The sequence below is a fragment of the Novosphingobium sp. EMRT-2 genome (genome assembly GCF_005145025.1).
Lineage (GTDB): Bacteria > Pseudomonadota > Alphaproteobacteria > Sphingomonadales > Sphingomonadaceae > Novosphingobium.
In genome coordinates this window covers 230,686-288,356 of sequence record NZ_CP039697.1, presented here as the reverse complement: position 1 = coordinate 288,356, position 57,671 = coordinate 230,686, and the positions used below count along the sequence as shown (strand labels likewise).

Annotated in this window: 47 protein-coding genes and 2 pseudogenes (2 of these 49 only partly in view); 17 read left to right on the top strand and 32 right to left on the bottom strand. The window is 64.6% G+C overall.

Going from position 1 to position 57,671, the window contains the following annotated elements; genetic code table 11:
• Window positions 1-27 carry the 5' end (the start) of a nuclear transport factor 2 family protein gene (locus FA702_RS19420; protein ID WP_168196152.1) on the bottom strand. The gene continues 303 nt to the left of window position 1, outside the view, so the window shows 27 of its 330 coding nt (coding positions 1-27); the start codon lies at window positions 25-27; its stop codon lies off the left edge, out of view.
• A 96-nt stretch (window positions 28-123) separates the two neighbouring features.
• Here FA702_RS19420 and FA702_RS19415 point away from each other — a divergent pair, with 96 nt between their 5' ends.
• Both FA702_RS19415 and FA702_RS23345 read left to right on the top strand, forming a co-directional pair.
• Entirely contained in the window at window positions 124-1,035 is a 912-nt protein-coding gene (locus tag FA702_RS19415) for a LysR family transcriptional regulator (RefSeq protein ID WP_136957755.1), read from the top strand.
• A 134-nt stretch (window positions 1,036-1,169) separates the two neighbouring features.
• Window positions 1,170-1,349, top strand: a pseudogene (locus tag FA702_RS23345) (aldo/keto reductase); the annotation flags it as partial.
• A 128-nt stretch (window positions 1,350-1,477) separates the two neighbouring features.
• Here the strand turns inward: FA702_RS23345 and FA702_RS19405 are convergent.
• Window positions 1,478-2,590 carry a class II histone deacetylase gene (locus FA702_RS19405; RefSeq protein ID WP_136957754.1) on the bottom strand — a complete coding sequence of 371 codons (1,113 nt, stop codon included), beginning with the start codon at window positions 2,588-2,590 and terminating at the stop codon, window positions 1,478-1,480.
• Window positions 2,587-4,311, bottom strand: coding sequence for an amidohydrolase (locus tag FA702_RS19400; RefSeq protein ID WP_255504900.1), 1,725 nt, complete (start codon window positions 4,309-4,311; stop codon window positions 2,587-2,589). The genes FA702_RS19405 and FA702_RS19400 overlap by 4 nt, the downstream gene beginning before the upstream one ends.
• Window positions 4,312-4,479: 168 nt before the next feature.
• Here FA702_RS19400 and FA702_RS19395 point away from each other — a divergent pair, with 168 nt between their 5' ends.
• The gene (locus FA702_RS19395; protein ID WP_168196151.1) at window positions 4,480-5,490 is read left to right on the top strand and encodes an AraC family transcriptional regulator; all 1,011 of its coding nucleotides are present in this window, start codon (window positions 4,480-4,482) and stop codon (window positions 5,488-5,490) included.
• Between the two features lie 207 nt (window positions 5,491-5,697).
• Window positions 5,698-6,147 (top strand): hypothetical protein, encoded by a 450-nt coding sequence (locus FA702_RS19390; RefSeq protein WP_136957752.1) that lies wholly within the window; start codon window positions 5,698-5,700, stop codon window positions 6,145-6,147.
• Between the two features lie 172 nt (window positions 6,148-6,319).
• On the opposite strand, the gene FA702_RS19385 is transcribed toward FA702_RS19390, so the two are convergent.
• The 6 genes from FA702_RS19385 to FA702_RS19360 form a co-directional block, all read right to left on the bottom strand.
• Window positions 6,320-6,985, bottom strand: coding sequence for an HD domain-containing protein (locus tag FA702_RS19385; RefSeq protein WP_168196150.1), 666 nt, complete (start codon window positions 6,983-6,985; stop codon window positions 6,320-6,322).
• A gap of 4 nt (window positions 6,986-6,989) precedes the next feature.
• The gene (locus tag FA702_RS19380; protein ID WP_136957750.1) at window positions 6,990-8,945 is read right to left on the bottom strand and encodes a pyrroloquinoline quinone-dependent dehydrogenase; all 1,956 of its coding nucleotides are present in this window, start codon (window positions 8,943-8,945) and stop codon (window positions 6,990-6,992) included.
• 3 nt (window positions 8,946-8,948) lie between these two features.
• Window positions 8,949-10,658 (bottom strand): amidohydrolase, encoded by a 1,710-nt coding sequence (locus FA702_RS19375; protein WP_136957749.1) that lies wholly within the window; start codon window positions 10,656-10,658, stop codon window positions 8,949-8,951.
• A 46-nt stretch (window positions 10,659-10,704) separates the two neighbouring features.
• Window positions 10,705-13,068 carry a TonB-dependent receptor gene (locus FA702_RS19370; RefSeq protein ID WP_255504899.1) on the bottom strand — a complete coding sequence of 788 codons (2,364 nt, stop codon included), beginning with the start codon at window positions 13,066-13,068 and terminating at the stop codon, window positions 10,705-10,707.
• Window positions 13,069-13,334: 266 nt separating this feature from the next.
• Window positions 13,335-15,719, bottom strand: coding sequence for a TonB-dependent receptor (locus FA702_RS19365; protein ID WP_255504898.1), 2,385 nt, complete (start codon window positions 15,717-15,719; stop codon window positions 13,335-13,337).
• 149 nt (window positions 15,720-15,868) lie between these two features.
• A complete protein-coding gene (locus FA702_RS19360) occupies window positions 15,869-17,026 on the bottom strand; it encodes an MFS transporter (protein WP_136957748.1) in 1,158 nt (385 codons plus the stop codon).
• A gap of 217 nt (window positions 17,027-17,243) precedes the next feature.
• Between FA702_RS19360 and FA702_RS19355 the strand changes: the two genes are divergently transcribed.
• Both FA702_RS19355 and FA702_RS19350 read left to right on the top strand, forming a co-directional pair.
• Window positions 17,244-18,245, top strand: coding sequence for an AraC family transcriptional regulator (locus FA702_RS19355; protein WP_168196149.1), 1,002 nt, complete (start codon window positions 17,244-17,246; stop codon window positions 18,243-18,245).
• A gap of 9 nt (window positions 18,246-18,254) precedes the next feature.
• Window positions 18,255-19,094 (top strand): type 1 glutamine amidotransferase, encoded by an 840-nt coding sequence (locus tag FA702_RS19350; RefSeq protein ID WP_136957746.1) that lies wholly within the window; start codon window positions 18,255-18,257, stop codon window positions 19,092-19,094.
• A gap of 117 nt (window positions 19,095-19,211) precedes the next feature.
• Here FA702_RS19350 and FA702_RS19345 read toward each other — a convergent pair whose 3' ends face one another.
• A complete protein-coding gene (locus tag FA702_RS19345) occupies window positions 19,212-19,991 on the bottom strand; it encodes a helix-turn-helix domain-containing protein (RefSeq protein ID WP_136958080.1) in 780 nt (259 codons plus the stop codon).
• A 95-nt stretch (window positions 19,992-20,086) separates the two neighbouring features.
• Here FA702_RS19345 and FA702_RS19340 point away from each other — a divergent pair, with 95 nt between their 5' ends.
• Window positions 20,087-21,307, top strand: coding sequence for an MFS transporter (locus FA702_RS19340; protein WP_136958079.1), 1,221 nt, complete (start codon window positions 20,087-20,089; stop codon window positions 21,305-21,307).
• A gap of 17 nt (window positions 21,308-21,324) precedes the next feature.
• Here FA702_RS19340 and FA702_RS19335 read toward each other — a convergent pair whose 3' ends face one another.
• Genes FA702_RS19335 through mdlC form a run of 3 tightly spaced genes read right to left on the bottom strand, consistent with a single transcriptional unit; the run spans window position 21,325 to window position 24,762 of the window.
• Window positions 21,325-21,819, bottom strand: coding sequence for an aromatic-ring-hydroxylating dioxygenase subunit beta (locus FA702_RS19335; RefSeq protein WP_255504897.1), 495 nt, complete (start codon window positions 21,817-21,819; stop codon window positions 21,325-21,327).
• A complete protein-coding gene (locus FA702_RS19330; protein WP_136957744.1) occupies window positions 21,816-23,162 on the bottom strand; it encodes an SRPBCC family protein in 1,347 nt (448 codons plus the stop codon). The genes FA702_RS19335 and FA702_RS19330 overlap by 4 nt, the downstream gene beginning before the upstream one ends.
• Window positions 23,163-23,205: 43 nt before the next feature.
• Window positions 23,206-24,762, bottom strand: coding sequence for a benzoylformate decarboxylase (gene mdlC, locus FA702_RS19325; protein WP_136957743.1), 1,557 nt, complete (start codon window positions 24,760-24,762; stop codon window positions 23,206-23,208).
• 92 nt (window positions 24,763-24,854) lie between these two features.
• Between mdlC and FA702_RS19320 the strand changes: the two genes are divergently transcribed.
• From FA702_RS19320 to FA702_RS19295, 6 genes are all read left to right on the top strand, one after another.
• On the top strand, window positions 24,855-25,802 hold the full coding sequence (locus tag FA702_RS19320) for a LysR family transcriptional regulator (RefSeq protein WP_136957742.1): 948 nt from the start codon (window positions 24,855-24,857) through the stop codon (window positions 25,800-25,802).
• Between the two features lie 55 nt (window positions 25,803-25,857).
• The gene (locus FA702_RS19315) at window positions 25,858-26,775 is read left to right on the top strand and encodes a ketopantoate reductase family protein (RefSeq protein ID WP_136957741.1); all 918 of its coding nucleotides are present in this window, start codon (window positions 25,858-25,860) and stop codon (window positions 26,773-26,775) included.
• Between the two features lie 122 nt (window positions 26,776-26,897).
• The gene (locus FA702_RS19310) at window positions 26,898-28,286 is read left to right on the top strand and encodes an MFS transporter (protein WP_136957740.1); all 1,389 of its coding nucleotides are present in this window, start codon (window positions 26,898-26,900) and stop codon (window positions 28,284-28,286) included.
• Window positions 28,283-28,699, top strand: coding sequence for a nuclear transport factor 2 family protein (locus tag FA702_RS19305; protein ID WP_136957739.1), 417 nt, complete (start codon window positions 28,283-28,285; stop codon window positions 28,697-28,699). The genes FA702_RS19310 and FA702_RS19305 overlap by 4 nt, the downstream gene beginning before the upstream one ends.
• The gene (locus FA702_RS19300; RefSeq protein WP_136957738.1) at window positions 28,696-29,094 is read left to right on the top strand and encodes a nuclear transport factor 2 family protein; all 399 of its coding nucleotides are present in this window, start codon (window positions 28,696-28,698) and stop codon (window positions 29,092-29,094) included. The genes FA702_RS19305 and FA702_RS19300 overlap by 4 nt, the downstream gene beginning before the upstream one ends.
• Window positions 29,095-29,372: 278 nt before the next feature.
• Window positions 29,373-30,086 (top strand): SDR family NAD(P)-dependent oxidoreductase, encoded by a 714-nt coding sequence (locus FA702_RS19295; protein ID WP_136957737.1) that lies wholly within the window; start codon window positions 29,373-29,375, stop codon window positions 30,084-30,086.
• Between the two features lie 36 nt (window positions 30,087-30,122).
• Here FA702_RS19295 and FA702_RS19290 read toward each other — a convergent pair whose 3' ends face one another.
• From FA702_RS19290 to FA702_RS19270, 5 genes are all read right to left on the bottom strand, one after another.
• A complete protein-coding gene (locus tag FA702_RS19290; RefSeq protein ID WP_136957736.1) occupies window positions 30,123-31,640 on the bottom strand; it encodes a cryptochrome/photolyase family protein in 1,518 nt (505 codons plus the stop codon).
• A gap of 116 nt (window positions 31,641-31,756) precedes the next feature.
• A complete protein-coding gene (locus FA702_RS19285; protein WP_136957735.1) occupies window positions 31,757-32,839 on the bottom strand; it encodes a DUF5694 domain-containing protein in 1,083 nt (360 codons plus the stop codon).
• 149 nt (window positions 32,840-32,988) lie between these two features.
• Window positions 32,989-37,209 (bottom strand): CHAT domain-containing protein, encoded by a 4,221-nt coding sequence (locus FA702_RS19280; RefSeq protein ID WP_168196148.1) that lies wholly within the window; start codon window positions 37,207-37,209, stop codon window positions 32,989-32,991.
• Window positions 37,210-37,390: 181 nt separating this feature from the next.
• Entirely contained in the window at window positions 37,391-38,557 is a 1,167-nt protein-coding gene (locus tag FA702_RS19275; protein WP_136957733.1) for a winged helix-turn-helix domain-containing protein, read from the bottom strand.
• Window positions 38,554-39,261, bottom strand: a complete 708-nt coding sequence (locus FA702_RS19270) for a YafY family protein (RefSeq protein WP_136957732.1) — start codon at window positions 39,259-39,261, stop codon at window positions 38,554-38,556. Before FA702_RS19270 ends, FA702_RS19275 begins: the two co-directional genes overlap by 4 nt.
• Before the next feature lie 104 nt (window positions 39,262-39,365).
• Between FA702_RS19270 and FA702_RS19265 the strand changes: the two genes are divergently transcribed.
• Entirely contained in the window at window positions 39,366-39,977 is a 612-nt protein-coding gene (locus FA702_RS19265) for a glutathione S-transferase family protein (RefSeq protein WP_136957731.1), read from the top strand.
• A 154-nt stretch (window positions 39,978-40,131) separates the two neighbouring features.
• On the opposite strand, the gene FA702_RS19260 is transcribed toward FA702_RS19265, so the two are convergent.
• The 9 genes from FA702_RS19260 to FA702_RS23340 all read right to left on the bottom strand — a co-directional run bounded on the left by FA702_RS19260 (window position 40,132) and on the right by FA702_RS23340 (window position 51,826).
• On the bottom strand, window positions 40,132-41,178 hold the full coding sequence (locus FA702_RS19260; RefSeq protein WP_255504896.1) for an alpha/beta hydrolase: 1,047 nt from the start codon (window positions 41,176-41,178) through the stop codon (window positions 40,132-40,134).
• A gap of 13 nt (window positions 41,179-41,191) precedes the next feature.
• Complete coding sequence (locus FA702_RS19255; RefSeq protein ID WP_255504895.1) at window positions 41,192-42,583, bottom strand: sodium:solute symporter family protein; 1,392 nt, start codon at window positions 42,581-42,583, stop codon at window positions 41,192-41,194.
• Window positions 42,584-42,633: 50 nt separating this feature from the next.
• Entirely contained in the window at window positions 42,634-43,800 is a 1,167-nt protein-coding gene (locus tag FA702_RS19250) for a mandelate racemase/muconate lactonizing enzyme family protein (RefSeq protein ID WP_370385543.1), read from the bottom strand.
• A 36-nt stretch (window positions 43,801-43,836) separates the two neighbouring features.
• Entirely contained in the window at window positions 43,837-44,526 is a 690-nt protein-coding gene (locus FA702_RS19245; protein WP_136957729.1) for an SDR family NAD(P)-dependent oxidoreductase, read from the bottom strand.
• A gap of 4 nt (window positions 44,527-44,530) precedes the next feature.
• A complete protein-coding gene (locus tag FA702_RS19240; protein WP_136957728.1) occupies window positions 44,531-45,475 on the bottom strand; it encodes a dihydrodipicolinate synthase family protein in 945 nt (314 codons plus the stop codon).
• 28 nt (window positions 45,476-45,503) lie between these two features.
• Window positions 45,504-46,316 (bottom strand): IclR family transcriptional regulator, encoded by an 813-nt coding sequence (locus tag FA702_RS19235; protein WP_168196147.1) that lies wholly within the window; start codon window positions 46,314-46,316, stop codon window positions 45,504-45,506.
• An 80-nt stretch (window positions 46,317-46,396) separates the two neighbouring features.
• The gene (locus tag FA702_RS19230) at window positions 46,397-47,953 is read right to left on the bottom strand and encodes a PHB depolymerase family esterase (RefSeq protein WP_136957726.1); all 1,557 of its coding nucleotides are present in this window, start codon (window positions 47,951-47,953) and stop codon (window positions 46,397-46,399) included.
• Between the two features lie 29 nt (window positions 47,954-47,982).
• On the bottom strand, window positions 47,983-50,895 hold the full coding sequence (locus tag FA702_RS19225) for a TonB-dependent receptor domain-containing protein (protein ID WP_168196146.1): 2,913 nt from the start codon (window positions 50,893-50,895) through the stop codon (window positions 47,983-47,985).
• Window positions 50,896-51,505: 610 nt separating this feature from the next.
• Complete coding sequence (locus FA702_RS23340) at window positions 51,506-51,826, bottom strand: tannase/feruloyl esterase family alpha/beta hydrolase (RefSeq protein WP_255504894.1); 321 nt, start codon at window positions 51,824-51,826, stop codon at window positions 51,506-51,508.
• On the opposite strand from FA702_RS23340, the gene FA702_RS23335 reads away from it, so the two are divergent.
• Together FA702_RS23335 and FA702_RS23330 are read left to right on the top strand one after the other, a co-directional pair.
• Window positions 51,767-52,051 carry a LysR substrate-binding domain-containing protein gene (locus tag FA702_RS23335; RefSeq protein ID WP_255504893.1) on the top strand — a complete coding sequence of 95 codons (285 nt, stop codon included), beginning with the start codon at window positions 51,767-51,769 and terminating at the stop codon, window positions 52,049-52,051. The two genes, FA702_RS23340 and FA702_RS23335, sit on opposite strands and share 60 nt — an antisense overlap.
• Window positions 52,052-52,205: 154 nt before the next feature.
• The gene (locus FA702_RS23330; protein ID WP_255504892.1) at window positions 52,206-52,406 is read left to right on the top strand and encodes a hypothetical protein; all 201 of its coding nucleotides are present in this window, start codon (window positions 52,206-52,208) and stop codon (window positions 52,404-52,406) included.
• A gap of 144 nt (window positions 52,407-52,550) precedes the next feature.
• Here FA702_RS23330 and FA702_RS19215 read toward each other — a convergent pair whose 3' ends face one another.
• Complete coding sequence (locus FA702_RS19215; RefSeq protein ID WP_370385541.1) at window positions 52,551-53,045, bottom strand: hypothetical protein; 495 nt, start codon at window positions 53,043-53,045, stop codon at window positions 52,551-52,553.
• Window positions 53,046-53,218: 173 nt separating this feature from the next.
• Between FA702_RS19215 and FA702_RS19210 the strand changes: the two genes are divergently transcribed.
• Entirely contained in the window at window positions 53,219-54,433 is a 1,215-nt protein-coding gene (locus FA702_RS19210) for an IS256 family transposase (protein WP_136958076.1), read from the top strand.
• Window positions 54,434-54,478: 45 nt separating this feature from the next.
• On the opposite strand, the pseudogene FA702_RS19205 reads toward FA702_RS19210, so the two are convergent.
• From FA702_RS19205 to FA702_RS19190, 4 genes and pseudogenes are all read right to left on the bottom strand, one after another.
• Window positions 54,479-55,021 (bottom strand): annotated as a pseudogene (locus tag FA702_RS19205) (Rieske 2Fe-2S domain-containing protein); the annotation flags it as partial.
• Between the two features lie 12 nt (window positions 55,022-55,033).
• A complete protein-coding gene (locus FA702_RS19200; protein WP_136957724.1) occupies window positions 55,034-55,987 on the bottom strand; it encodes a PDR/VanB family oxidoreductase in 954 nt (317 codons plus the stop codon).
• Window positions 55,984-57,039 carry an aromatic ring-hydroxylating dioxygenase subunit alpha gene (locus tag FA702_RS19195; protein WP_136957723.1) on the bottom strand — a complete coding sequence of 352 codons (1,056 nt, stop codon included), beginning with the start codon at window positions 57,037-57,039 and terminating at the stop codon, window positions 55,984-55,986. Before FA702_RS19195 ends, FA702_RS19200 begins: the two co-directional genes overlap by 4 nt.
• A 14-nt stretch (window positions 57,040-57,053) precedes the next feature.
• Window positions 57,054-57,671 carry the final stretch of a TonB-dependent receptor gene (locus FA702_RS19190; RefSeq protein WP_136957722.1) on the bottom strand. Its footprint extends 1,962 nt past the window's final position, so only the last 618 of its 2,580 coding nucleotides appear in the window; its start codon lies beyond the right edge, outside the window; its stop codon occupies window positions 57,054-57,056.

Genomic DNA, 57,671 nt, shown 5'->3' with positions numbered 1-57,671 from the left:
GATCGGCTTGGGTAGGTCCATTGACATGTTGATCTCCTCGATAGTGACGAGGCCCATTTAGCGATGGGCTTTTCGCCTGATAATCGAGACAAATTGGCATGAAGTATCACGAAAATCGGATCAATGACTCGCCATTCGCTGATTGAGCTCGAGGCTGTCCTGGCCATCGTTCGGTGCGGCTCGTTTCGAGCGGCAGCGCTCGATCTTGGCATGTCGACCACGGCCATCAGCAACGCGGTGGGCAAGCTCGAGCGGGAGCTTGCCGTGCGATTGTTCAATCGCACCACGCGCAGCGTCTCGCTCACCTATGCGGGCCGGATATTCGTCGCTCAGATCAAGCCTGCGCTGGAGGAGATCCAGAAAGCGATGAATACGGTGCGCGCCCAGCAGGAGACGCCGTCCGGCACCTTGCGCATCAATGCCTTCGCGACGGCCGCGCGTGAAATCATGGCGCCGCTGGTCCTCAGCTATCTGCAGCGCTATCCGCAGGTTCATATCGACCTTGTCACCGAGGGCCGGCTTGTCGATGTCGTTGCGGCAGGCTTCGATATGGGCGTGCGCAGCGCGGATCTGGTGCCCAGCGACGCGATCGCAATACCGCTGGGTCAAATGAGACGCATGGCGGTGGCCGCATCTCCCGCCTTTTTCGAAAGCAGGGTTATTCCCCGGGCGCCGCAGGAGTTGCTCGCTTATCCCTGTCTTCGCGTGCGGCTTCCCAATGGCGCCTTGTTCCGATGGCGGTTTGAAAAGGACGGCGAAGAATTGCAGCTCGATGTCGAGGGCCCGATCACCCTCGACGAGGCCTCCCTGGCCCGGATCGCGGCAACCAACGGCACCGGGATCGGCTATTTCATGGAAGCCGATATACGCGACGACATTGTAGCGGGGCGGCTCGTGCGCATTCTCGAAGACTGGACACCGCCGCTTGTGCCGCTGTGCCTCTATTATTCCAATCGACGCAATTCCTCTGCGGCCTTCCAGGCCTTTATCGCGCTCGCGCGCGACTTCGCGGCGGGAAGGCTCGAACAATCTTGAGCCTGCGGATAAGCGGCCGCGCCGGCAGCGAGAATGTCGACGAAGCAGTCTTCCACCGTCACCTCGATACGGACCCGGGGATGCGTCTTCAGGAAAGGCGGCACAATCGCCGGAGAGAGCCTTGCGAAAGACGCGTGCCAGCTTCGGTCAGTGCGATGCTGCAGGTGGCCCTGACGTGGCTGCTGGCGCGATCACCGAACCTGCTGCTGATCCCAGGGACGTCCAGCACCGCGCATTTAGCGGAGAACTGCGGGGCGGCGGAACTCACCCTGACCAGCTGCGCTGGACGCTTCGGCCGGTTGATCCGAACCGCGTGCGCGGACGGAAGCGTGCAAGGATCGGGGAACGATCCATTCCGCAACCGTCCTTGTACAGTGCGCCCTCGGCGGGCGAGGGCGGGCGGTCCTTCCGCTCCGCTACGAGGGAGCGGCGGCGGGAAAGGTCAGAAACCCAGTTGCCCGCGCATTTCGTCGATCAGCACCTTGTGGAACGCGATCATGCGTTCGTCGGGCTGCTGGGCCTGGAAGAAATCCAGCTCCGGGTCGGTCACGGCGCTGCGTTCGCCAGCCAGTGCCTCGAGAATGGCGAGGCCGCAGAACGGCACGTAGGCTTCGGCATAGCCGCCTTCGTGAATGACCGCGAGGCGCCCGCCGCACAGTTCGTCGGCCAGCGCGACGATACGCGCCGTCATGTCACGGAAGCTGTCGCTGTGCAGCAACTGGCGCGCCAGCGGATCGACCGCGTTGGCGTCCAGCCCGCTGGCGACGACGATCATATCGGGCGCGTAATCGCGCAGTGCCGGGATCACCACCTGCTCCAGCGCGTAGAGATAGGTCTCGTGCCCGCTGCCCGCCGGCAGGGGTACGTTGAGGTTGAAGCCGGTGCCCTTCCCTTCGCCACGCTCCTCGAAACCCGAATAGCCCGGGGGGAAGCAGCGGTCCTGGTGGATCGAGATCGTCAGCACATCGTCGCGATCGTAGAAGATCGATTGCGTGCCGTTGCCGTGATGGACGTCCCAGTCGAGCACGGCGACCTTGCCAAGGCCGTGCCGCGCTTTCGCCGTTTCGATGGCGATCGGTATGTTGGCGAGCAGGCAGAAGCCCATCGGCTGATCGGCCAGGCAGTGATGCCCGGCGGGCCGGCACAGCGCATAGGCATTGCGCGCGCGGCCGGTCAGCACCGCGTCGAGCGCGTCGATGGCGAGGCCCGCCGACAGCGTGGCGATTTCATAGCCGCCTTTCGAGAACGGGGCGAACAGGCCCAGTTCCCCGCCGCCCGCATCGCTCAGCTGCTTGAAAGCATCGACATAGCTTGCGGGATGGACGCGCAGCAGGTCGTCGCGCGTGGCGGACGGTGCGCTGGCCACGGTCAGCTTCGTGTCGAAGCCGGCTGCGCGGACAAGGTTGACCAGCCGCCGCTTCGATCCCGGCGTATCCGCGCCATAGCTGCCCGAGGGCGGCTCCACCCAGTCGCCGATGGGGAGGAACAGCGCCTGCACGCCGGTGCTGTGCCAGAACGTGCGTTCGTCTGTCAGGAACAGGGGGGGAGTGGTCACGGCTTGGGATTCCCTTCGCTGGACCAGACGAGTTCGCCCGCGATGTAGGTGCGGATTACCCGGGTCTGGTGGATCGTGCCGACCGGCGCGGTCAGCGGATTACGGTCGACGATGATCACGTCGGCCAGTTTGCCGACCTCGATCGTGCCGCCACGATCGAGCCGGCCCATTTCGGCGGCGGCGTTGCGCGTCATCAGCGCCAGCGCCTGCTCGCGGGTGATGCGCTGCCCTTCGTTGATCGGTGCGCCGGTGGCGCCCGGCACCTGCCGGGTGACCAGCGTTTCCAGCGCCAGCCATGGATTGACCGAGGGCACCACCGGCCAGTCCGACCCGGTCACGACGTTGGCGCCGCTTTCGATCACGTCGCGCGCCGGCCACAACCGCTTCATCCGTTCAGGCCCGACCGCGGCGGCGATATCGACCGAAGTGATCGGCGTCGGCCACCAGATGTAGGGCGAAAGCTCCCAGGTGAAGTGCAGTTCGCGCCCGCGCGGCACGTCGGCGGGATCGATGAAGGTGTTGTGCCCGACCTCGTGGTGTTGTCCGCCCCAGCCGTTGGCCTTGCGCGCGGCGGCGATGGCGTCGGCGGCTTCGCGCACCGCGCCATCGCCGGCGGCATGGAACTTCACGAGCAGGCCCTGCCGGTCGAAGTCGGTGACAGCGGCGTTGAGCTTGTCGGGCGGCACCATCATCAGGCCGTTTTCGCCACCCGTACCATCCGAACCATGTTCCCCGTGGCGGGGTTCGTAGGGTTGCAGCATCACCGCCGTGCGGCCTTCCAGCGGCACGCCATCGAGGAACATCTTCACGCAATCGAGCTGGAAGCGGCCCTTCGAATAGTCCTGCCGCGCGGCGACAAGGCCTTCGCTGCCGCCCGAGTTCGGCCCCCACACCGCACAGCCGCGCGCATATTGCCGCAGGCCGCCGGTGGCGGCGAAGCGGGCATAGGCCTCGGCCCCGTCGCGCCGGATCGCGGCATCGGTGAAGCCGATGATGCCATAGGACAGCATCTCATCGGTGGCGGCCTTGATCGCTGCGACCTGCTGGTCGATCGGAACGGGCGGCAGCACGGCCAGAAGGTTGCGCGCGGCCGCTTCGCGCAGGACGCCGGTCGGTTCGCCCTTCGCGTCGCGATCGATCACGCCGCCGGTGGGATTGGCCGTTGCGCGCGTGATGCTGCCCAGTTGCAGCGCGCGGGAATTGACCCAGACGCTGTGCAGGCTTTCGTCATCCAGCATGACCGGGTTGTCGGGCGCGGCCCTGTCCAGCAGTTGCCGCGTCTGTTCGCCGGGTTTCAGCGCCGCCGCGACCCAGCTTCCGCCCGTGATCCATGCGCCCGGCGTTGCCTTGGCGGCGCAGGCCTTGACCGTGGCGAAGATGACCGGCGCACCCGCGCCTTGCGGAATCTTGCACGCGAGCTTGGCCTGCCCCGCCGGATAGACGTGGACGTGCATGTCGTAGAGGCCGGGCATCAGCGTGCGGCCCTGCAAGTCGACGGTGGTGGCGCCGGCATGGGGCAGCTTGAGCACATCGGCGCTGGAGCCGACCGCGACGATCGCACCATCGCGCACGGCGATCGCCTCGGCGGTGCCTTGCGGCGTCAGGACCGTGCCATTCACGAACAGGAGACTGGCGTTGCCTTCGGCGGCCTTGGCGGTTGTTGGCGCCACGCTGGCCAGCGCCATGGCCAGAAGGGGTAGGGAGCGGGATCGGCTTGTCATCCGGGATTCCTTTCGACGCGCAGGAGACTGCGCCGCCCGACCGCTGTCTTTGCATCATCGGCCAAGTTTGCAGGCGCGCCGATTTGGCAATATCGGCCAAACAGCGCATGCCCCTGTCCTCCGGGGCGATGCTATGGAATGATCCCGCCGAAGGGAGGCAACCATGGCATGAGCAAGCCGACGATTTCGATTCAGGTGCTGCGCCACGTCGCCAACTGCCTTGTCCTTACCGGATGCAGCCCCGAACCGCTGCTCGCGATGTACAACCTGCGCCGCGATGACCTTGACGATCCCAAGGGCGTCATCGCGCTGGAGGACTTCCTCTCCTTCTTCGAGATCGCGGCGATCCGGGCCAACAACCCGCATTTCGGGCTCTATGCCGGGCGGCTGGCGGGATCGGACAGTCTTGGCCCGCTGGGCTTCCTGTTCCTCAGCGCGCCCACGCTGCGCGCGGCATTCCGGGGTTTCACCTCTTTGCTGGAAACGATGCAGCAGGCCGCGCGCAACGGCTTTGTCGAGGAAGACGGCATTGCCACGTTCGAATACGTCATCACCGACCAGACCTTGCAGAAGCGGCGGCAGGACGCGGAATTTTCCGTCGCCGCGATGCACACCTTCGCGCGCAACTATGTGGGGTCCGATTTCGAACTGGTGGAAGTGCGCTTCGAACACGCGCGCGATGGCGATTATCGCGCCTATCGCGATTTCTTCCGGTGCGATGTCTATTTCGACCAGGACACCAATTCGTTCTCGTTCGAGGACCGCTTTCTCGACAAGCGCGGAGGGGTGCTGGATGCGGCGCTGTTCCCGATCATCGAGGAACATCTGCGCCGCCGCGCCGCCGATACGGAGAACGCGCTATGCCCTTCGGGCTATCTGATGCGCCTGCTGGAAACCAGCCCGCTGGATACCACGCCCACGCTGGAGGAGGCGGCCGAGACGCTGGGCATCTCGGTCGCCACGCTGAACCGCCGGCTGCGTTCGGAAGGGGTGAGCTGGCGGCAGATCGTGCAGGACCGGCGTATGAACGCCGCCGCGCGCCTGCTGCGCCAGAGCCAGCGCGGCGTGGCCGAAATCGCGCTGGCCGTCGGCTATTCCGAAAGCGCCAGCTTCGTGCGCAGTTTCAACCGCTATTTCGGCACCACGCCAAAGCGCTATCGCGAAAGCGATGTTGCATAGGGCACGTGGACAAATCCTGCTCAGGAGGGCCGACAGCTATCGGGAATCGCCGGCAAGGGACGGAACGGCAACGGGGTTAGGGGGAGCGAACAGTCCAGTTTTAGTTGTCGCGTCGCGGAATGCGGACGTTCATGCAACTGCATTTGCGCGATTTTGCCCGCATCGTTCTATATTGTGAATACTCACAGGCTTGCTAATGTGAGCCTTATGTACCAATTCAAGTTCAAGTTTCTGTCTACGCTCAAAGCTGCGTTATTCATTGCGATGCTGGTTTTGGTTCTATTCCTGATCTGGCTCAGCGATGGAAGGGTGCTCGACATCCGGATTGCGGCTTCAAATCGCAGCCTAACCTTGCTCGCCATCTCCGTCGTCAGTTGGGCGATTCTGTTGGTCTTTGCGGTGAGGCTCACAATCGGTCGCTGGAAAAGCTGGATCAATCTGAAACGGGCCATTCTGATGGGAGCAATCGCCGGTCCCGCTATGCAAGTTGTTTTCGACTTGCTGCCGTTCGCAACGCCCAAATGGGTAGGCGCTCTTTTTGTAGGGGCAGTCGCCCTCGCGGCAGCCTACATCGCCAATCGAATTATTCCTCTCGCGGGTACAACGCAGCCAACATTTACCAGCGACGGTTTTCAGACGGGGGGCGCAAGCGACTAATTTTCCGCAAAGTCAGCGGGCCTTGAACGCCATTTTGAATGGCGGAAAATGGCAGGTGTCGTCCCAGCGCGGCACCGGAACGACATGTATTTGTCGTTTTCGGAAAGGCCTACCCCACGGAAAATTCTCGGATAGCTGCCGTTCCGGCCAGGCCGGAATTTGTCCATACCGCCTAAAGCTGCTTCATCCCATCGCTTTCCGCGCCGAGCGTTTCCAGAAATGATTTGAGCCAGGCTTCGCGCCCCGGTAGCGCCCGCTTGGCGGCGGGGCCGACCACGCCTGCCGGAACCGCCGCGAGAAAGGTGCGCAGTTGCCCGACGGTGGCCGCTCCATCGGGCTGTCCGCCGTTCGCATCGACCAGCGAAACAAGCCGATAGATGCCAATCGCGCCGAGCCAGTCGAGTGCATCGGCATCGTGCAGATAGACGGCTTCGGGCGCGACCGGCTTGCGGTCGAACATGTGCGTGCGGGTGGCTTCCAGCACCGCCGGTATCTTCGCCTCCGGAAAGCCCGCATCGCGTAGCACGGCGGGCAGGAGCTCGACCGCGCGATCGGCATGGTCCTTCTTGGCGTCTTCCCATGGTGCGAAGGCTGCAATATCGTGCAGCATGGCTGCAGCATAAAGCACATCGTCATCGACCGTGGCATGGTCCTCGGCCGCCAGCGCCGATGCCAGCGCATAGTCGCGCCGCGAATGGGCGAAGCCCCACGCGGTGTGCTTGAAATGGGTGGCGGCGAAGGTTTCGACTTTGGCGCGCCACGCGGGCGGGCCGGCGTTGGCCGCCAGTGGCATGCACGCCACCGCAAGCGCGATCAGGGCAGGAACGATACGGGGCATCGGATCAATCCTTTCGAGGCAGGGCATAGGCGATTAGCGCATCGCCCAGCGGTGTGCCAAATCCGCCATGGCCGCCGGCGGCGACGACCACGTACTGCCGGCCGTCGGTGTGGCGGAACGTCATCGGCGTGGCGGTGGCCGGGGCCGGAACCCGCGCGCTCCACACCTCGCGCCCGGTCTGGATGTCATAGGCGCGGAAACGGCTGTCGAGGCTGGCGCCGATGAAGATCAGGCCGCCGCGCGTCACGATCGGGCCACCCTGGTTGGGCGCGCCCCACGAGGCGGGGGAGGAAAGGCCGGACGAGAAGCGGATGCGGCCGAACGGGATCTGCCAGCGCGCCTGCCCGGTCTTCATGTCGATCGCGGTCAACTGGCCCCACGGCGGCGGATTGCACGGCGCGCCAAGCGGGGAGAGCAGCACCTCGCGCAGCATCACATAGGGCGAACCGCGCATTTCATAGACCGACACGCCCGGGCGCTTGTCACGCTTTTCATCATATTCGGCGCGCGGCTTGAGGATGACCGACGACACGAGGTTCGAGGAATTGACCACCGCCAGCCCGGTGTTGGGATCATAGGCGATCCCGCCCCAGTTGGTGCCGCCAAGGAAGCTCGGGTGCAGCAGCGAGCCCTTGATGCTTGGCGGGGTGAAGATGCCTTCGTTGCGGAACGCCGCCAGCTTGGCCTTGCAGCGCCATGTGTCGAACCCGATCGCCCCCCAGGCCTGATCGGCGGTTAGCGTCTGCGAGGTGACGGGGCGCGGAAGCACGGGCATGGGTTGCGTCGGCGAAGCCAGTTCGCCGGGCATGTCGCTTTTGGGCACGGGCATTTCGCGCACCGGGAACAGCGGCTTGCCGGTCTGGCGATCGAGCACGAACACGTTGCCGGTCTTGGTGCCCTGGATCACGGCATCGACCGGGCGGCCATCGTGCTCGATGGTGGCCAGCGTGGGCATGGCGGGCAGATCGTAGTCCCACAGATCGTGATGGATCGTCTGATAGGACCACACCCGCCGGCCGGTCTGCGTATCCAGCACGACGACGGCGTTCGCGTCCGGTATCGCGTTGATGCGGTTGATGCCCAGCGTGTCCCAGCTGGCGCTGCCGGTGGGCAGGAACACCCAGCCGCGCTGCGCGTCGATGGAAATCGGCGCCCAGGTGTTGGCCGCGCCGGTCCTGTCCGACAGTTCGGGCGGGATCGGGTTCCAGCTCCACAGCTCGCGCCCCGTGACGACGTCGAACGCGCGGACGATACCGTCGAGCGAGTTGCGGAACTTGTTGTCGGTGACCGAAGCGCCGACGATCACCACGTTGCGATAGATTGCGGGGGGCGAGGTGTTGGCGAGCGGCCCTTCGCCCTTGTAGTCCAGCGCGGCGAGGTTGATGCGCCCGCCCTGGCCGAAGCCGGGGCACAGGCGGCCCCGGTCGGCGTCGATCGCCAGGAGCATGCCCGTCTGCCCGGCCAGCAGCACGCGCTTGCCGCATTCGGCGGCGCGGGCCTGCGGGGCCGGCGCTTCCCAGTAGGCGACGCCCCGGCAGTAGTTCTCGGCATACATGTTGCCGCTGCGCGGCTTCTTCGGATCGAACGACCAGACCTGCCGCCCGCTTGCCGGATCGAGCGAGGCGACCCGCCCAAACGGCGTGCAGATATAGAGATGCCCGTTGGCATAGACCGGCGTCAGTTCGCTGACGGTGGCGTCGGTATCGTTCGTGCCGGACGAGATTTCGCCGGTGTGATACGTCCAGGCCACTTGCAGCGAGCCGACATTGGCGCGGTTGATCTGGTCGAGCGCGGAATACTTGGTGCCCGAGGATTGACCGCCATAGCTCGGCCAGCCGGTCGCGTCGCGCTCCACCGCCGCGATTGCGGCACCGGATTGTGCTGGTGGCTGGTCGGGCGCGCGCCCGCAACCGGCGATCGCCAGCACGCCAAGGGTGAGTGCGATCGCCAGCCGGCGCATCGCTCAGGGTTTCGCGCGCTGGTAGATGCGCGTGCCGCCCACCCAGGTTTCGAGCACGCGGGTGTCATGGATCGCGGTGGGCGGGCCGGCGAAGGGATCACGGTCGAGCACGATGAAATCCGCCACCTTGCCCGTTTCCAGCGATCCGGCGGTGGCCGCGGTGCCGAGCCGGGTGGCGGCATCGATCGAGAACATCGTGATCGCCTGCGGCAGGGTGATCGCTTCCTTCAGGCCGAAGCTGCGCGTGCCGCCGCCGGGATTGCGGCGCGTGACGGCGGTTTCGATGCCGATCCACGGATCGGGCTTGGGCACGACCGCCCAGTCGGACCCGGCGATGACCAGTGCGCCCGCCTCGAACCCTTCGCGGATCGGCCAGACGCGATCGATGCGCGGTTCGCCCACGGCGCTGGTGATGTCGTCGTTGATCGGCTGCGGGTCCCACAGGTAGGGGGAATATTCGACCGCTGCCTTGAGCGCCTTGAAGCGGGGAAGGTCGGCCGGATCGACGAAGGTGGAATGGCCAACCTGGTGGATCGGGCCGCCCATGCCGTTGGCCTTGCGCGCGGCGGCGATGGCATCGAGCGCGGAGCGCACCGCCCGGTCGCCGGCGGCGTGGAACAGCACGGTCACGCCCAGTTTGTCCCACTTGACCAGGTTGGCCGCCATCTGCGCCGGATCGAACAGCAGCAGCCCGCGCGCCGGGGCGTTGGGCTGGCCGGCCTGATAGTCGCCCAGCATGGCGCCGGTGTGGCTTTCGGTCGGCACGCCGTCGGCGAAGACCTTGATGCAATTGGCGTTGAACAGTGGCCGGGCGTATTCGGCGCGGTCGGCCACGGTCCGGTCGAAATCGGGATTGGCCTGCCCGGCTTCCGAATAGGCGATGCAGGCCTGCACGCGCTGCTTCAGCAGTCCCTTGTCGGCCAGGTCTGCATAGACTTCCAGATCGTCGCGGAAGGCCATCGCCTCGACATAGCCGACGACGCCATAGGACGCGAGCATATCGAGATGCTGGCGCAGGACTTTTCCGGTTTCCTCGCGCGATTGCGGCGGCACCTTGCCCGTCACCAGCCGGCCCGCCGTCTCGCGCAGCACGCCGGTCGGCTTGCCCGCCGCATCGCGCTCTATGATCCCGCCTTCGGGGTTGGGCGTGGCGTCGGTGATGCCGGCGGCGGCAAGCGCTTTGGAATTGGCCCACACGCTATGGCCGCTGACATCGAACAGCATCAGCGGGTTGTCAGGCGAAATGGCGTCGAGCGTCGCGGCGGTGATCGGCGTGCCTTCGAGCAGCGAGGCCTGCCACTGGCCGCCGGTCACCCATTCGCCCGGCTTTGCCTGCTTGACGCAGGCGGTAACGAGTTCCAGCAGCTTGGCCGCGTTGGCATCCTGCGGCACGCGGCAGCGACCCTCTCCGCCCTTGGCTTGGAGGATCGGGTGGACGTGCATGTCGTACAGGCCGGGCAGGACGGTCTGGCCCTTGAGATCGATCACCTGCCGCGCGGGCGTGCGCGTATCGAGCGAGACGATCCTGCCATCGCGCACGGCCATGGCAGTCTTCCAGCCGGTGGGCGTGTAGATATGGCCGTTGACGAAACGAACGTCCGCCGTTCGCGCTGCGGCGGCTTTCGCGGCCGGCCGGGCGGCAGCCGCGCCGCCCGTTGCAAGGAGGCCGACGAGGCCGGTCGCCGCAAGCAGGTGTTTCCAGTGAGCAGCCATCGTCGGTATTTCCCCCTTGTCGTCTTTTGCTTTGTTTGCCGTCGCCTTAGAAGCTGTAGGCGGCGGTCAGGCCGAACGTGCGCGGACGCACGATGTTCGAACGGTAGATCGTGGACAAGCCGTTGTCGCGCGAACGCCGCCCGGCCCAGATGTGCTGGTTGAGCAGGTTGTTCACGAACACGGAAACGTCAACGCCGCTGAAGCGGTAGCCCGCGCGCATCGACCACGATTTCACGGCCGGCGGGTTGGACAGCGTCGGGTCGGACCCGCCGTTGCGCGGATCGATGCCCGGCGTCAGCGCGCTCTGGTAGGCGCGGTAGTCGAAGTCGGTGCGGACGTAGGCCTTGTTGTCGCCAAGCGGGATGTCGTACTGGCCATGCACCGAGACGGTCCACGGCGGCGAGGCGATGTGGTTGCCCTTGGTTACCGAAGGCACGGTCGCGCTGGGGCCGCCCAGGAAGGTGTTGAGGAACTTGGCGTCGGTATAGCCGACTTCGGCCTGGAGCGAGAACTGTTCGCTCACCTTCAGGTCCAGCTGCAGGTCAAAGCCGCGGCTGCGCGCGTTGCCGAGGTTGCCGGTGAACTGGAAGCCGCAGGAATTGAGCGCCACCGACTGCTGGATGTTCTTCCAGTCGATCTGGTAGGCGCTGCCCTGGATGCCCAGCCGCCCGTCCGCGACGCGCGTCTTGAGGCCCAGTTCGTAGCTCCACACGGAGTCCGAATTGTAGAGCTTGGGACGGCCGCCCGGATAGCCAAGCGAGGCGAGTTCCGGACCGCAGGGGGAACCCACTTGCGGGTTGTAGCCGCCGGGGCGGAAGCCCTTGGACACGGAGCCGTAGATCAGCGTGCGGTCGGTCACCTGGAAATCGATGCCGAACTTGGGCGTGAACGGATGCTCCTTCTGCGTGCCGACGTCGGTGACCGACGGGCCGACCACGGGGCCTTGCGCGAAGGAGTTGATCGCGAACTTGGTCTCGCCATAGCGCAGGCCCACCGTCAGCGTCAGCCGGTCGACCGGCTTGTAGTTGACCTGGCCATAGACCGCGTATTGCGTGTCCTTCGACGTGGTGGCCTGATCGTAGATCAGCTTTCCGTTGACCAAAGGCGGGAGGATGCCGGCCAGGAACGGCGCGTACTGATAGAAGAACGTGTCGTTGACCTGCTGGATCGAGGTCTGTTTGGCCTGCTGGTAGAACGTGCCGATCACCCACGACAGTTTTGAATCCTTCGTGGTCGACTGGAGGCGCAGTTCGCCGGTCCAGTTCTTCTGGGTGTTCACGAAGTCGCTGAAGGCGGACTGGTTGGGGAAGATCGGCAGGGTGATGCCGGTAAACAGGCTCTGGTCGAACGTGGTGTAGTCCGACACGAACGTCTGCTTGCGGTCGAAGTAGGAACCGATCGCGATCAGGTCCGCGCCGCCCAGGTCATAGCGAATGTTGAGCGAGGGCAGCACGAAGCGGTCCTTGCTCCATTCGCGCACGCGGTTGCCGTTGAGAAGCTTGTTGTTCGCATAGTCGGAGAAGGGCACGCTCGGCTGCGTCTGGTCGGCGGCGATATTGTCCCAGGATTCGCCGCTGTCGTTGGTGTTGATCTTCTGGAACACGACCGAGGGCGTGATCGTCAGCTGCGGCGTGGGCGTCCATGCCAGCGCCACGCGGCCCACGTAGGATTCGTTCCAGTTGGCGTTCTTCTGGACGACCGACTTGTCCTCGAAGCGCACCCGGTCGATGTAGCCGCCATCGCGGCGGTAATACCCGCTGGCGCGGATCGCCAGCTTGTCTTGCACGATCGGCGTGCCGAACGCTCCGCCGATTTCATAGCTCGGCGCGCCGCCTTCGGTGAAGGACAGTTCCGAGCGGATGCGGCCCGAGGTGGTGGAGGCGCTCGGCTGGGGCGAGATGAAGCGGATCGTGCCGCCTTCCGAACCCGCGCCGAACAGCGTGCCCTGCGGGCCGCGCAGCACTTCGATGCGTTCCAGATCGAAGATCACCGGATAGGCGTTGCCGCCGCTGTAGCCTAGCGCGCGCACCTGGATCGGCGTATCGTCGATATAGACGCCGGTGGTTGCCGCGCCGACAGTCGAATTGATGCCGCGGATCGCGATATTGGTGGTGGTGTTGGTCGCTTCGAAGACCACGCCCGGCGTCTGGCGGATCACGTCGCTGAAATCGCGCACGCCGCGCTTGTCGAGCGTTTCGGTCGAAAAGGCGCTGACGCTCAGTGGAACCTTGCTCAGCGCTTCGGACTTGCGCGTGGCGGTGACGATGATTTCGCCGCTGGCGTCGTTCGCGCCTTCCGTGGCGGATTGCGGCGCTTCCTGCGCGAAAGCCGGCGCGGCGACGATCATCGCCCCCAGCATCGACGTACCGAGCAGGCCGAACGTGCGTCCCAATGTGCGGTGGACCCCCATGATGAACTCCCCTGTTCATGCCGCCGCTGAATCGGCGCGGCCGGCTTCTGTTCACGAAACGAAAGCTATGGCCCGTCCCGAAAATGCAATTGATCGAAGGCCGCAGTTGCAGCGCAGCATGATGCTTAGGATCAATTCCTTTTGCGGCGAGGCCCGAATGGCCAGAATTGCAAAGCGTCCGGTAGTCCGGGGCGGCCGGCAGGGGGCAGCGCCGGACCAGAAAAATCCGGCCCGGCGTCGCCCTCATCTCTTTCCGGGCGCGGGTCTTACCAGCGCACCGTCACGCTCGCCCCATAGGTGGCGGGCTTGGCATAGACCGAGGTGGTGCCGAGAATACCGAGGTTAAGCGTGTAGGCGCGGTAGGCCTTGTCGAACACGTTGCGTCCGAACACCTGGACCGAAAGGCGGTCGTTGGCGGTGGTCCACGTCAGCGATGCGTTCGAGACGTTGTAGGCCTTCTGCAGCGAGGAAGCGCCGTTGGTGACTTCCAGATACTGGTCGTCGTACCACACGCCGTCGAACTGCGCCGCCAGATTGCCGCCGAACGCGTCGATGTTGTAGCGCAGCAGGTAGTTGATGCTGAACTTCGGCGCGTTCGGCAGCTTGGCGTTGTTGATCGTGGTTTGCGGATAAGTACACAGGAAGGACCCGTCACCCTGGTTGGCGCAATATTGCGCATCGGGCGCGCCGGGGAAGAATTCGGGGCCGATCTGGCTGCCCGGCCCCAGGATCTGCTTGACCTTGGTGGTCTCCCACGTCGCGCCAAGGTTCACGTTGAGCCGCTTGACCGGCTGCCAGAACACTTCCAGCTCCGTGCCCGTGGCGCGCGCGTCGCTGTTGCTCACCTGAGGCAGGCCGCCCAGTACCGAGAACGCCTGATAGTTGTCGTAGATGTAGTGATAGGCGGTCAGGTTGGCGCGCAGCGTGCGATCGGCGTTGGACCACTTCACGCCGCCCTCGAACGAATTGAGGCGTTCGGGATCGTGGCGGAAGTTGGCGGGCGTCACATCGGCGCTCAGCGTCCAGTTGCCACCCTTGATGCCGCGGTTCCAGGATACGAACAGCAGGGTATCGGGATTCGGCTTGTAGTTCAGGCCGACGCGGGCTGCCCAGTCACCATACTTGATGCGGTTGATGCCGGGAACGACAGCCGCGAACGCCGCGTCCGTGGCGCGGACGACGGTCGGGAAGCCGGTGTCGATCAGGCGCGAGGTATAGTCGATCGATTTGTTGTCCTTGGAATAGCGCGCGCCGGCGATCACGGTCAGCTTGTCGGACAGATCGTATTCGCCCTGGCCGAACAGCGACCAGTTCTTCGAGCGCAGCGTATAGTCCTCGACCACGCGTGGATCGTTGGCCGCGCCGTTGATGGCGAAGGCGGTGCCCAGCACCGGCGCGCCGATGGTGGTGAGCGAGCCGGCGATCTTCATGTTGAGGTAATAGGCGCCCGCCTGCCAGCGGAACGGGCCGCTGTCGCCAGAAAGGCGCAATTCCTGGCTGAATTGCTTGTAGCGCGCGGTGGTGAGGAACTGGATGACGGTGACGGGAAGGGCATCGCCATCCTCGGCATAGGACTTCTTGAGATCGGTGTAGTTGGTGATGGCGGTCAGTTCCACGCCGCCGAACTTCTTGACCAGCTTGCCCTGGTAGATGTCGGTCCGGCGGTCGAAGTTGCCGCGATCGTTGGAGAAGTTCTGATAGGGGCTGGCCTTGGCCCCGGTGATGCCGTTGATGACGCCGCCGGTGCCGTCGCTGAGGCCGGCCGGATTGACGTGGCAATAGCCGTTGGCGAGCAGATCGCAGTTGTCGAAGACATAGCCGCCGGTGGCGACGTGGTTGTCCTCGCTGTGCTTGAACCACAGATCGAGCTTGCCGTCGCTGCCGATGTCGGCTTGTACCGTGCCGCGCAAGGCCCAGGCGTTTTCGCCGCCCAGATCCTGCCCGTTGCCGTCATAGGTGCCCTGCAGCGCCGCGGCGGACTTGATGTAGCCATCCGCCTTGACCACGCGCCCGGCCACGCGGAAGCGCAGCCCCGGCACGATCGAACCGCCGACCGCGCCTTCCAGCGCGCGCCGGTTGAAGCGTTCGTAGCTGGCTTCTGCATAGCCGTTGAAATCGGCCTGGCTGGCATCGTTGCTGATGTAGTGGACCAGTCCGCCGGTGGCGTTGCGGCCGAACAACGTTCCCTGCGGCCCACGCAGCACTTCCACGCGCTTGGTATCGAACAACTGGCCGGAAATGCCGTTGATCGAGCCCATGTAGGCATCGTCCATGTACACCGCGACGGGGGCTTCGAGGTAATCGGTGAAGTTGTTCTGCGAAATGCCGCGCAGGTTGAAGATCGTGACGTTGGGCGACCATGCGTTCAACTGGAACGCCGGGATCTGCTGAGTGATCTGCGTGGTATCGGTGATGCCGAGCGCCTTGAGCTGATCACCCGAATAGGCCGAGACCGAAATGCCGACTTTCTGCAGGTTCTCGCTGCGCTTGTTGGCGGTGACGACGATATCGCCGAAGCCCTGCTGCGGCGCTTCGGTCGTTTCCGCGGCCGGCTGCGTTTGGGCGAAGGCCGGCGTGGCGCTGATAACCGCGACGGCCGCCGCGATGGCCATCGGCGAAGCGTGGAACAGTCGATGATGCGGCTGCGTCATTGCGTAATCTCCCTGTGTCGCCCGGATCGTCGCCATGCGGCTGACGCGCCGGTGTCGATTGCAGGAGATACCGATGCGTCCTGTCACGCTTGGCAGATCGGGACATTTCCGCTTGGCAGACGCCGTGCGCGCCGTGCGTGCGGGAGCGCTCAGCCCTGCGGCGCGAGCAGGCGGCGGTGCGCCTGCATCGGCAGAAGCAGCAGCGCAAAGCTGGCGAGGAAGAAGAAGATGCACGCCAGTTCGACCAGGGTATAGCTCGATCCGTTGGTCAGCAGCCCGGCCAGGAACGGCCCGGTGCCAAGCCCCAGCATCTGCATCGCCACGGCGCGGCCGATCATGCGCCCGCGCGTGTCGAACTCGCCCACGGTGCCGAGGATGAACGGCAGGACGAAATTCCACAGCACGTTGAAGCCGCAGACGCTGATCGCGAACAGGACGATGCCGGGATGGGCGAGCAGGAGCGCGATGCATGCTCCGCCGCCGAGAATGCCGATCATGATCGCGCGATCGCGCGCCAGCGCACCGGCCAGGAACACCGACGCCAGCGCGCCGCCGATCGCCAGCACTTGCGAAGCGAACAGCGCGTCGGCCACGGATTGTTCGCCAAGACCGGCCGCGATGCCGACGAGGAACAGCACGGCCCAGGCGATGCCCTGCGCAATGTTGTAGGCTAGTACCCCCGCCAGCGCGACCGCGACCATGCCATGCGGCAGATCGCGCGCGCCTTCGGGCACTTCGGCCCGCGCCTCGTGCGTGCGCGGCACGTTGCGCACGGTGGCCAGCCCGAGAAGGAGAAGTGCGGCGAACAGCCAGAACAGGGCCGGTAGGCCGAAGCGGTCGAGGAACGCCGGCATCCGCCACACGCCGATCGCGCCGTAGGTTAGCAGCAGAGCCAGATACAAGGCGATGTTGCGGTCCACCTTGCGGGTTAGCCCGACGAACGTGAAACTGAGCGTGATGATCGCGCCGTGCCCCAGCCCGGCGATGAAGCGGGCTGCCCACAGCGTGCCGCCGCCGGATGCCATGGCCGAAAGGCCGTTGCCCAGCGCGGCGACGAGCAGCGCCGCCGCCATGACTCGCCGCCAGTCGTACCGGTGCGAACCCAGCGCCATGGCGATCGAGGAGATGGCGACGCCCAGCATCTCGATGCCGGCGAGGTTCAGGGCTTCCGGTTCGCCGACATGCAGGTGGGTGACGAAGCCCTGCACCAGCGCGGGCTGGACGATGAACGAAAGCACGCCCAGCGTGCCCAGCACGATCGCGCTGACAACGGCTGCCGGACTGTCGACGTCGTATTGCTGGGCCAATGCGAGTCCCTCCCCTTGAAGGTGCCAGTTCCTAGGACAGCGGCCGCAGGTTCACTTGGCAGGACTGGCCAAGTGGCATTCCCGATCAAAGCAAGCTCCGGATTTGATCGAAAGTATCAATCCAATGACCGTTTCGGATAATTTGGAATGGCGAGGCTGCGTTACGCTCCTGTCAAGATCGGGAATCGCATTCCGACTATCGTATAGGGGAGTAGCCATGAGCCAACCGGCAGTACAGGCCGAAGCGCTTTGCGGGTGGACCGACTCCATGCCCGCCTTCGGTATCGAACCCGACGAAGCCCTTGCCCGGGCAGGCCTCGACAATGACGACGTCGCCACGTCGAACCGCATATCGCTCAAGCGTTTCGCGCGCATGGCGGAATCCGTTGGCGAGCGGGCCAATCATCCGGCCGCGACATGGACGATCGGCCTCAACTACGATCTTGCGCAACTGGGGGAGATCGGCACCGCGATCACCTCGGCCCAGACGCTCGGCGCGGCCCTGCGCCGCTTTGCCGACCACTTCGAACTGCTCCAAGATTCGACCACGCTGGACTTTCAGGTCAAGGACGGGACGGCGACGGTCAATTACCGCATCCTCGATCCCGACATCTGGCCGCGCCATCACGACGCCATGTTCAGCCTTGGCATCGTCGCCCGCATCGTGCGCATGGCCGTGCCCGACGCGATGGACGAGATCGAGCTGGGGTTCGAATGCGCGCGCCGCGATACGGGGCTTGCCATGCCGCTCAGCCGCTTGAGCTTTGGCGGCGAGGTCAATTCGCTGAGCCTGCCGGTCGCCATGCTCGACGCGGCGATGCCGCCATCCGAAGCCAGGTGCAATCTCAAGGGCCTGTCGACGCAGATCGCGCGCAAGCGCCGCGCCGAGCCCGCGCGCGATCGGCTGGCCGCGATGATCTTCGCGCGTATGTCGCAGGGCGAGATCAACCAGGATGAACTCGCCAGCGAGATCGGCATGTCGAGCCGCACCATGCGGCGCCGGCTGGCCGAGGCCCACCTGACTTTCCAGCAACTGCTCGACGAATGCCGGATGCGGCAGGCGATGCTGGAATTCCGCACCCGCCCGGAATGCTCGATCGCGCAAGTCGCGTTGCGGCTGGGCTATGCCGAGCATTCCAATTTCACGCGCGCCTTCACCCGCTGGGTGGGCGTGCCGCCGCAGCGCTACCGCGCGGATACCTTGCAATCGCAACACTAGAGATCCCCGATGACCCGACTGCTTCTGATGGAAGGCAATACCGCCGACAAACGCGCGCGTGCGGCCGAACTGGGCGTGCGTTCGTCCAGCGAGATCTACGCGCTGGCGATCCTGGCGCATTTTCCCGGTTTCGATCTGGACGTGGTCAACGCGGCCGATGCGGATTGGGCTATCCCCGGTGGCCGCTCGTTCGCCGATTACGACGGCTTCGTCGTCACCGGTTCGTCGCTTCATGCCTATGACAAGGAATTCGCCGTCACCAACCAGATCGCCATGCTGCGCGACGCGGCCGAAGCGGGTCTGCCGGTGTTCGGAAGCTGCTGGGGCCTGCAGATCGCCGTCATGGCCGCCGGAGGGCAGGTCGAATACAACCCGCGCGGGCGCGAGGTCGGCTTCGCGCGCAAGATCGTGCGCACGGTAGCGGGTGCCGATCACCCGATGTTCGCGGGCAAGGGCGCGGTGTTCGACGCGCCCTGCATCCATTACGACGAAGTCACGCGCTTGCCGGACAGTGCCACGCTGCTCGCGTCCAACGCGCACAGCCTGGTGCAGGCCGCGATCGTTCCGGTCGGGCGCAGCGAGGTATGGGCGGTGCAGTACCACCCGGAATTCGACATCGCGCAGCTGGTCCAGCTCTACACGCTCTATGCCGATGACATGATCGCGCAGGGCTTCTTTGCCGATCGCCCCGCGCTCGATGCCTATGTCAAAGTACTGACCGGGCTTGCCGCCGCGCCGCAGGACGTCGGCCTCGCCTGGCAACTGGGCGTGGACGAGGACATTACGGACGATAGCCGGCGTCGTGCTGAAATCATCAACTGGATCAAGGCCTTCATCCCCGGCGCTTGAGCCTCGGGCGGGGCATTCCATATCTCTTCCGTCGCCCGGATTATCGGTCGCAACGCTTGGCATTCTGGAGCGCCGAAAACGGCCATCCGTTTTCGGGACGATGAAATGGCAGAGCCGTCAACGCCCCGAAACGGGCTGGCGGTACTGGCTGGGCGCGACGCCGATGTGGCGCTTGAACATGGTGGTGAAGGCGGAGGGACTGTCATAGCCCAGGTCCAGCGCGATGGTGGTGATGGATTCGCCGGCGGCCAGCCGTGGCAGCGAAACCAGCAGACAGGCCTGTTGCCGCCACGCGCCGAAGCTAAGCCCGGTCTCCTTGCGAAACGCCCGGGTGAACGCGCGCCGCCCCATGCCCAGATCGGCGCTCCAGCGGTCGATCGTGTCATGCGAGCAGGGGGCTTCGAGAAAGGCGTGGCATTTGCGCGCGAGCTCGGCCGTCTTGGGAAAGGGCACGGCGAGCGGCACGGTCGGGGCCTGGGCGACTTCGGCCAGCAGCAGCGCCATGACGAGGCCATCGCGGCTCGCGGGGTCGTATTCGGGCGCAATATCGCATGCGGCCTCGAGCAGGCTGCGCAGCAGCGGCGAGACTTGGATGACCTTGTTGGCGTCGCCCAGCCAGCCTGTTGCGTCACGCTCGATGAGAACGCTGCGCGTGCTGACGGCCCCGATCATGCGCACGGCGTGCGGGCAGCCGCCGGGCGTCCAGACCGCCCGCTCGGGCGGCGCAACCCAGGCCCCGTGAGGTGTGCTGACCACCACAACGCCCCGCGCCGCATAGAGCAGCTGGCCGCGCCGGTGTTCGTGCCAATCGAGTTCGAACGCGGGAGGATACTCGTTGCCGATGCCCACGATCGGACGATCGATGTGCTCGACGAGGGCGGGATCGTTCCAAGGCACGTCGATGTCCCATTCGCGCAAATGAAAGACCCATAGAGGAATGCGGGCCAGGGGTGGAAGCTCTAGCGGAGAATGGTATGCAACGGAAACCAATGATGACGACGATCCCAGCCAAATCCCCTCGTTCCGACACCACCACCACGGCGTTCGGCGTGATCGCGGCGATCAGCTTTTGCCATCTGCTCAACGACATGATGCAATCGCTGCTGCCGGCGATCTACCCCAATTTGAAAAGCGAGCTGGGGCTTAGCTTCAGCCAGATCGGGCTGGTGACGCTGGCCTATCAGGTGACCGCTTCGATCCTGCAGCCACTGGTCGGCGCCTATGCCGACAAGCGGCCGACACCGCTGGCGCTGCCGGGCGGAACGCTGTTCTCGCTCGGTGGGCTGATGGTCCTGTCCGTCGCGCACACCTATTGGCTTTTGCTGGTCGGCGCCTCGATGCTGGGCATGGGCTCTTCGGTATTTCACCCGGAATCCTCGCGCGTGGCGCGCATGGCCGCCGGCGGCCGGCACGGACTGGCGCAGTCGATGTTCCAGGTCGGCGGAAACGCCGGCTCGGCGATCGGGCCGCTCGCGGCGGCAATCGTCGTCGTGCGGTGGGGGCAGTCGAGCCTGGCGTTCTTCGCGCTTCTGGCGCTTCTATCCTGCGCGATCCTGTGGAACGTCAGCCGGTGGTACCGGGATCATGGCCTGACCCGGCTTTCGTCGGGAAGTGGACAGCACAAGGAGAGCTTTGCCCTTCCGCGCGGCAAGGTGCTGGGCGGCATCGCGATCCTTCTCGCGCTGATCTTCTCCAAGTACGTCTATCTGGCCAGTCTCAGTTCCTACTTCACGTTTTACCTGATCCACCGCTTCGGGGTGTCGGTGCAGGTTGCGCAGATCCATCTCTTCGTCTTCCTCGGCGCGGTCGCGGTGGGGACGATCGCCGGCGGGCCATTGGGCGACAGGTTTGGGCGCAAGTACGTCATCTGGTTCTCGATCGCCGGGGCTTTGCCGTTCACGCTGCTGCTCCCGCACGCCAGCCTGTTCTGGACAGGCCCGCTGACGGTGCTGATCGGACTGATCCTGGCCTCGGCTTTTCCGGCGATCGTCGTCTTCGCGCAGGAACTGGTTCCGGGGCGCATCGGCATGATCTCGGGCCTGTTCTTCGGCTTTTCGTTCGGGATGGGTGGTGTCGGGGCCGCCGTCCTGGGCGAGGTCGCGGACCGGTTCGGTATCGAAAGCGTCTATGCGATATGCGCGTTCCTACCGGCCATTGGACTGCTCGCGCTGTTTCTTCCAAAAGTCGGGGGCGGAAGGACAGAGGCCGGCTGAGGCGTGCGTCGCGCTGGTCAGATGCAGTAGAAGTCCAGCACGGTGGGGATCGTATCGTTGAGCAGCACGATCGTCTTGGCGGCGATCACCCAGCGCTCGCCCTCGCGCCGCAGGTCGTGCCGGTAGCGCCCGAAAAAGGCGTGCGTCCGGCCTGATCGCTTGTCGAACAGGTGGACCGCGAAATTCGCGGCGACGTGCGCGCCCGCTTCGTCGGCCGCCGTCAACCTGACGTTGGTTATCAGGTGGACGGCGCGGATGCGCGGGGTGGAGGCCACCGATTGCCCGGATCGCACGCGCCACACGCGATCGGCCAGGTTCTTGCGCCCCTTGTAATAGATCAGCGAAAGCTCGGCCTCGGGATCGGTGGTCGTTTCGGTCTCGTTCTTCCATGCCGGCATCCAGAAGCAGGCATCTTCCGCATAGAGATCCAGCCAATCGTCCCAGCGGCTTTCATCGAGGCATTCCGCTTCGAGATAGAGGAGGGCCTCGGCGTCTTTCAGCGACAGGGTCATTGTTCGATCACTCCCGCCATGCGGCGCGCCCATTCGCGATAATAGCTCTGGAACAGTGTTTCATCGCCAAGCTGCGCATCGGCCAGCACGTTGCGGGCGGGCTCCATGCCGATCAGGTCGGAGAACGGGTTGCCGCCGGCCTTGCTGGCTGTCGTGCCGCGCGAATAGCCTTGCAGCCAGGGATCGACGCGGCTGGCGAAGCCACGCTGGCAGTTCTCGTAACTTACCGTATCATCGGGGGTGGCCATGCCGCTGGGGTTGAAGAAATCCTCGTACTGCCGGATCCGCTGGCGCCGCGCCTGCGCGCTTTCGCCCTTGGGGGCGATGCACCAGGTGCGCATTTCCGTGAGGTCCGGTGCCAACGGGCGGATGACGCGCAACTGGCTGGATGCGTTTTCGGCGATCTGCAGGTTGGGGAAGATCGACAGGTTGCGCATGTTGAACATCCAGTCGCGCTTGGCGGCGCCGTGGCGTTCGGCAAGCGCTTCGGCCTGCTCGAACAGCGGCAGCGCCTCGGTCACGCCGAAAATGCCCCAGTTCAGCACGTGGCCGTTGGGAAAGCTGAAGCTGCCACCGGCCACGCCCTGCGCGTCCTCGCGCCAGTAATCGCTGCTTTCCCACACCGATTTCACCGCGACGCCGGTGTTGGCGGTCTGCCGCTGTTCGAGGATGCGGATGTAAGACGGGTGCGTCGAGGTGAAGTGATAGGCGTCCGAGCAGTTTTCGAGTTGCAGCTTCCAGTTGGCCTGGAACGTGAACGTGACCGCGCCGGGCACCAGTTCGAATCCGTCCGGTCCTTGGTCGGCAACGAGGTCCAGCAGCTTCGCGGCTTCGCCCAGGTGCGTTGCGAGCGGCGGCACATCGGCATCGAGGCTGCCGAACAGGAAGCCGCGATATTCGCCGAAGGCGGGCAGGGCGGGCAAGTCGTGGCTCTGCGCGTCGAAGCTCTCGGCGTAGCAGCCGGCGCGCTTCAGTTTCACGTTCTTGTTGCGGCCCGCGCTGTCGAAGCTCCAGCTGTGGTAAGGGCACACGTGCAAGCGGGCGTTGCCGGCCAGTGTCTGCGCCACGCGCGAACCACGGTGCGGGCAGGAGTTGACGAAGGCCGCCAGGGCGCCCTCGCCATCGCGGCTGACCAGCACCGGCACGCGGCCGATATCGGTGGTGAAGAAGTCGTGCGGATCGCGCGCCTGATCAGCGATGCCGAGGAATACCCATCCGCGTTCGAAGATCTGGCGCATTTCCAGCTCGAAGACGCCGGGATCATCGAAGATCGCCCGGCTGACGCGGAAGATGCCTTCATCGGGACGATCGTCAATCAGGTCCGAAAGGCGTCCGGTGAACATTGTCCTTATCCCGTTCATGGCGTCCCGTTCATGGCGGTTTTCGTCAATCCACCAGCACTTCGACCAGCGTTGGCCCCGGTGCCGCGAAGGAAGCGGCCAGCGCGCCGTCCAGCGCTTCTACCGTATCGACGCGCGCGGCCGAAAGGCCCTGGCCCCGCGCAAGATCGCAGAAGTCGATATCGTTGAGCGCGGTCCCCAGCGTCTGCTGCAAGCCGAAGTGGCGGCCGAAGTTGACCAGCGCTTCGTAGCGTCGGTTGTTCACGATCACGAAGCTGATCGGCAAGCCCAATTGCGCGGCGGACCACAGCCCCTGAATGGCGTACATGCTCGATCCGTCGCCGAGAATGGCGATGACCTTGGCGTCGGGCCGGCCCAGCGCGACGCCGACCGAGGCGGGCAGTCCGTGGCCAAGCCCTCCGCTGGCGCAGGTGAAGAAGCCGCCCGCATCCAGGATCGGGAGATGATCGTGCATGGCCCCACGGCTGGATGGCGCTTCCTCCACGATCACCGATCCGGCGGGGCGCAGGCGGGCGATTTGCTGGAGCAGGTAGGCGTCGGTCAGCCCGGTTGCCGCGAGCGGCGCAGGAGTTGCGCGGACGGCCGGCACCGCGCGTGCCTTCGGTGTAGGTCCTTCCAGCAGGCGCGCCAGCGCGCTTTTGGCGTCCGCGATCACGGCTGCGCCATCGGGAGCCCAGCTTGCCACGGCAATGGAATCGACGACATGGTAGAGTTGCGCGCCTTCCGGCAGGTGCGGGCCGAAGCCCTCGGTGTGGTAGAGCGACAAGGGGCCGCCCACGACCAGGATCAGGTCATGCCCGGAAAGGTCGCGGACGATCGCCTCGCGGCCCGGGTTGAGAAAACCCGCGAACAGCGGGTGCCGCTCGGGGAAAACCTCGCGCGCTGCGAACGGCGCGGCCCAGACCTTTGCCGAATGGCGTTCCGCCAGCGCGATCGCTTCCTGCCATGCGCCATCGCGCGCGATGCCGGCCCCGAGCACGAAGGCCGGGGCATTCGCCTGCGCCAGCGCGCCGGCGATCTCGTCCAGCATCGCCGGGTCGCCGGGATTGCGTGCAACGACGCGGCGCGGCGCGATCGGATCGCAGGGCTGGTCCCAGTCGTCCACCGGCACGGATACGAACGTGGGCCCGCAAGGCGGCTCCATCGCGACATAATAGGCGCGCGCGATCGCGGCGGGCACGTCCTGCGCGCGCGCGGGCTCGACCGCCCATTTCACGTAAGGGCGCGGAAATTCGGTGGGGCGTTCGGCGAAGAGGAACGGTTCGAACGGCAGGATCGACCGCGCCTGCTGGCCGGCGGTGACCACCAGCGGCGTCTGGTTCTTGAACGCGGTAAACAGGTTGCCGAGCGAATGGCCCACGCCGGCCGCCGAGTGCAGGTTGACCAGCGCGGCATTGCCGGTCGCTTGGGCAAAGCCATCGGCCATGCCCATCACGATCGATTCCTGCAGCCCCAGGATATAGCGGAAGTCTTTGGGGAAGTCCCGGAACATCGGCAGCTCGGTCGACCCCGGATTGCCGAACACCGTGGTCATGCCCAGCGTGCGCAGCAGCGACAGCGTTGCATCGCGAACGGTGTGCATGATCGTGTTCCTCTCCATTCCTCGGCGGTCTTATCGGTCGATGCGGCTATCGCCACCATTGCAGAATCGTGCGAAAGTCATAACAATTGCGCATGGCTTTTGATCAGCGAGAATTGCGGGCGTTCCTGGCCGTGGTCGACCGGGGCAGCCTGGGGCGGGCGGCCGAGGCGGCCTTCATGACACAGCCCGCGCTCAGCCGCCTGATCGGCGAGATGGAGCGGCGCTTCGGCCAGCCCCTGTTCGATCGGCACAGCAAGGGGATGGCCCCCACCGCCGCCGGCGAAACGCTGATTTCCCATGCCCGCCTGCTGCTGTTCGAGATGGAGCAGGCGACCGCCGCGCTGGATGCCTTGCGTGGGCTGGGCCGCGCGCGCCTGCGCGTGGGCGCGGTAGCGGCCGTGGCGCGCCCGATGTTGCCCGGCATTGTCGCGGCTCTGCTGGACATGGCGCCCGGCCTGCACATCGACCTGCTGGACGCGCCCGAAGACCGGCTGGTCCAGGCGCTGGCCGGGCGCGAGATCGACGTGGTGATCGCCCCGGAACTGGCGCCGCATCCCGACATCTGGCCGATGGCGGAACTGGCTTACACCGATACCTACACCGTCTTCGCCGCCGCGGGGCATCCGCTGGCCGAGGCGAAGGACGTGCCGTTGAGCGCGGCGCTGGAGCAGCGCTGGACCATGCCGGAGATCGGCAGCACGCCGCGCATGCTGTTTCACCGCCTCGTCACCGCGCAGGGCGAAGCGCTGCCCGACGTGGCGGTCGAAACCGCGTCGATCGGCACCATGCTGGCGACCGTTGCCGCCAGTTCCCTGCTTGGCTGGCTGCCGATGCCTTTGCTTCATGCTGAAATGGAGCGGGGCGCCATCAAGCCGATCCGCGTGAAGGCCCTGGAAATCGAGCGCCGTTTCTATGTCTATACGCGTCGGCGCGGTAGCGTAGTTCCCGCCGCGCGGCGCTTGTTCGAGCTGCTGCCGCTGGCGCAGGGCGCTGCAACAGGCGGGGCCACACCGCTTGCTAGATCGGGGGCCACTGGTTAGCTGGCTGCGCTTGCCACCGCCCCGTCCCGGGCGCGCGGGCGAAGGATGCGGGAGAATGCGGATGCGTGAAGTGGTGATCGTCGGCGCCGGCGCGATGGGCTGCCTGTTCGCGGCCAAGCTGGCGAAATCGGGCGTTTCCGTAACGCTTGTCGACGTGGACCGCGCGCGGCTGGAATCGCTGGCCCGCGATGGCATCACGCTGGCCGACGATGACGGCGAGCGGCGAATCCCCATCAAGGCAAAGCTGGCCGCAGACGTGGCCGGGCCGGTCGATCTGGTGCTGCTGTTCACAAAATCCATGCACAGCGCTTCCGCCATTGCATCGGTGGCGCACCTTGTGCGGGCATCCACGTTCGCGCTCACGCTGCAGAACGGCATCGGCAACGCCGAAGCGATCGCCGAAGTCTTCCCGGCGGAACAGGTGCTGATGGGCGTGACCGATATGCCCGCCGATCTGGAAGCGCCCACCCGCGTATCCTCGCACGGCCACGGCACCGTCAGGCTGGGCAGCTACCGGCCGCAGGGTGATCAGGGTGCGCAGGCCGCTGTTGCGCTGCTACGCGGCGCCGGCATCGATGCGCATCACGATGAGGCGATCGAAGGCGGGGTATGGGAAAAGGTTGCGTTCAATGCCGCCCTCAATTCGATCGCGACCGTCACCGGGCTGACCGTGGGCGGGATGGATACCCCGGCCGGCCGCCGGGTGGCGTTCGCGATCGCGCGTGAGGTGGCGGCGACCGCCGCGGCCAAGGGCCTGTCCGTCGATATCGCGCGGATCGAGGGCAAGATCGATTTCGCGCTGACGCATCATCGCCAGCACAAGGCATCGATGCTCCAGGACCGGCTGGCAGGCCGCCGGACCGAGATCGAGGCGATCAACGGTGCCGTTGCGCGCGAGGCCGAAGGCCTCGGCGTACCCGTGCCCGTCACCTCCACGCTGGCAGATCTGGTGAGGCTGAACGAGCCGGCCTGACTTTTTTGCAAATCGTATTGATTAATCATCAACCATCCTCCACACACGGGGAGCAAAGACGGCGTGCCGGCAGCGGGCGCGGAAACAAGCGAAAGCGGTAAGGCGCCGCCCGGAGGAGAGCAATGCGGACAGGCGATGACGAACGGATGGTGTCGACGGGCTATCGTCGCACTTTCATCACCATGAGCTTCCTGGTCGCGACGTTCAATTTCGCCGATCGGTCGGTGTTTGCCGTCACCGCGCAGCAGATCAAGGTCGACTTGCAGTTGACCGATTTCCAGCTCGGCATCCTGCAGGGCTTGGCGTTCGCGCTGCTTTACGCGGTGCTGGGCGTGCCGATCGGCCGCCTCGCCGAACGCATGTCGCGCGTGCGGATCATCACCGCCGCGATCCTGTTCTGGTCGACGATGACGATGGCCTGTTCGGCCGTGGGCAATTTCGCGCAGATGATGCTGTGCCGCGTGGGCGTTGGCATGGGCGAGGCGGGATCGCAACCCGCCACGTCTTCGCTGGTGGGCGACCTGTTCCCGCGCGAACGCCGGGCTTCGGTGATGGGCCTGATCCTGCTGGGCTCACCTATTGGCACGTTCATCGGCGCCTCGGTCGGCGGCGCGGTCACGGGCATGTGGGGCTGGCGCGCGGCCTTTATCGTGATGGGCCTGCCGGGCGTGGTGATCGGCCTGCTGTTCATCCTGCTGATGCGAGAACCGCGTCGGGGCCTGGCGGACAACATGCCGCCGGTGAAGACGCCGGCGCCCGATTTCCGGGCGTTCCTGAAAGTGGTGGCCAGCAAGCCGGCGCTGATGTTCGTGATCGCGGGCGGAGCGCTTGCCGGCTTTGGCATGAGTTCGATCTCGCAATTCCTCGCCGTCTATCTCAGCCGTGTCTATGATCTGCCGGCGCGATCGGCGGGCGCGCTCTATGGCACGATCTCGGCGCTGGCGCTGGGCAGCGGCCTGCTGATCGGCTCGTTCGGCACCGATTGGCTTGCGCGCCGCGGCGATGGGCGCTGGCCCGCGTGGGGCGCCGCGATCGGCCTGTTTATTGCGCCGTTCTCCTACTGGATCGCGTTCAGCGCGGCATCGCCCGCGCTGGGCACCGTGCTGCTGGTGATTTCGGGCTGCTTCCTGCTGCTCTATTACGGCCCCACCATCGGCATGATCCAGAACCTGCTGGAGCCGCGCATGCGCGCGACCGGGGCGGCCGTGTTCGGCATGTTCTACACGCTGGTCGGCTATGGCGGCGGACCGACTTTCGTCGGCTGGATGAGCGATCGTTTCGCCTCCTCTGCTTTCCATGGCGGCGAGTATCTCACGCAGTGCCATGCGATGAAGGCGGGAGCGCAGGCGGTGGATGCCTTGCAGCAGGCCTGCGCGGCGGCGGCGGCAACGGGCGTGCGGTCGGCGCTGATGTCGGCGGTGTGCGTGTTCTTCATCGCCGGGGCGATGTTCCTGCTGGCCGCACGCTCCCTGCGCCGCGACTACTTCGTCGCAAGCGAGGCGGCGGCATGAGCATGGAGCGCCCGTTGCGGCCATGGTTCGAAGCCTATGTCGATGCCTTCAACCACAACGACTTCGCCGGCTTCGGGGCCTATTACGCGGACGACGTGATCTTCCAGGGGCAGGCCGCCCAAGTGATCGGGCGCGATGCCGTGCTGGCCTTCTATCGCAAGGTGAAATCCCGGCTGGACGAGACGCTGGATCTGCTGGCGTTCGTTGCGGCGGCGGACGGCACGCGGATCGTGGCCGAGGTGCGCACACGCCTTGTCGCGCGCGAGGACTGGCCCGGTATGCCGACCGGCCCAATGAAAAAGGGCGATCGGCGCGAAAGCGTGAACTTCATTCTCTACGACATCGCCGATGGCCATTTCGCGCGCGTCCGTTCCGCGCGGTTTTCCGGCGGGCAGGGAGCGCGCGGGGCATGACGCCCGAACAGCGCTTCCGCGCCTACATGGATGCGTTCAACCGCAGCGACTACGATGCGCTGTGCGGCTTTTACGCGCCCGATATCCGGCTGGTAATCGGCAACGGCACCGAACTGGTCGGGCGGCAGGCGATCGTCGATTTCTATCGCCCGGTGAAGGCGGTAACGCAGCGGACCATCGACGTGCTCCAGTGCTTCCACGATGGCAAGGTGCTGGCGGCGGAGCTGGAATCGGAGTTCCTGGCGCTGGAAGACCTGCCCGACTTCGTCTCCGGCCCGATGAACAAGGGCGATCGCCGTTACCTGAACAGCCTTGTCCTCTATGACTTCGAAGGCGAACACTACACCCGCATCCGCGCTGCCATCCTCAAGCGGGAGTACCGCCCGGCCTCGTGATCCGCGTGTCGGGGGAGCGAGATCTTCCCTGCATCGGCCCGGCCCTGGCACCGGGCGTAATGTGCCCTGTCGTGCATATTGCTCCCCTCGGGCGCCCTCGTGTCTATGAGACAGGCCACGGTTGGCTTGGCACGGGTTGAAAAGGCGAACGCATTGGGCAATCAACCGGCGAACACGGTGCATGCGGTCATGCCCTGCCTGCCTTGGCATGGCGAACGCGATCATAAACGCGGGGTATTGTGGGCGAAGGCGTGGCCTGTTTGGGAAGGCCTCGCGCGATGAGCTGCGCGGTTGTCTTCGGTGCCGGTGGCGGCGTTGGCGGCGCTCTGGTGGAGCGCTTGGCCGCTTGCGGGCGCTATACACAGATCCATGCGGGATCGCGCCGCCCCTTGCCGCCTCGACCGCACCGGACCCCTTTCCTGTATGATCTGACCGATGAAGACAGCATCATCGATGCCTGCTCGATCCTGGAGACACCACCCGATCTGGTGCTGGTGGCAAGCGGTCTGCTGCACGACCAGTCCCGAGCGGTCATGCCCGAAAAGACGCTGCGGGCGATACAGCCCGAAGCCATGGCGCGGATGTTCGCGGTCAACACGATCGGTCCGGCGCTGATCGCCAAACACTTGTTGCCCAGGCTGCCCAAGGACCGGCGCGCGGTTTTTGCGGTTCTTTCCGCGCGCGTGGGTTCGATTGGCGACAACCGGCTGGGGGGATGGCATGGCTATCGCGCCAGCAAAGCCGCGCTCAACATGCTGATTGCCAATTTCGCCATCGAGATGCGGCGCACGCATCCCCTGGCGGTCATCGTCGCGTTGCATCCCGGCACCGTGGCCACCGGCCTTTCCCGACCATTCCAGTCCGGTGTAGCGCCGGGTCAGCTGTTTTCGCCGGAAACATCCGCCGAGCATCTGCTTGATGTGATCGACCGCCTCACGCCGGAGTACAGCGGCGGCTTTTTTGCCTGGGACGGCACACGCATACCATGGTGAGCGTGCGAGCACGCCTGACCAGCCAGCTTGTTTGGCTTACGGGGCAGGCGCAAGCGCGGGACCGGCCAGAAAGGCATCTGCCTGATCCAGCAATTCGCGCCGATGATCGGGCGGGAATTTGTCCCATACGCGCACCATCTGCGCCATGCGGCCGTTGCTCCGTAACTTGGCCGCATGGGTGGCGATGAAGCGCCAGTACAGGAAGTTGAACGGGCACGCCTGTGGCCCCACCCGTGCCTTGACGTTGTAGGCGCAGGCGCCGCAATAGTCGCTCATCCGCTGAATGTAGGCACCGCTCGCGGCATAGGGTTTGCTGGCCAGCAAACCGCCGTCGGCAAACTGGCTCATGCCGATGGTATTGGGTAGCTCGACCCATTCGAACGCATCGGCATAGACCGTCAGATACCATTCGTGCAAAGCGTGGGGATCGACGCCGGCGAGCAGGGCAAACGTGCCTGTCACCATCAGCCGCTGAATGTGGTGGGCATAGGCCTCCTCGCGCGTCTGGGCGATGCAGGCGCGCAGGCAGGCCATGGGTGTTTCGCCGCTCCAGTAGAACCATGGCAATGGGCGCCGTGCATCCAGCGCGTTGACTTTCGCGTAATCGGGGCCTTGCCACCAGTAAATGCCGCGCACGAATTCACGCCAACCGATGATCTGCCGGATGAAACCTTCCGCGCTGTTCAGCGGCACGCGGCCGGCGCGCCATTCTTCCTCGACCGCCCGGCACATTTCCAGCGGATCGAGCAACCCCAGATTGAGGTAGATCGACACTACGGCGTGGCACAAAAATCGGTGGCCGCTCAGCATGGCATCCTGATACCGACCAAAATCGCGCAGGCCATGGCGCAGGAAATGGCCGAAGGCGGCCTTGGCCTCGGATCGGGTCGTGGCGAACCAGAACGGTTCAAGATCGCCGAAGTGATCGGAGAAGCGCTGTGCTACCAGCTCCAGTACCTCCCGCGTGATCGCATCGGGATCAAAGCGCGCGGGCTGTGGCAACCGCAATGCCCCCGGCGGCGGAGACCGGTTGTCATGATCGAAATTCCATTGTCCCCCGGCGGGCTGCTCGCCGTCCATCAACAGGCCCGTCTTGCGCCGCATCAGGCGATAGAAATGCTCCATGCGCAGGCTCTTGCGCGCCTCGGCCCAGCGTACGAATCCGTGGCGGTCGGCCAGAAACCGCGTATCTGGCAACAGTTCGGCCCAGGCGCTCATCTCTTCCATCAACCGCCATTCGCCGGGCTCGGTCGCAAGGATGCCGCTGGCACCATGCCGTGCCATGGCCCGATGCGCTTCGCCACGCAGGCTGCCGGTGTTTTCCGGATCGTCGAGCCGGACGTAATCTACTTTCCAGCCAAGGGTGCGAAGCTCCGCCGCGAAATGGCGCATCGCCGACAGGACCAGAGCGATCTTCTTCTGGTGGTGTCGAACATAGGTCGTTTCCGCCGCCACTTCGGCCATCAGCACGACGTCGTTCGCCGGATCGGCCGCGCGCAAGGACGAAAGTGAGGGCGTCAACTGATCGCCCAGAACGAGGATAAGCCGTGTCATGGCAAGCTGTTATCCGCGCAGGGACGCGCTGCAATCCTGCCTCTTGGGGCAGAGGCGCGATGCCGCGCCCCTAGCGGATAGGAACTCAGTCCTGCCCGGCGAGAGGGCCGCTGCCGCTAACGAGGCTTGTCCGCAAGAACCTCGTCGGTACTGACCAGACGGATTTCGCTCAGGACCCCGAGATAGCGTTCGTAATAGGGCTTGTGCGATGAGCCGACGATGGCCAGTACCCGCGTCCCGGGCGTTGGCCCCATGGCCTCGCGCATGTTCCCAACCATGCGCAGGTTGCGCGTTTCCCAATAGGCTAGATAGCGCCGGCCATAGCGCTGTTCGGAGGGATCGGCGGCCGTGGCGGCAAAATCGGACGCCACGGCGTACCGGGTTGCAGCGATGCTGTTCTCGTCGCGATAGACCGAGAGCACCGCTCCGTTCTTGAGTCGTGCCGGAACCTGTTCGAGCAGCGGTCTGCGTTCGTGCGACCAGCGGTTGTCCCACAGCCGCTGGATCGTCGCCTCCATCTCTGCGTTGCTGGGGCCGGAGGCGCGATCGCCGGTGTGATCGTCCACGGGCCACACGCGTTCCAGCCCAAGACGCGCGGCCACCACCGCCGCCACTTCGCGATTTTCATTCGGCCGCTTGCCGATTGCGGCTATCGTTCCCAGCAAGGCATCAGTCAGGCCGTCCGCCGCAATGCGCTCCGGTTCGGCCAGACGCAACCACTGCACCCTGGCCGAAGCCGGATCCCCCGCAGCGAGAAACAGCGCCGCCAGCCGTCGCCGTTCGGCTGCGGGGCGGTCGGCCCGGTCTGTTGCCAGCCGCCGCGCAATTTCCGCCTCGGCGCCGGCCTGATCGAGGTGCAGCGCGGCTCTCGCAGCGCTGGCGTCGGGGCAGTAATCCTCCGCAACTCCCGGATAAAAGGCGGCGAAGGTGCGCAGATAGTCGCACTGCGCGCCGCCCACGGCCTCGATCATGATCATGCGGGGGCGCCAGGCCTGCAAACGGGCCAGAAGCGGCTCGAACTGAGCGCGATCAAAATCCGGTGGAAGCATGCTGAGGTGGGGCGTGCCCAGCACGAGGACGTCGGTTCTGGGTTCGCGCAAGGCGGAGTCCGCCAGCCAGACCGCCCGGGCCACCGGCGTGGGCGGGTGCACCTCACGGACCGGCGCGGTTGGCCCGGCCAGCGCTGCTGCCGCAGCCAACAGAAATCCAGAAAGCGCCATGATTTGCACCCCGTTGCCAAGTAGGGCGACTGTCTGCGGCCTTCGCTTCGAACGCAAGCGCTATGCCGCGCGATCCAATTCCGCGCATCAGTGTAACGGCGGCCACGAACAACCGGGATGTCTTCCTGTCAAGGCACGTTGCGATCCGCGACCAGTTCGAACGGTCCCCACGCAAAGGGATCGGCCAGGTCCGGCGTCCAATCCTGCAGTTCGGTGCCATCTTGACGCCTGCCGGTCCGCACGTTGTGCATCGCGCGCTGCAGAGCGGCAGCCTTGGTCAGCGTCGGATCTTCCCGTTGCGCGAGCATGGCTTCGACCGTGAGCAGGGATGCGGCCTGGTCGCTCAGGCGCCATCGGCTGACCAGCAAGGCTTGGGCGCCGGCGAAGAGAAAGGACCGGGCCAAGCCCGAAAGATTTTCCGAAGCGGCCGCGTCGCCGGCCGTATTGCACGCCGACAGAATCACAAAGCGGGCGCGGAGCCGCAGCGTAGCCACCTCCGAAGCGGACAGATAACCGTCATCGTCCGCTGACGGGCGCTCTGGTGGCGTAAAGACCAGCCCCGGTTCCGCCATCCCGGCATCACCTGCCAGGAAACCATGCGTGGCGAACTCAACAACTTCTGCATTTCTGAGAAAGGGTGACTGCCTTACCGCCGCTTCGGTTGCGTTCAACCCCATCAGAACATGGGATTTGGCGGCGCCGAAAATGTCTTTGAGCGCGTTGAGTTCAAGGGCGGTTCCCGGCAAGGCCGCAAAGCCGATGCGCAGCCTGCCCTGGTCATGCCATGCCCAGACGGATCGCTTCGCCCCGTTGCCCGGCACCACCGCGCTGGCGGTCAGGTCAGCGGGAGGAACCGGATTTCCCGCACCGAAAAAATGGCTCTCACGCGGCGAGACCGCCATTTGGGGGCCAAACGGCTTCAAATTAGCGACACCCGGTAATGTAATCAGCGCGAAGCGTTCGGCCAACCAGTCCCCGTTACGGTCTCCGGTCCTCAGTACCGCGAAGGGAATAGCCGAAAATGGTCCGCCTCCCACGGTATAGAGGGTATCGACACTGTCGAACGTGTCACCCAGCGGTGGGAAGATGAGCGAATACAGCAGCCTGGCGGGGTCTCGGACGGTTAAGGCAAGTTTGGGATCGAGGCGGGCGCATTTGGCGCGATCGAGTTCGCACAGCAGCAGGGTTACCAGGCCGCCCAACCGCTTGACCGGGCCGGCGTCGACCAAGGCCGACTTGTCCTTCGTTATCGCGTAAACGAAGACGTCCTGCGCCGCCGGGACCAGCACCAGCACGCCTTCGTGCGGGCCAAGCCGCGCCTGCACCTCTTCTATGGAGACGGGGCGCGCATCCATGATCTGGGCGAACGACGGAATGCAAAGCGCAGTTTCCGAGCGGAGCGCCCTATTGTCCGCGTCGGCCTCGTCCGCGGCTTCGGCCGCACCCAGAGCGCCGGGGAAGCGCGTTCGCAGATCATCCCGTGCCGCTAACACGCCAACAGATCCCGCGTTTGCCGCCTCGCCGGCACTGGTCGCGCGTTCGGCCGCATCTTCACCGCGGCGCAGCAGGGCTTCAAGACGCGCTTTGCCGCATCTGGCATTCGCGCGTGCAGGGATGTTCGGGAGGCTCTCGCGCAACGCGGCGCGGTAGAACGTATCGCTGGCGCGTGTTCCGATCAAACGCTGCGCACCGATGAAAGACAGGGAATCGCCATCCTTCCGCCCTTGTCTGACGGGTTGCGCGGCAGCAACTTCGATCAGATTTTGGATCTGGTTATCGGAGATGTAGTCGGTCGATACGGCCCACCGGCGGCGCTCCATAAGCGGACGTACCTGAAAGGCTTCCAGCCGAGCCTGCGATCGTGCCATCGTTTCATCGGACGCAACGCCATCATCCTCGTCGGACAAGACGGCTTCGGCGTCGTGCATGCTTTGGTCGAAAGACTGGATGGCCCTTTCAAGCGCCGAGTCCGGATGGTGCAGGGCCAGCGCGAGCCGTACGCGCAGGCGCTCTTCCAATTCCCTGTCGAACATGATGGAGGGATCGATGCCCTTGCCCGACTTGTCGACTTCGGCGATGAGTTGCGCCGCTTCGTCTGTCTTGCCCTCCTGAAATACGATATCGGCCAGAAGGACGTGCGCCGCCGTGTTGTCCCACCATCCTTGATCGCTGGGATGTGCCAAGTGGAAGCGTGCCCACTTCTCCGCTTCGGGGAGGTCACCGCGCGACCGATATTCGAGGGCAAGGTCCCTCTCCCGATAGTACCAGTCTTCCTGGTCTTCCGGTGGAAGGGACAGCAGCGCGTTGAGGCGGAGGTCGCTTCCGCTTGCAGCCAACACGGCCAGGTTTCGCGTCGCGTGCAACCGCAATGCCTCGACGATCGGAAGATCGTTGGACGAAGCGTTGCTCTTGGCCAGAAGATCCAGGCCGTGCTGGGCATCCTCGGCGGCGATATAGCCGAGCCCGCGAGAATAATCCTGGCTCATCGGCCAATCGGAACGATCGATGTACCAAGCCGCAAGGTTGATGGCGTCCATGCCCGTGGGCGCGGTCGACGCATTGCCGGAGAAATTCATCCAGACCGCAGCTTGATAGGGATTCTTGGCGTTTTCGACGGACATGGACATCGCAAAGTTTGCTTCGGCGGTCTGCTCGCGATCGTTCTTCACATACGGGATGAGTTCCTGGGCAGCGGCTTGACCGATTGCCTTTGTCTCATCGGCGGATAGCTGATCGCCCTTCAATCTTTCCGTCAACGCCTGGAAAAGGGCGCCCAGCGCCGTCACGTCTTCTCCGCGGTGGTCGGCACCGATACGCCTCTCGCGCGCGGTGTGCAGGAAAAGCTTCAGGCTCCCAGCCTTTGGGGAGATCATCGCCTTGTTCAGCTCTTCCGATACCAAGGTGGTTGCCGTCAGTATCTTGCCAAGGCGCTCCGCGTCCCCACCAAGAGCCAGTGATCTTTCTTCCATAAGCAGGCGTACCATGCCGCTCGTCGGAACCGGGCCGATCCACGGAACCACGGTGTCGGGCGCAGGGGACAGCAATTGATCGAGGAGACTCTTCGCCCCCGCGTAATCTCCAGAATCCTCGGCGCTGCGTGCATCGACAAACGTGAAGGCAGGATGCGCCCAATCGCCATTCACCTCGACCGGGCTCTGTCCAAAGCCGGCAAGGGCGAAATGCGTGCCGATCGCTTCCAGCAGATGGGGCCATGCGGGTGGCAACGCGCAGCCGGAAAAATCCCACTGGCATGTCTGCGACAGGCTGATGATTTGCCCACCATAGTCGTTTAGAGCATCGGCTCCGGGGAGCCATGGCCGCTCACGCTCGATCCCGCCCAGCAGCAGTTGGGCGACATCACGATACTGCCCTGCACGCTGGGCTTTCCGCGCCCCTTGCAAGATGATCGCACGACGCTTGCGGACGAAATCCGCGCGCGTGGGCAGGTCTCCGGCCTGATAGAGACAGGACGAGCGATCGATCGCATCAAGGCGCCGCAGAATCGCATCCGCGGATGGGGGCACGTTCTTGGCAAGTTCATCGAGGTGATCCGCGACAGCCGCCGCCGAGTCTGGCCGGGGTGGGCAATCCAGCGTGATTGGAGCAACCGCTTCCAGCGTTGCCGCCAGGGGAGGAGGGGCTGGCGCGGCACCCGAGGGTTGCGGGGGCGACGAGCTGTCGGCGGCGCGCGCGCTGCACTCCTTTTTCCAGTCGATCGCCATGGCCGGGAAGGCCAGCGTGACGACTTTCTGCCATGACTGGTGTCGGGGGGCGCAGGGATCTAAGTCCCTGCCTTTCAGGTTGACGACGGTGCCGGCCACCCGGGTGCGCATCGGCTCCTGGAGATTCAATATTTTGCGTGAAAGCGCCTCTACGAAATCGTCCAGGTTGCTGGCATCGACGATGCCGGCGCTGCTGGCAAATTCCATGAGGAACAGGCTTTGCGCGAACTGTCGGCCCACGTTCTTGAGGAGGTCGGGGTCGTTTGCGAATTCCTCCTGACAGGCTGATGCCTCGAGGTTTACCTGAGCCTGATAAAGGACAATGTCCGCCACCGCCTCGGGATCGGCCCTCAAGCCAAGATCGGCGAACAGACGTGCCGCTTCTGTCTTGTCGGCCGCGAGTTTGGCGGCTTCGGCGTTGAGAGCGCCCGGATTCGAGGCTGGATCGGAGGAGACAAGCGCATCGAAGCGCGTGCTGCTGGCCCACTTCGGCACGATCATCGCCTGCCGGATCTGCGCGCAACCGGGCGTGGTCTGCACCACGGGGTGCGGAGGCGGTATCGGTGCGGAACTCGTGGCCGGCGTCAGACTTGCAAGGTGAGCCAGAACGGCGAGCCAAAGCGTCACGGGGATTCACTCTCTGCAAGGACCGGATTCGTCGAAGACCGCAATAACAGAATGGCGGAAAATGAAGAATAAAGCCCGCCCTGTTCCGTTTCTTGCCGAATAAAGGGAGCAAGCGGTACGAAAAGCCGCCGTCAGTCTCTGCTCAGATTGGCGGCCATGCCCGCGATCGCACTGTTTGCGATCATCTGTTCGCCGCCATGCGCACGCCTTCAAGGTTGAGCCAGGCAGCCATCCGATCGAGTTCAAGGGCAAGCCGCTCCATGGTGTCGGGTGGGGCGTTCGGCTCCAGGGTCACGCGAGGAACCAACAGAACGCTCGCCGAACGGTCGGCCTTCAGATCCACGCGGGCGACAAGGGCTTCGTCCATCAGGAACGGCAGGACATAATAGCCATGCTTGCGCTTTTGCTGCGGCACGTAGATTTCGATCCGATAATGAAATCCGAACAGTCGTTCCGTTCGCGCCCGTTCCCAAATCAGCGGGTCGAATGGCGCCAGTAACGCGGAACCGGTTACCTTGCGCGGCGCTCTTGCATCGCGGTGCATCCAGGCTTTCTGGCTCCAGCCCTCGACGCGAACAGGCACGAGAAGGCCATCCTCGATCTGCGCGGCGATCGCGGAATCCGCTTCATCGGGCTTCAGGCGAAAATAGTCCCGCAAATCGGCCGCGGTCGCCACGCCAAGCGCCATCGCGCTGCGGGCGATGAGTTCGCGCTGCGCGGTGGCGGCGTCGGGCGTGGGGAGGGCAAGGGCGTGTTCGGGCAGCACCCGCTCGGGCAGATCGTAAAGGCGCGCGAAGCTGCCGCGCCGCGTGGCGGTGGTGATCCGTCCGGACCAGAACAGCCATTCGAGCGCATGCTTGGTGTCGCTCCACTGCCACCAGCCGCTCCGGCTCGCGCCATTCTCGAAGTCTGCGGCGGCCAGCGGCCCTTCCGCCATGATCCGGTCGAGCACCAGCTGCGCCTGCTGGCGATGTTCCGTCGCGAACCGGCGCAACGCAGGATAGCCGATCTCGCCGCGTTCTGCCCGCGCCATCCGCCAACGGAGCAGCGGATGAAGATCGAGCGGCAGCAGCGAGGCTTCATGCGCCCAGTATTCGAACATGCGGCGATGGCGCCTGAGGCCCCAGGCGGCCCGTTCCAGCGCGGCGCGATCATAGCTGCCGATCCGAGAGAAGGCCGGAAGATAATGCGCCCTTGTCAGCACGTTCACGCTGTCGATCTGGAACAGGCCCAGCCGGTCCAGTACGCGCTGCAGGTGCCCTGATGCGGGTTGCTCGAAACGACGCCCGGCGAAACCTTGCGCGGCCAACGCAATGCGCCGGGCATCGCGGAGGGAGAGGTCGATCATCGCACGCCCTCGGCGTTGCGTCTCTCCGCCATGTCCCGCTTCCAGCGCTGGCGAAGCGTGCCGGGGCGAACCCCGTGACGATCCTCAAGAAAGGTGGCGGAGGCAATGCGATCAGCGCGGAAGTGCCGGAAATCGTGCCGTAGCTCGCACCAGGCGGCGAGCATCCGCGTGTCGTCGAGGAAGCCGAGGATGACCGGCCAGACGATGCGCCGGCTTCGCTCGCCATGCTGGTCCAGGTAGTCGATCTCGATCTTGCGACCTTCGCGGATCCATTGACGGGTTCGCGCCAGATCGATGCGATCGGGTGCCGGTGGCGCCTTGGTCGATCGTGCGGCGATCGCAGGATCGGCAATAAGCGGACGGAGCCGGTCGGGCACGACGCTGGTGATCTTGGCGATCAGGTCGCGCGCGGCGTTGGCCAGCACCGGATCGCCCCGGCTCGCGACCCATTGCGCGCCGAGCACCGCCGCTTCCACCTCATCGGGGGTCAGCATCAACGGGGGCATGTCGAACGCATCGTCGAGGATATACCCGAACCCCGCTTCGCCCTGCACCGGAACACGCTGGGCGATCAGGTCCGCCATGTCGCGATAGACGGTGCGTTGCGAGACTTCGAGCTCGCGCGCGATCTCCGCTGCCGTCACGGGCCGGGAGGAGCGGCGAAGGATCTGGATGATCTGGAACAACCGGTCCGCCCTGCGCATGCTGCCACCTCCTGCTGACAGAATGCTGTCAGCAGGACTGTCCTACAAGCCAAATCGCTCTGCGGAACCCCTTGCAGACAGCCCGATCGGAAAGGACCTGCCTCATGATTACCTTGTTCCATGCGCCCCAGTCGCGTTCGTCCCGCATGATCTGGCTACTGGAGGAGCTTGGTGTTTCCTACGAGATTCGCCCGGTTTCCATTTTCCGGCCCATGACGGGCGAAGGGCACGGCGATCCCGCCAATCCCCATCCCGACAAGCGCGTGCCGGCCATGGTCCACGACGGCAGGCTGCTCGCGGAATCGGTTGCGATCGTGCTCTACTTGCTCGATGCCTTCCCGCAGGCAGGGCTTGCTCCCGCCCCGGCCGATGCCCGCCGAGGGGACTATCTCACCTGGATCGCATGGTATGTTGCCGAACTGGAGCCTGCCTTGTTCGCCGGCATGGCGGGCGAACTTGCTCGATCGCCGCAGAAGCAGCGCAACTACGACGCCGTGCTCGCCCGCTTGCGCGCGGCGCTGGCGGCTGGTCCCTATGTCATGGGCGGGACCTTCACCGGCGCCGACTTCCTGATCAGCAGCGCCATGGCGTTTGGCCGTCGGGCGTTCCCGGCCGACGTGGTTTTCGACGCCTACATCGAGCGGTGTCAAAGCCGTCCCGCCGCGCTCCGGGCTCTCGCGCTGGACGATCAGGCGGGACTTCAGACGCCGGGCTGAACCTGCGTCATGATCGGGGTCATTTGAACGGCCCTGATCATGACGCTTCCCCATTCCATTCCACACCAACGGTTCGCGCAAGAGACCACGACAGTTCTTGCTCCCCCTTCGATGTCAGATCTGGAATGGGGCGACCCATCACATCAATACCGCCTCATTTGAGCCTTTCGAGGAAGAAGCGAGCAACGACGTCGAACGCTTCCCGGGCCTCGGGAACGCGGATATCGTAGAAGAACGCATGGCGGCCTCCTTCCCACATGTGCAGCCGCGCATCCACGCCGTTGGCGACAAGCTTGCTGTGCAGGTTGACGGCGCTGCTCATCGCGAAATCGCGCGTTCCAACGATCACGAGCGTTGGCGGAAACTTCTTCAGGACGGCAGCGCTGGTAGCGGGGAAGGCGGTGGCATTTTCGCGAGCGGCGCCACGCATGTAGCCCAGGGGCGGCGTGGACGAGGGCGGGGCCGGCATTTCTCCATCCCCGAGCAGCGCGCCGGTGATCCGAGAATCCCCGCCCATGCCCGGATCGCCGCCAGCGCAAAAAATGCCCGCAGCGGCCGGTTCGGGCAGGTTGTGAGTCTGGAACCATGCCAGAGACTGGGCTGTGAGAAGTCCGCCCGCCGAACAACCGTACAAGCCGATGCTGCGGGCCGGGATGTTTTTCAGCATCTCGCGGTAAACGCTCGCTACGTCCTCGGATGCGGCCGGATATTGTGCCGCCGGTGCGAGACGGTAGTCGATGCTGACGACTTTCAACCCGGTTAGGGCCGCAACGGGAATGGACTCCAGCCCTCCGCATTCGGTGAAGCAGCCGACGAAGCCTCCGCCATGCACGTTGATCAGCACCTTGCCGCGTTTCGCTGGCGCCACGCCGCCTTTTGGTTCGTACACCAACACGGGCACACCACCGATGCGGTCCGCGCGGATCGTAACATCGAATGCAGCTTTGGTCCGCTCCAGACGGGGACCGAACAGGGCGGCGTTCACTTCCGCAACCGACTTCCCCTTCAAGGACCGCTCGGTCAGGATATGCTCGACGCGGGACTGGTTGCCTTCCGGGCTCATCAGGGTGCTGCCGGGAACGACGATGGCGGGAACGCTGGTGTCGCCATTCGCCGAAACGTCCACCGGCTGGGCCTGCGCCCCGGTTGCGAGATGCCACAAGCACAGGGCGGCGGCGATGAAGGGCATCCGGTTCTTCATGGTTTCCTCACGATCAGGAGTTTGCGCGCGAACGATCGCGGCTTGCCAGGTGGGATATTCCCAGGGTCAGCGCCGGCGTCAGCGCAGCGATGTACATGTTGTCTATTCCGAACGGATTGCCCGCCAGATACCACGCGGTCGTTACGATGCCGCTGGCGATCAGGGCCGTCACGGCGGATCGGCCGGACCCGAGCCAGGGCAGATAGACCCCGGCAAGCGCGATCATCGCGATCGACAAGCGCAAGGCGCGCGTGAAGAACGAGAGCTCGAGAATCTTTGGCGTGAAGAACACGCACAGGAGCGGCACCAGGCCCACGGCAAGCGAAACGTAGCGCGTGGCGCGCAATTCGGCCTCGCCCGTCGGCTTCCGCCACGGCACGTAGAAATCGCGCATGACCAGCGCCGTGATGGCCACGGCCACGGTGCTGACGCTGACAAGGGCCGAGGCGACCAGCGACAGGGTGACAAGCGCGGCCCATCCGACCGGCATCTTGGCAATGAACACCGGAAGGGCGAACAGACTCTCCTGGCCAGGATAGAGGTAGCGAGCGGCAACCCCTATGAACGCCAGCGAGAAGCCCAGGGGCAGGCACAGCAGCGAGGCCAGGAAGGCCGAGGAGCGCGCGGCCGGTGCGGACCGGTTCGAGGCAATGGCCTGGATGATGTACTGGGTCGAGAAGATCGCGCCCAGCGTCCCGATGATCCAGGCGAATATGGTATTTGCGCCAACTGCACCGGTAACGGAGAAATAGTACGCGGGAAGGGCAGCGCGCATGGGCGCCAGTCCACCTGTCAGTGAGGCGGCTACAGCAACCAGCACGCCCACGCCGATCAGCTTGAGGACGCTGTGGAGCACGGTCACGTAAGCAATGCTCTTGAGCCCGCCAAACACGTAATAGATCGCGCTGAATGCGGCCACGGTAAAGGTGGCAAGCGTGAGGTTGATGCCCAGCGCCTGGGAAAGCGCCGCGGCCCCGCTGATGTAGTTCCCGACGTTCACCAGCAGCAGCGCATAGATCATCACCAGCGAAACCACGATCCGGGTGCCGTTGCCGAAACGCTGTTCCACGATTCCAGAGATCGTGTGCTGCTGCGAGGTATAGATCTGCCGCGCGAAGAACAGCGCGAGCAGCAGGAAGCCGATAGAGGCGGCCAGAACGGACCAGCCCGCGGCCATCCCCTTTTCAAAGGCCTCCTGCGCGGTTCCCACGGTCGATTTCGCGCCGATGAACTCCGACATCAACAATACGGCGATGACAACCGCGGGCAGCGACCTTCCGCCAACCATGAACTGCGCGCTCGTCCGGCTGCGCAGAACGAACGCCAGCAGACTTGTCAGCACAATATAGGCCACGACCGATGCGACGATCACGGTCTGGCGGAAGGCGTCATCGCCCATCTGCATCACCTCTCTTGAAAGACGTGCGGGTTAACCCCGCATCGCCACCAGTCCGATCATTCGGCGAGATCGCGCATCACGCGGATAAGGTCGGTCTTGCCTTCAAAGCCGATGCCCGGAAGATCGGGCATCACGATGTGGCCATTTTCGACCTTCACGGTGTCCGGAAAGCCGCCATAGGGCTGGAACAGATCCGGATAGCTTTCGTTGCCGCCCAACCCGAGACCCGCCGCGATGTTCAGCGACATCTGGTGGCCGCCGTGCGGAATGCAGCGCGAAGGGGACCAGCCGCATTCGTCCAGCGCTTCCAGGGTGCGCATGTATTCGACGAGGCCATAGGAAAGCGCGCAATCGAACTGCAGATAATCCCGATCGGGCCGCATGCCGCCATAGCGCAGCAGGTTGCGCGCATCCTGGTGGCTGAACAGGTTCTCGCCCGTCGCCATCGGGCCGGGGTAGAATTCGGCCAGCACTGACTGCAGCTTGTAGTCGAGCGGATCACCGGCTTCCTCGTACCAGAACAGCGGGTATTCGCGCAGCGCCTTGGCGTATTCGATGGCGGTCAGCGTATCGAAGCGCCCGTTGGCATCGACCGCGAGCTGCGCGTCGGACCCGATTTCCTTCAGAACGGATTCGATGCGGCGCCGGTCGATCGCCAGGCTTTCGCCACCGATCTTCATCTTCACCACGTTGTAGCCGCGATCGATGTAGCTGCGCATTTCGGCGCGCAGCGCGTCGTCGTCCTTGCCGGGATAGTAATACCCTCCGGCCGCATAGACAAACACGCGGGGGTTGGCCTCGCGTCCCTTGCGTTCGGCGAGCAGGCGGAACAGCGGCTTGTCGGCGATCTTGGCGACCGCGTCCCATATCGCCATGTCGATCGTGCCCACGGCGACGGACCGTTCACCGTGGCCGCCAGGCTTTTCGTTGGTCATCAAGGTTGTCCAGACCTTGGAGGGATCGAGATTTTCACCGGTCTCGTCGAGAAGCGAAGCAGGATCGGCTTCCTTGAGCCGATCGGCAAAGCGTTCACGGATCAGGCCACCCTGGCCGTACCGTCCGTTCGAATTGAAGCCATAGCCGACCACGCGCCGGCCGTTGCGCTCGACGTTGGTCACCACGGCGACAAGGCTCGCGGTCATCTTGGTGAAATCGATGTAGGCGTTACGGATGGGCGACGAAATGGGCTTCGTCACCTCCACAATGTCAATGATGCGTGGGATGGTCACAGTGAATATCCTGAACGTTGGCGGGGCGCGCTAGAGCGAGGCGCCGCCGCAGATGACAATTTCCTGCCCCGTGATGGCAGCGGCCTCGGGCGAAAGCAGGAAGGAAACCGTGGCGGCGATTTCCACAGGGTCGATAAAGCGGCCGATCGGGGGCGTTACGGGGGGAACATCGGCGCGATCACCGCGCGAAAGCAATGGCGTGGCGGTGGCAGCCGGGGCGACCACGTTCGCGGTGACGCCAACGGGGGCCAGCTCCGATGCGAAGGAACGGACAAGCCCGACCATGGCGGCCTTGGTCGCCGCATACTGTCCCTTGCCTGCCGCGCCGCGGCTAGTGCGACTGCCGACGGCCACCACACGTCCGCCGGCTGGCATCGCCGGGCACACCGTCTGCATCAGGATTGTCAGCGCGCGGACATGCACCGCCCACATCAGATCGCCGTCGGCGGGATCAAGCGCGTCCAGCCGGGCCGTGCGCATAAGGCCCGCTGCATGGACGAGCGCATGGTGCCCGCGCAACCGGTGGCCAGCGGCTTGCACCGCTCCTGCATCTGCGAGATCGACCAGAACCTCGCCCGCGAGGTGATCGGCCGATTCCGCCGCAACCCGATCCAGCCCGGTCACGGCCCAGCCTTCGCCGGCAAGGTGGCGCGCGATCGCGCTGCCTATGCCCGACGAACTCCCGGTAACGACGACCGTGCGCTGCCCCTTGCCTGCCACCGGTTTAGGCCGGAATGCTTTGGGCGATGCCCGCAGCTGCGACCGCGGCCTTGATGCGCGCGAGTTCCGCTTCGCTTGGCGGCACCGTCGGCGGGCGGACCGTGGCGCTGTCGAAGATGCCTGCGGCCGCCATGGCGGCCTTCATGCAGGCATGCGCTTCACCGGTGGGCTCGCCATCACCATAAACCGACTGCTTGAGCGGATCGATGATCGCCTGAATCCGGCGCGCTTCGTTGAGATCGCCATTCTGGACCGCATCGAGCAGGTCCATGATGAGGCCGGGGATCAAAGAGGCGAAGCCAACCAGCGCGCCATCGATGCCCTGAACCATCGACGCCAGCAGGTATTCGTCGTGGCAGGTCAGCAGGGCCTTGTCCGGCGCCACCGCGCGGATGGCTTCCAGATCGCGGGCGTACTTGTTCATTTCGCGTGTGCCGATCTTGAAAGCATGAACGCAATCAAGCTGGGCAAGTTCGGCAAGCAGGGCGGAGGAGAACGAGGCCTTTGTCCAGGCGGGGTAAACATGGACGATCAGCGGCAGGCCCGCTGCCTTGTCTATCGCCTCGAAGTATTCGATGACATGCGACGGGCGGAAGCCGAAGCGGAGCCAATGGTGGGGCGGCATGACGTCCAGTGCGCTGGCCCCTGCGTCGCGCGCCATGACCGCCTGTTCGCCGGCATCGATCGTGCCTTCGCAGACGATGGATGAGATAACGGGAACCGTTCCGGCGACCGCGTCGGCAGTAATGCGGGTAACTTCCGCCCGTTCGCGCGGCGTCAGCGAGAATACCTCGCCGGTATGCCCGTTCGTCATCAGCGCCTTAATGCCGCGCTGTCGGGAGAGCCACCGGGCGAACCGGCCAAGACCCGCTTCGTCGATGCTGAAGTCATCCCGGAAAGGGACGGCGATCGCGGGAATGAGGCCTTTGAAATCGAGAGCAGTTGTCACCGGTGAAAATCTCCCATGTGGTGATTGGCTAAGGGGTTAGAGGGTGTGCCGCCGTGGCGCCGGCAGCGCGAACGGCCAGCGAAAGACGTTTTGCCGCGTCGCACGTGGCATCGCGGGCCGTTTCGATGAACTCCTCGAGCGTTTGCCCGAACGCGGGCGCGGCGACGCTCATTGCGGCAATGGGTATCCCGTCGATGTCGGTAATCGGTGCGGCCAGTACCCGCAGGCCGGTAACCGTTTCCTGATCCGATACGGCGAAGCCATCGCGCCGCGCATGGGCGATTTCGGCGAGAATGTGATCGATGTCGACCTTGGTGTACTGGGTCAGTTGCTTGGGCGGATTTGCCTCGAGAATGGCCCGCTCGTCGGCAAGTGGCAGGTGCGCCAGGATCGCGCGGCCAAGCGCGGACGAGAAGGCCGGAACGCGATTGCCGACCCGGACATCGACGGCCAGCCGTTGCAGACCCGCCTGGATGCGTTCGACATAGACGACTTCGGGGCCGTCCAGAACACCGATCGAGGCAGCCTCGATCCGGTCCCCGACCAGCGACCGCAGCAGCGGACGCCCCAGGGTGCGGATGTCGGAACGGGCGATCGCGTTGAAGCCCAGCTCAAGGCACTTGAACGTCAAACGGAAACGCCGGCTGTCAGGCACTTTCTCGACATAGCCGAGCGATACCAGCGTGTTGAGCAGACGAAACGCCGTGGCGTTGTCCATCTGCGCCGCGCGCGCCACATCGGCTATGACCAGTTCTTCCGCGTCAGGGCCAAAGCTGTGCAGTACCGCAAAAGCCTTGGCGACAGACTTGACCACATTCTTCTCGTTCTTGTCATCGCTCACGATGAAGCTCCCGAATGCACCATACATGCGGCTGGTCTCTACCAGCCGCATGCGCGTGGACATAGCGGGAGCGTGGGCGTTCACTTGCGGTGGCTTTCGAAGAAGTCCAAAATCCGGGGAAGAGCGGTGTCGAAAGCGCTGGAATGCGTGCCGCCGGCCACTTCGAGATAACCCGGCCGGACGCCTCCTTGCCGGAGGATGGACACGGCGGATTTCACGCGATCCAGCATGCCCAGTTCGTCCTTGTCGCCGACCACGGCCAGGATCGGCAGGCGCGACAGGCCGGGCACGTCTTCCGGTATCACGCCGCCGAAGGCCGCCGGAGCGATCGCCGCCCAGCGTTCGGGGTGCTGGCCCCCGATCCACCAGGTGCCGCCGCCGCCCATGGAATTACCGGTGAGGTACACGCGTTCCGGATCGACGCTGTATTCCGCGGTGACAAGGTCGGTAACGGCAAGGACATCGGCCTCGCTGCGGCGCAGCCGGGTATCCTCGATGCCAAGCAGGCGGCCCATGCCGCGTTGCGAGCCATAAGCGCTGTTGATGCGATAGCCGAGCGGGGCGACCACGATGACACCGCGCTGTTCCGCCAGCTGCTGCATCCTTCCGCCCGCCCGCCCGAGCATGTTGGTTTCGTCCAGATTGGCGCCATGCAGGGCAACCACGAGCGGCCACTTGCGATCGGGCGTCCATGCCGATGGGACGAAAATCTGGTAAGGGATGAGTTCGCCCGTCTCGGCAAAACGGTATGCGCGGCTTTGCAGACCTTTCGCCTGTTTCACAGAATCCTTGCCGGCGAGGAGATCGGAGACGATGGCTTCCGACCGCGCGATCGCCGCATTGAAGTCATAGGAGATGACCTCGCGCGTGCCGGCGTTCAGTGCACTTGCCAGCGCGAACGGGTAGAGCGCGGTCTGCCGGGCGGCGTCGTGGCCGGTCACCCGCTGAAGTTTGCGCTCCAGCGCGGCCTGGCGCCTGCCGAGATCGTGGACGATGTAGAAAGGCGTCGCGATTTCGCTGCTGGCGCCGTCCGGGGCGGTGACGCGCGTAAGCAGGAGGTAGAAGCCATCGGGCACGCCGGCGAAGCTGACCGGTACGGTGCGCGGCAATTTTGCGCCGATCGTGCCCGACGCCAGTTCCCGCACGTTCTCGCCGCGTTGGGGGGTCGCCGACGATGTGGCCACGCCTTTGAACAGGACGATCGAGAAGCGTGCCGACGCCGCCGGCGTGACCGGATAGAGCGTGGCCAGATCAAGCGTCGTGGCGCTCTCGGAGATCACGGGATGCGCCACTTTGACGGACAGGGCGCCGACCATCTCCTGCGTCGCATCCCAGCGACGGCCCAGCACGCGCGAAACCGCTTCCCAGTACGTCCGCCTTGCCTCCGGCTCCGGAAGCGAGCGCGCCTTTTGCGTCAGTGCCGCAATGGCGGCGTTGTCTTCCGCCGAAAGTTTTGCGCCGTGCTGCAAGGTCGCGATGGTCTGGTCCAGCACTTGCAGTGTGGGGCGGAAGGCAAGGCGCCACAGGGCGTTGTCGCGCACCTTCTGGGCCTGATCGGCGCTTTCGTAATCCGACAGCACCGTTTGCGCGCCGGCCTGCGCCGCGACGAGGGATGCCCCCGCCGCAGCCAGAACCATTGCTGCCTTTCGAAGGGTACGGTGCCTCCTCACAGGCCGAACCTCAGGCCGACCTTGAAGCTGCGACCCACGTAGTCATAGGGGTTGCCGCCAAGGTTGATCGCCGCGATCGCGTAAGGCGGCGGATTGGTGTTGAACAGGTTGTTCACGTTGAGGAAGAACTGCGCCTTGCTGCCGCGCATATCGAAATCATAGGCCATGTTGAGGTTGAACAGGGCCTGCCCGGCGAACGTATTCTGGCTGATGCTGTTGGCGGCGGTGGGGTCATAGCCCGCCTCGTCCGGCCCCTTGTAAAGCGGCGAATAGCGAATGTGGGTGAAGGCGCGCATCTGCAGGCCGATAGTGACGGGATCGAGGCGGTAGTTGACGTAGGCCGCGATCGACCACTTGGGTGCCGCATTCTGATAACCGGCATAGTCGAGCGTCACGCCCGTTGGGCCTGCAATGTCGGTGCTCTTGTAGTTCGCCAGATGCGTCGCATAGACGGTGGTATCGAGCGTGCCCGGCAGCCCGATCGGCGCCAGCGACGTGCGGTAGCCGGCTTCGATGTCCACGCCCTTGACCAGCAAGGCTGACTGGTTGAACGGCTGGATGAAGATCTTGGCGATGCCGAATTGCGAGTTATCGAACGTGATCGCCGAGCAGTAGTTTTGCAGCTTGGCGTAGCAGCGCGCGAGGATGTCCGTTCCCGAAACCGACGCGATAACGTCGCTCACCTTGATCCGGTAATAGTCCACCGAAAAACGGGCGCCGGAAAGCGCGCCGTGGCCCTGGTACGTGATCCCGGCCGAGAAGGTGTCGGCCTTCTCCGGCTTGAGATTGGGGTTGCCGACGGTCTGCTGCGGCAGGCGTGCCGACTGGCCGTTGAACGGATTGACGAAGGAACCCGTCGAGGAAATGCCACCGACCAGGAACAGGTCAGAAAGCGAAGGCGCCCGGATGTCACGCGATCGCGTGGCCCGCAGCCGCAGTCCTTCAACCGGTTCATAAGTGCCGCCCACCTTCCAGGTCGTTACCGCACCGCTGAGGTTGTAGTCGGTGCGACGAACCGCAGCGTTGGCGTTCAGCGAACGGATCGCGGTCACGTCCTTCAGGATCGGCAGGTCGATTTCGCCGTAGAACTCCTTGACGTTGTTCTTGCCGGAATAGGACTTGTTGTTCCCAGAAGAGTAGAGGCCCCGCTCCTGCAGCGCGTCGGCGACTTGGCGCAAAGAATCCCATCGCATCTCCCCGCCAAGTGCGATGGAAACGTCGCCGGCGGGCAGGTGGAACAGCGGTCCGTTGATGTTCAGCGCGACATCGTGCCGGACCATGTAGTCCTTGGTGTATTCGATACCGGAAACGTAATCCTTGGCCGCCTGCGAGACGTTGCCGGCACCGAACGGATTGAGCGGCACGCAGCCCGGTTGCACGTTCGCGACCTGCACCGTGTTGGTTAGGCGGTTGGCGGCGAAGTTGGGGTTCGAGGCGATCGGGCCGCAAACGATGTTCCCGCTGGTGTCCTTCACCGCATAGAGCGCGGCATAGAGGTTCGCTTCGCGCGTACCGTAAACCTTGGAATCGATTACCGACCGTCCGTAGATATACGTCGCGTCCCAGTTGAAGCGATTGAGCAGTTTGCCCTTAAGGCCGGTCGCGACTTGGAACGTGGTATAGGTATTGTCGGCGGAAGTCCCCAGCCAGTCCGTATCGATACGGCCCATGTTGAAGCTGGCGATGTTGTTCGTGGTCAGCTGCCCCTGGATGCCGCCGGGCAGGTAGGGGTTGTTCGCCAGAATGGTGATCGTGGGGGATTGGTGATACTGCGAATAGGTGAATACATTGCTGCGCGCGTAGTTGACGTCGGCAAAGGCGGTGACGCTGTCCGTGAGGTCATAACCAAGGCGCAGCATGGTGGCGAACTGTTCGAGCGGCTGCTTGAGATTCCACTGCGACAGGGGGCCGGAGCCGACGTTGCTGGATGAATTGATCATCAAGTTGCCCAGCACGGGGCCGCGGGTCAGTTTGTAGGTCGATCCATCGGGATTGAAAGCCAGCAGGTTGAGCGCGGTGGAAGCGGTGCCTCCCGTTGTCGTTGCCCCGGTGATGACGCCGCCCGGCGTCTGCGCCGCATATTCGACGCCGTTGGCCCAGCCGAAGGCCGGCGTTCCTGCCGCGCGCGCGGCGCCGAAAGACAGGGGGTTCCCCGAGTTACCCGGTTCGACCCGGCTCCAGTCGCGCGAGTAGATGTTACCCACGCCGTAATTCTTGTTATAATCGGCGCCGAATACGACATGCAGGCGATTGTCGGCGGTATTGATGCCGAACGCGATGTTGCCGCCGTATTCCTTGTTGTCGCCCTCTTGCGAAATGCCGCTGTAGATCGACCCGTGGATGCCTTCCATGCGATCCATCAGCACGAAGTTCGCGACGCCGGCCACTGCATCGGAGCCATAAGCCGCCGAAGCGCCACCGGTAACGACTTCCATCCGCTTGATCAGGCCGATCGGAATGATGCTGGTGCTGGTCGTGGCCTGCGGGTTGGTGGGGACCGGCCGGCGACCGTCGATCAGGACAAGCGCGCGTTGTGCGCCAAGGCTGCGCAGGTTGGCCAGGCTCTGACCGGTCGAGATCGAACCCGCATTGCGCTGGACCTGGTTCGGACCGGAAGAAGCCCGGAACGCAGGAAGCTGCGCGATGATGTCATCGACCGCTGACGGGGCCGTCTGCAGCATCTTGGCCGCATCGACGACGGTCAGCGGCGTTGGCGCCTGCACCCCCGAACTCTGGATACGCGTGCCTGTGACGATGATGTCCTGAACCGAAGGTTCGCTGCCCGCGTCGGCGGCGGGGGCGCTTGCCGCCGGTTTGGCGGGCGCATCTTGTGCGGCTGCGGTCGAGACACCGCCCGTCACCCCCAGAATCGCGGCACTGCAAAGCAATGGATAACGAACCTTCCCCATGCCCATCTCCTCTCCATGTTCAATAATTCGGATAACGAATTTTTATTTGAAAAATAATTAGGCCGAGATTCGGACGATGTCAAGCAAGCAGGATTCTTGAGGGTGATCGCGGGTCTGCGGCGACGTCACGCGATGACCGGTCCGTTGCAAGATGGGGTTGAACCGGCAGATGGATGGGTTGCTACATGGCGCGGCAAGGCCGGAGCTGGAGCATAAGGCACCGGAATCCAAGCATTATGGACGGTGTCTAGTCGAACACAAGGCGCCTTAAGACACGGCAGGTGACATCCGGCTGCCAACCGATGACCGTTGCCAAAGCGGCTGAGCCCCTCGATCCGGGACCGCTTTTCGAATTGAACGCGCTGCGGATCTCGATGCGCTTGCGTTAGGTCTGGGACGTCAATTTCTTGGGCGGTAGCACCGCATGCTTAGCCATGTGCCGACGACAGGTTTCGGCGTAATCTGGCTTGCGCTCTGATGGAGACACGCGAGTTAAAGCGCTCGGGAGCCGCCCGTGCATCGCTCGAAAATGGACACCCCGATGTCGAACGGGCGACAAGGTATAGCCAGGAGCGGTGCGATGATGCAAGCGCGCACTGCCAGCCCGGTGCTACCGAACGCAGGAATACCGCTGCCCATCGTTGCCCTGATCCGGCCGCCCTGAAAAGCGGGACCAGGTACTGCATTTGCACATCGGCCGGGATGCCACGACGCGATAGGGCGCGGTGGTTTCGTGCAGCGTCAGCAACAAGGCGTCCGCCGGTTTTCTGCCGCGTTCGACCCAGCCCTCCAGAACATCGAGCAAATCGATCCTGCCCGGAATACCGTAAGCCGGCGCTCCGGCGGAACCCGGCGGCCTGCCGCCCGATGTGTGCGGCAGGCCCGTTGCCACAAAGGCCGCGAAAAAGGCATCGGTCGCCTTCGTGCCCACCCGTCGGGCAACAGCGTCGCGATACTCCAGGCCATTGCGTGGCCCCTGACCCGCATCGGCCAGATCGCCGCGCTCAAGGACGGTCGGATCGATGTCGGGTTTGGCCGCGTCCGTTTCGAGGACGCCACCGTGCAGCGGACTGTTTTGCGGGAAGAACATCTGGTCGTCGCCATACCCGCCGGGCACCGACTGGCGGGCGGGTCGCGTCCTCTGGTCCCTGCGTAAATTGCAGGAAGAGGCGCTGATCCTCTATCCGCGCGCGCCGACCAGGTGCTTACCCTGTTTGCCGACCATGGAATCCGGCCTCGCGTGGCGCATGAGGCGCGCGAGCTTCAGATCGCCATTGGGTCTGGTCGCAGCGGAAGAGGGGATTTGCATCGTGCCCGAATCCGTCAAGAAGTCGCGCGTAGATGACGTCGTATATCGCGATTTGGAAGAAATGGCGGTGTCGCCGATCATTATGAGCCACCGCGCCCGTGAGGGATCTCCCGAACTGGCGACCATGGTGCGGGTCATCGCGCGCCACTATGCCGACCGGGGCTACGGCGTGCCGGAAGCCCTCGCCGCGTTCGATGCATAGCGCGTGGGGTCGCTCCGTTTTGCGAAACGGGCAAAGCCTGGCGGAAGCGGTCAGGAAATGCAGGCCGGGAAAGGAAGCGCCGTCGCCCGGCTCGACAGCGTGGGCGGCCCATCGCTTCCCTGGTCCCTTTCCGAGAAACCCAAATCAGGACGATTCGGCGTCTATCATCCGCTTGAGCAGGCGTCGCACTTTGACGGGGGCGACATCGTTCGACATGAGCACCGGGTTCAGGTCGAAGAAATCGGCATCGCCCATTTCGCGCTGCACGGCCTGCACGAGCGGGCCGTCCTCAAGCTCGAACGCATCGTGCATCCCCTTGATCTTCAAGGCGTTGTATTCCGCGTCGTCTTCCACGTGGTTGCGGCGGGTGGCGAAGAAATAGTGCGTCTTGAACTCGTCTTCGGGGGTGCAGGTATGCAAGTCGTACTGGCTCACCGCCTCATCGAAGCTCTTGCCGTCCTGCACGGCGCCAACCGAAAGCTGAATATTCGAAGGCGCGTGCCACACGATATCGAAGTATTGCCGGGCTTCGTCGTCAGGCCGGGACATGAACGGCGCGAAGATCATCATGGCCGGCTGCTGCGACCATTCCCAGCGCGCGGAAATGGTCGTGGGGGTCTCGCGTACCTTGGGGATCACGGGTGAAAGTTTGCCCGTTAGCGTCCGCGTTCGTGGTGTAATTTCCGGTGTATGAGCTGGTGGATTTGGGGGTGGGGCATGCCCCACCCCCAAATTCGGCGGCTCTGGTGGCCACCGGGCTCATCGTTATGGTGGAGTTGCGAGACTTCTACCCTGACGAAGAGGAATTCCCGATGACCGATGCCAGACTACTGATTGAAGAGCTTGCTGCGAAGACCGGCGACGGTGATTTTTTGCGCGCCATCGCCGAGAGTGTGATGCAGTTGATCATGGAGGCCGATGTTGACGGCCTGATCGGCGCTGGTCGGCACGAGCGCAGCGGCGAGCGCGCCACCTGGCGCAATGGCTACCGCGACCGTTCGCTGGACACCCGGGTCGGCACGCTCAACCTCAAGATCCCCAAGTTGCGCACCGGAACCTACTTCCCGGGCTTCCTCGAACCGCGCAAGATGGTGGAGAAGGCGCTGGTGGCGGTGATCCAGGAGGCGTGGATCGGCGGTGTCAGCACCCGGCGGGTCGATGAACTGGTGCAGGCCATGGGCATGACCGGTATCTCCAAGTCCACGGTTTCCAAGCTGTGCAAGGACATCGACGAGCGCGTCCTGGCCTTCCTGAAGCGCCCGCTGACTGGCGAATGGCCCTACATCTGGCTCGACGCCACCTACCTCAAGGTACGCGAAGGCGGCCGGATCGTCAGTGTGGCCGCGATAATCGCCGTCGCCGTCAACACCGAGGGGCGCCGCGAGATCGTTGGCCTGCACATCGGCCCCAGCGAAGCCGAAACCTTCTGGGCGACCTTCCTGAAGGATCTGGTGCGTCGCGGCCTGACCGGGGTGAAGCTGGTGATCTCCGATGCCCACGAGGGCCTCAAGGCGGCGATTACCCGCGTCATGGGCGCGACCTGGCAGCGCTGCCGCGTCCACTTCATGCGCAATGCGCTCGCTCACGTGCCCAAGGGCCAGCACACCATGGTCTCCGCCGCGATCCGTCAGGCCTTCATCCAGCCCGATCAGGCCGGAGCGACCCAGACCTGGCGCCACGTCGCCGATCAACTGCGTGCCCGCTGGCCGAAGCTCGGCACCTGCATGGACGATGCCGAAACCGACGTGCTCGCCTACACCGGCTTCCCCACCCAGCACCGCACGAAATTACACTCGACCAATCCACTCGAGCGGCTGAACAAGGAGGTGAAGCGCCGGGCCGACGTCGTCGGCATCTTCCCGAACGAGGAGTCGATCATCCGCCTGGTCGGTGCTGTCCTGCTCGAACAGAACGACGAGTGGCAACTCCAACACCGCTACATGCAGATCGAGGGCTTCGCCGAACTCAACCAACCCATGATCGAGGACGAAAATCAGCCCCTACACATCGCCACAAAGGCCGCCTGACGATGACCCACGGCCACCGCCGAAATTACACCACCTTGACGGACGTGACCGTTTGCCCCGCGTGGTGATGATCTCTCCATGGACGTGATCGATGTGGCTGAGATCCATCACGTTGTCGATGATCAGTTCATAGTTCACGTCGAGGTGCATGTAGGTTTGCGCCACGGCGTTGGGATGGCCTTCGTCCAGCGGCGAGAAATCGGGGAGAAGCGCGGGGTCGGGTTCGGAACTGTCCATCCAGATCCAGAGGAAGCCGAACTTCTCGATGAGCGGAAAAGCGTCGACCCTGGCGGCATCGGGAATCCGGCCGTTTCCGTGCGGGTTGTGCGTGCATCTGCCGGCGCTGTTGAAGCGCAGCGCGTGGTAGGGGCAGGCTACTTCATCGCCTTCCCGCTTGCCGAGCGAAAGCGGTGCGAAGCGGTGAGGGCAGCGATCGTGCAGCGCAACCGGCATGCCATCGGCCAGGCGGTAGATCATCACCGATTTGCCAAGGATGCGGCGATGGAACAGCGCCTCGCTTTTCACTTCCTTGGACATGGCGGCGACGTACCAGGCGCGCTTGAGATACTTGAATGGCGAGGAAGACATCGTTGCGCTCCTTCAGAGGTTGATGGTCAGACGCGGCGTGCGCGCGCGCGAGCGGCAAGGGGTGAAGCAATCGTTGGCGAGGCGTTCGTCTTCGGAGAGGTAACTGTCGCGATGATCGGGCACCCCCGCGAGGACGGTGGTCAGGCAGGTGCCGCAAATGCCCTGTTCGCAGGACAGCGGCAGCCTCACCCCCGCGAGTGCCAGCGCCTCTGCCGCGGTCTGGTCGGCGGAGACCTGCACGACCTTGCCACTGGCGGCCAATTCGAGTTCGAAGGGCTGGTCGTCACCACCCGTGACCGCGGCAAAGCGCTCTGAGTGGAGATTGGCGGCATCCCAGCCCGCGCTGCGGGCAAGATCCAGCACGGCATCCATGAAGGGATTGGGGCCACAGGTGTAGAGGTGCGTATCGGGCGAGGGAGCGCCGAGAACCCGTGCGACCGCGAAGCTCGCCGGAATGCGCTCGCCGACATGGAGATACAGGGCTTCGTCCGGCGCCAGCCTGGAGAGGGTGTCCCAATAGGCTGCGCGGTCTTCCGACCGGACAAAATAGTGGAACTCGAAGCTGCTGCCGGAGGTGGCGAGGCTGCGCGCCATTGCCAGCAGCGGGGTGATGCCGATGCCGCCGGCCAGCAGCACGGAATGGCGGGCCGGGGTCAGCGGGAACAGATTGCGCGGTTCGCCGATCTCGAGGAGGTCGCCCTCCCGCACGGTGTCGTGCAGATAGGCGGAGCCGCCGCGCCCCGCGCCATCGCGGAGCACGCCAATCTCGTAGGTGGCGGGATCGGCGCGATCCCCGCACAGTGAATATTGTCGGATCAGGCCGTTGGGCAGCTTGACGTCGATATGCGCGCCGGCGGCGTAGTCCGGCAGGACCTGTCCGCCTTCCGCACCGAGTGTGTAGGCGGCAATGCCAGGAGCCTTGATCCGCTTGGAAAGAACCCGGACCGAAATCGACTGCACCGTCATGCCGCGACCCCGACCGAATCGGCTTCTTCGGCAAGAAGCTTGTCGAGCACCCAGAGCATCCGCACCGGTCCGGCATCGTGGACGATATCGACCTGGGGTGCCCCAGGGTATTGCAGGAGCCGTTCGCGCTGGCCTTCGAGGATGCGCTTGTCCTCCAGGAAGGCGTGCATGTTGGTGCGGTGCATGAGGTCGACGATTCCGGGGAACCAGGTTTCCTTGCTGGTGCCCCACGAAAAGTAGTAATCGACCGAGCCCTCGTCGCGTGGGGTCACGGCCTGGCTAGAGAACGTGTCCAGCAGCAGCTTGCCGTTGGACATTCCGCGACCGGTTGCACCTTCTTCCGCTTCATGGACGGCGAAGCTGAGGATGAAGTTGCAGGGCACGCTCAGGCGGACGTGGACGTTGATGTCGAAGCGCGCGTCCGCGGGAAAGAGATGCCGGGCGAACGTGGGCGCGGGGACGCCGCGAACGCAGTACTTGGTTTCGATTCCGCGCGGTTGCAGTTCGTGCCGGGGCTTGATGAAGCCCCAGTCGTCGCTGCCGCCGAACGTCATCCCGTGAACCCATGACACGTGGCTGAGATCGGCCAGATTGGCGATCTCTTCACGATAGTCCGTGTCGATCCGCAACTGGTTGGTCTTGAGCACCCACTTGGGGTCCGACGGGCCGATCGCCTCGCAGATCAGGGTCTCGTCCGCCTGCGCGGCATCGCCCAACCAGACCCAGATCCAGTTGTCGCGCTCGACAACCGGGAAGGTCCGGACGCTGGCGCCCGCCGGTACTTTGTCCATGCCCGGCACCGCCAGGCATTCCCCATCCGCTCCGAACAGCATCCCGTGGTACATGCAACGGACCGCGTCGCCTTCCTTGCGGCCGAGCGAAAGCGGGGCGGAGCGATGGGGGCACCTGTCCTCCATCGCCACGACCTGGCCCTCGCCCGTCCTGTAGAGCAGGATCGATTGGCCGGCGATCCTGCGGCACACGAGATCGGTCGCCCCGATGCCGACGTCTTCATCCCAACCGGCGCAGTACCATGCATTGCGTAGAAACAAGGGACGTCTCCTCATCAGAAACGGACGCCGAGGGTGGCGTACCATTCGGTGGGGCGGTTGTAGGTTCCGAACAGCAGGCCGGCTGCGGTCTGGTTACCGCCACTGACCAGGTAGCGGTCGTTGGTGAGGTTGGTGCCGCCTACGGTGAGCGACCACTTCTGCTCGGGCGCTTGGTAGGAGATGCTTGCATTGAGCGAACTGACCGCAGGCCGAAGTAGGGCATAGGCGCGTTCGGTGTCGTTCCAGATCTTGCTGGTCCGGGTGTAGTCGACCAGCGCGACGACCGACGCGCCGTTGCCGAGCTCGTATTCGTAGCGCGGGCTGACGTTGAACTTCCACTTCGGGGTCTTGGGCAACGGTGCGCCCACAAAGACGCCGGCTTGAAGCGGATTTGGCGCAACCTGCGCCTGGGGCAATACGCTGGTGTAATAGGAGTCGGTATAGCCAACCGAGCTGTTTATCGTCAGGCCGCGTACCGGCACCGCCACCAGTTCAAGCTCGAAGCCCTTGATGCGGGCATCGCCCGCGTTCTGGATCGTCGGCGAGACACCCTGCTGGAAGTTCAGCTGGATGCCGTTGTACTTGGTGGTGAAAGCCGCACCATTGAGCTGGACACGACGGTTCAGGAACTC

Excerpts from the sequence above, each read along its gene's own strand:
- FA702_RS19275 (WP_136957733.1), bottom strand. The coding sequence starts at position 38,557 with ATGATCGACCTCTCCCTCCGCGATGCCCGGCGCATTGCGTTGGCCGCG.
- FA702_RS19295 (WP_136957737.1), top strand. The coding sequence starts at position 29,373 with ATGAGCTGCGCGGTTGTCTTCGGTGCCGGTGGCGGCGTTGGCGGCGCT.
- FA702_RS19395 (WP_168196151.1), top strand. The coding sequence starts at position 4,480 with ATGAGCAAGCCGACGATTTCGATTCAGGTGCTGCGCCACGTCGCCAAC.
- mdlC (WP_136957743.1), bottom strand. The coding sequence starts at position 24,762 with ATGCACACCGTTCGCGATGCAACGCTGTCGCTGCTGCGCACGCTGGGC.
- FA702_RS19200 (WP_136957724.1), bottom strand. The coding sequence starts at position 55,987 with ATGACGGTGCAGTCGATTTCGGTCCGGGTTCTTTCCAAGCGGATCAAG.
- FA702_RS19330 (WP_136957744.1), bottom strand. The coding sequence starts at position 23,162 with ATGTTCACCGGACGCCTTTCGGACCTGATTGACGATCGTCCCGATGAA.
- FA702_RS19350 (WP_136957746.1), top strand. The coding sequence starts at position 18,255 with ATGACCCGACTGCTTCTGATGGAAGGCAATACCGCCGACAAACGCGCG.
- FA702_RS19335 (WP_255504897.1), bottom strand. The coding sequence starts at position 21,819 with ATGACCCTGTCGCTGAAAGACGCCGAGGCCCTCCTCTATCTCGAAGCG.
- FA702_RS19365 (WP_255504898.1), bottom strand. The coding sequence starts at position 15,719 with ATGACGCAGCCGCATCATCGACTGTTCCACGCTTCGCCGATGGCCATC.
- FA702_RS19390 (WP_136957752.1), top strand. The coding sequence starts at position 5,698 with ATGTACCAATTCAAGTTCAAGTTTCTGTCTACGCTCAAAGCTGCGTTA.
- FA702_RS19290 (WP_136957736.1), bottom strand. The coding sequence starts at position 31,640 with ATGACACGGCTTATCCTCGTTCTGGGCGATCAGTTGACGCCCTCACTT.
- FA702_RS19320 (WP_136957742.1), top strand. The coding sequence starts at position 24,855 with ATGGCTTTTGATCAGCGAGAATTGCGGGCGTTCCTGGCCGTGGTCGAC.
- FA702_RS19225 (WP_168196146.1), bottom strand. The coding sequence starts at position 50,895 with ATGGGGAAGGTTCGTTATCCATTGCTTTGCAGTGCCGCGATTCTGGGG.
- FA702_RS19375 (WP_136957749.1), bottom strand. The coding sequence starts at position 10,658 with ATGGCTGCTCACTGGAAACACCTGCTTGCGGCGACCGGCCTCGTCGGC.
- FA702_RS19260 (WP_255504896.1), bottom strand. The coding sequence starts at position 41,178 with ATGAAGAACCGGATGCCCTTCATCGCCGCCGCCCTGTGCTTGTGGCAT.
- FA702_RS19315 (WP_136957741.1), top strand. The coding sequence starts at position 25,858 with ATGCGGATGCGTGAAGTGGTGATCGTCGGCGCCGGCGCGATGGGCTGC.
- FA702_RS19230 (WP_136957726.1), bottom strand. The coding sequence starts at position 47,953 with ATGGTTCTGGCTGCGGCGGGGGCATCCCTCGTCGCGGCGCAGGCCGGC.
- FA702_RS19210 (WP_136958076.1), top strand. The coding sequence starts at position 53,219 with ATGACCGATGCCAGACTACTGATTGAAGAGCTTGCTGCGAAGACCGGC.
- FA702_RS19415 (WP_136957755.1), top strand. The coding sequence starts at position 124 with ATGACTCGCCATTCGCTGATTGAGCTCGAGGCTGTCCTGGCCATCGTT.
- FA702_RS19255 (WP_255504895.1), bottom strand. The coding sequence starts at position 42,583 with ATGCAGATGGGCGATGACGCCTTCCGCCAGACCGTGATCGTCGCATCG.
- FA702_RS19340 (WP_136958079.1), top strand. The coding sequence starts at position 20,087 with ATGACGACGATCCCAGCCAAATCCCCTCGTTCCGACACCACCACCACG.
- FA702_RS19300 (WP_136957738.1), top strand. The coding sequence starts at position 28,696 with ATGACGCCCGAACAGCGCTTCCGCGCCTACATGGATGCGTTCAACCGC.
- FA702_RS19310 (WP_136957740.1), top strand. The coding sequence starts at position 26,898 with ATGCGGACAGGCGATGACGAACGGATGGTGTCGACGGGCTATCGTCGC.
- FA702_RS19400 (WP_255504900.1), bottom strand. The coding sequence starts at position 4,311 with ATGACAAGCCGATCCCGCTCCCTACCCCTTCTGGCCATGGCGCTGGCC.
- FA702_RS19270 (WP_136957732.1), bottom strand. The coding sequence starts at position 39,261 with ATGCGCAGGGCGGACCGGTTGTTCCAGATCATCCAGATCCTTCGCCGC.
- FA702_RS19355 (WP_168196149.1), top strand. The coding sequence starts at position 17,244 with ATGAGCCAACCGGCAGTACAGGCCGAAGCGCTTTGCGGGTGGACCGAC.
- FA702_RS19265 (WP_136957731.1), top strand. The coding sequence starts at position 39,366 with ATGATTACCTTGTTCCATGCGCCCCAGTCGCGTTCGTCCCGCATGATC.
- FA702_RS19385 (WP_168196150.1), bottom strand. The coding sequence starts at position 6,985 with ATGCCCCGTATCGTTCCTGCCCTGATCGCGCTTGCGGTGGCGTGCATG.
- FA702_RS19380 (WP_136957750.1), bottom strand. The coding sequence starts at position 8,945 with ATGCGCCGGCTGGCGATCGCACTCACCCTTGGCGTGCTGGCGATCGCC.
- FA702_RS19305 (WP_136957739.1), top strand. The coding sequence starts at position 28,283 with ATGAGCATGGAGCGCCCGTTGCGGCCATGGTTCGAAGCCTATGTCGAT.
- FA702_RS19370 (WP_255504899.1), bottom strand. The coding sequence starts at position 13,068 with ATGGGGGTCCACCGCACATTGGGACGCACGTTCGGCCTGCTCGGTACG.